Annotated in this window: 37 protein-coding genes, 1 tRNA gene and 1 pseudogene (1 of these 39 only partly in view); 13 read left to right on the forward strand and 26 right to left on the reverse strand. The window is 40.4% G+C overall.

Features of this window, described 5'->3' with window-relative positions:
• Positions 1–56 carry the 5' end (the start) of an HhoA/HhoB/HtrA family serine endopeptidase gene (locus tag VF06_RS10195; protein WP_099072512.1) on the reverse strand. Its footprint begins 1,207 nt before the window's first position, so the window shows 56 of its 1,263 coding nt (coding positions 1–56); its start codon is at positions 54–56; its stop codon lies off the left edge, out of view.
• A 220-nt stretch (positions 57–276) separates the two neighbouring features.
• Between VF06_RS10195 and VF06_RS10200 the strand changes: the two genes are divergently transcribed.
• Complete coding sequence (locus tag VF06_RS10200) at positions 277–1,185, forward strand: ATP adenylyltransferase family protein (RefSeq protein ID WP_099072511.1); 909 nt, start codon at positions 277–279, stop codon at positions 1,183–1,185.
• A gap of 116 nt (positions 1,186–1,301) precedes the next feature.
• Here VF06_RS10200 and VF06_RS10205 read toward each other — a convergent pair whose 3' ends face one another.
• From VF06_RS10205 to VF06_RS10215, 3 genes are all read right to left on the reverse strand, one after another.
• Positions 1,302–2,921 (reverse strand): CocE/NonD family hydrolase, encoded by a 1,620-nt coding sequence (locus tag VF06_RS10205; protein WP_180267519.1) that lies wholly within the window; start codon positions 2,919–2,921, stop codon positions 1,302–1,304.
• Between the two features lie 315 nt (positions 2,922–3,236).
• Positions 3,237–3,719 (reverse strand): hypothetical protein, encoded by a 483-nt coding sequence (locus tag VF06_RS10210; RefSeq protein WP_099072509.1) that lies wholly within the window; start codon positions 3,717–3,719, stop codon positions 3,237–3,239.
• Positions 3,720–4,079: 360 nt separating this feature from the next.
• A complete protein-coding gene (locus VF06_RS10215; RefSeq protein WP_099072508.1) occupies positions 4,080–5,156 on the reverse strand; it encodes a PIN/TRAM domain-containing protein in 1,077 nt (358 codons plus the stop codon).
• Positions 5,157–5,408: 252 nt separating this feature from the next.
• Here VF06_RS10215 and hemW point away from each other — a divergent pair, with 252 nt between their 5' ends.
• Positions 5,409–6,578, forward strand: coding sequence for a radical SAM family heme chaperone HemW (gene hemW, locus VF06_RS10220; protein ID WP_099072507.1), 1,170 nt, complete (start codon positions 5,409–5,411; stop codon positions 6,576–6,578).
• Between the two features lie 116 nt (positions 6,579–6,694).
• Positions 6,695–7,588, forward strand: coding sequence for a UTP--glucose-1-phosphate uridylyltransferase (locus tag VF06_RS10225; RefSeq protein WP_099072506.1), 894 nt, complete (start codon positions 6,695–6,697; stop codon positions 7,586–7,588).
• 91 nt (positions 7,589–7,679) lie between these two features.
• Here the strand turns inward: VF06_RS10225 and VF06_RS10230 are convergent, their stop codons facing one another.
• Entirely contained in the window at positions 7,680–8,624 is a 945-nt protein-coding gene (locus VF06_RS10230) for a lysylphosphatidylglycerol synthase domain-containing protein (RefSeq protein ID WP_099072505.1), read from the reverse strand.
• Positions 8,625–8,781: 157 nt separating this feature from the next.
• Between VF06_RS10230 and VF06_RS10235 the strand changes: the two genes are divergently transcribed.
• From VF06_RS10235 to VF06_RS10250, 4 genes are all read left to right on the forward strand, one after another.
• Positions 8,782–9,723, forward strand: coding sequence for an alpha/beta hydrolase (locus VF06_RS10235; protein WP_257208120.1), 942 nt, complete (start codon positions 8,782–8,784; stop codon positions 9,721–9,723).
• A gap of 126 nt (positions 9,724–9,849) precedes the next feature.
• The gene (locus VF06_RS10240) at positions 9,850–10,749 is read left to right on the forward strand and encodes an alpha/beta hydrolase (protein WP_099072503.1); all 900 of its coding nucleotides are present in this window, start codon (positions 9,850–9,852) and stop codon (positions 10,747–10,749) included.
• A gap of 221 nt (positions 10,750–10,970) precedes the next feature.
• Entirely contained in the window at positions 10,971–12,641 is a 1,671-nt protein-coding gene (locus VF06_RS10245) for a phosphatidylglycerol lysyltransferase domain-containing protein (RefSeq protein WP_099072883.1), read from the forward strand.
• A gap of 313 nt (positions 12,642–12,954) precedes the next feature.
• Complete coding sequence (locus VF06_RS10250) at positions 12,955–14,646, forward strand: S8 family peptidase (protein WP_099072880.1); 1,692 nt, start codon at positions 12,955–12,957, stop codon at positions 14,644–14,646.
• Between the two features lie 296 nt (positions 14,647–14,942).
• On the opposite strand, the gene VF06_RS10255 is transcribed toward VF06_RS10250, so the two are convergent.
• The 5 genes from VF06_RS10255 to VF06_RS10275 all read right to left on the reverse strand — a co-directional run bounded on the left by VF06_RS10255 (position 14,943) and on the right by VF06_RS10275 (position 19,414).
• Complete coding sequence (locus VF06_RS10255) at positions 14,943–16,439, reverse strand: beta-barrel domain-containing protein (RefSeq protein ID WP_099072881.1); 1,497 nt, start codon at positions 16,437–16,439, stop codon at positions 14,943–14,945.
• A 27-nt stretch (positions 16,440–16,466) separates the two neighbouring features.
• A complete protein-coding gene (locus tag VF06_RS10260; protein ID WP_099072882.1) occupies positions 16,467–16,682 on the reverse strand; it encodes a hypothetical protein in 216 nt (71 codons plus the stop codon).
• Between the two features lie 38 nt (positions 16,683–16,720).
• The gene (locus VF06_RS10265; RefSeq protein ID WP_099072186.1) at positions 16,721–17,596 is read right to left on the reverse strand and encodes an SDR family oxidoreductase; all 876 of its coding nucleotides are present in this window, start codon (positions 17,594–17,596) and stop codon (positions 16,721–16,723) included.
• A 68-nt stretch (positions 17,597–17,664) separates the two neighbouring features.
• A complete protein-coding gene (locus VF06_RS10270; protein WP_099072185.1) occupies positions 17,665–18,567 on the reverse strand; it encodes a S1 RNA-binding domain-containing protein in 903 nt (300 codons plus the stop codon).
• A 94-nt stretch (positions 18,568–18,661) separates the two neighbouring features.
• Positions 18,662–19,414: a dienelactone hydrolase family protein gene (locus VF06_RS10275; protein WP_099072184.1), complete on the reverse strand. Its 753-nt coding sequence runs from the start codon at positions 19,412–19,414 to the stop codon at positions 18,662–18,664.
• 243 nt (positions 19,415–19,657) lie between these two features.
• Here VF06_RS10275 and VF06_RS10280 point away from each other — a divergent pair, with 243 nt between their 5' ends.
• The gene (locus VF06_RS10280; RefSeq protein WP_099072183.1) at positions 19,658–20,641 is read left to right on the forward strand and encodes a GntR family transcriptional regulator; all 984 of its coding nucleotides are present in this window, start codon (positions 19,658–19,660) and stop codon (positions 20,639–20,641) included.
• Between the two features lie 242 nt (positions 20,642–20,883).
• On the opposite strand, the gene sir is transcribed toward VF06_RS10280, so the two are convergent.
• Both sir and VF06_RS10290 read right to left on the reverse strand, forming a co-directional pair.
• Complete coding sequence (sir, locus tag VF06_RS10285) at positions 20,884–22,800, reverse strand: sulfite reductase, ferredoxin dependent (protein WP_099072182.1); 1,917 nt, start codon at positions 22,798–22,800, stop codon at positions 20,884–20,886.
• A gap of 532 nt (positions 22,801–23,332) precedes the next feature.
• Positions 23,333–23,872 (reverse strand): putative outer membrane beta-barrel protein, encoded by a 540-nt coding sequence (locus tag VF06_RS10290; protein ID WP_099072181.1) that lies wholly within the window; start codon positions 23,870–23,872, stop codon positions 23,333–23,335.
• A gap of 390 nt (positions 23,873–24,262) precedes the next feature.
• On the opposite strand from VF06_RS10290, the gene VF06_RS10295 reads away from it, so the two are divergent.
• Positions 24,263–25,204, forward strand: a complete 942-nt coding sequence (locus VF06_RS10295; RefSeq protein ID WP_099072180.1) for an ADP-ribosylglycohydrolase family protein — start codon at positions 24,263–24,265, stop codon at positions 25,202–25,204.
• Positions 25,205–25,363: 159 nt separating this feature from the next.
• Here VF06_RS10295 and VF06_RS40570 read toward each other — a convergent pair whose 3' ends face one another.
• From VF06_RS40570 to VF06_RS10310, 3 genes are all read right to left on the reverse strand, one after another.
• Positions 25,364–26,362 (reverse strand): helix-turn-helix domain-containing protein, encoded by a 999-nt coding sequence (locus VF06_RS40570; protein WP_180267520.1) that lies wholly within the window; start codon positions 26,360–26,362, stop codon positions 25,364–25,366.
• Between the two features lie 21 nt (positions 26,363–26,383).
• Positions 26,384–27,235 carry a hypothetical protein gene (locus tag VF06_RS10305; protein ID WP_099072179.1) on the reverse strand — a complete coding sequence of 284 codons (852 nt, stop codon included), beginning with the start codon at positions 27,233–27,235 and terminating at the stop codon, positions 26,384–26,386.
• A 141-nt stretch (positions 27,236–27,376) separates the two neighbouring features.
• Positions 27,377–28,039, reverse strand: a complete 663-nt coding sequence (locus tag VF06_RS10310; RefSeq protein ID WP_099072178.1) for an Npun_F0813 family protein — start codon at positions 28,037–28,039, stop codon at positions 27,377–27,379.
• A gap of 359 nt (positions 28,040–28,398) precedes the next feature.
• Between VF06_RS10310 and VF06_RS10315 the strand changes: the two genes are divergently transcribed.
• Positions 28,399–28,471, forward strand: a tRNA-Arg gene (locus VF06_RS10315).
• Between the two features lie 585 nt (positions 28,472–29,056).
• On the opposite strand, the gene VF06_RS10320 is transcribed toward VF06_RS10315, so the two are convergent.
• The 6 genes from VF06_RS10320 to VF06_RS10345 all read right to left on the reverse strand — a co-directional run bounded on the left by VF06_RS10320 (position 29,057) and on the right by VF06_RS10345 (position 33,509).
• On the reverse strand, positions 29,057–29,911 hold the full coding sequence (locus tag VF06_RS10320; protein WP_180267521.1) for a hypothetical protein: 855 nt from the start codon (positions 29,909–29,911) through the stop codon (positions 29,057–29,059).
• A gap of 125 nt (positions 29,912–30,036) precedes the next feature.
• Positions 30,037–30,345, reverse strand: a complete 309-nt coding sequence (locus VF06_RS10325) for a HigA family addiction module antitoxin (protein ID WP_099072177.1) — start codon at positions 30,343–30,345, stop codon at positions 30,037–30,039.
• 15 nt (positions 30,346–30,360) lie between these two features.
• Entirely contained in the window at positions 30,361–30,645 is a 285-nt protein-coding gene (locus tag VF06_RS10330; RefSeq protein ID WP_099072176.1) for a type II toxin-antitoxin system RelE/ParE family toxin, read from the reverse strand.
• Positions 30,646–30,658: 13 nt separating this feature from the next.
• Positions 30,659–31,249 (reverse strand): Uma2 family endonuclease, encoded by a 591-nt coding sequence (locus VF06_RS10335; RefSeq protein WP_099072175.1) that lies wholly within the window; start codon positions 31,247–31,249, stop codon positions 30,659–30,661.
• Positions 31,250–31,385: 136 nt separating this feature from the next.
• On the reverse strand, positions 31,386–31,832 hold the full coding sequence (locus tag VF06_RS10340; RefSeq protein ID WP_244917967.1) for a bile acid:sodium symporter family protein: 447 nt from the start codon (positions 31,830–31,832) through the stop codon (positions 31,386–31,388).
• A gap of 102 nt (positions 31,833–31,934) precedes the next feature.
• On the reverse strand, positions 31,935–33,509 hold the full coding sequence (locus VF06_RS10345) for a group II intron reverse transcriptase/maturase (RefSeq protein WP_099072174.1): 1,575 nt from the start codon (positions 33,507–33,509) through the stop codon (positions 31,935–31,937).
• Between the two features lie 683 nt (positions 33,510–34,192).
• On the opposite strand from VF06_RS10345, the pseudogene VF06_RS10350 reads away from it, so the two are divergent.
• A pseudogene (locus VF06_RS10350) lies at positions 34,193–35,134 on the forward strand (IS701 family transposase); the annotation flags it as partial.
• 22 nt (positions 35,135–35,156) lie between these two features.
• Here the strand turns inward: VF06_RS10350 and VF06_RS43615 are convergent.
• The gene (locus VF06_RS43615) at positions 35,157–35,618 is read right to left on the reverse strand and encodes a hypothetical protein (RefSeq protein ID WP_423752228.1); all 462 of its coding nucleotides are present in this window, start codon (positions 35,616–35,618) and stop codon (positions 35,157–35,159) included.
• On the opposite strand from VF06_RS43615, the gene VF06_RS39080 reads away from it, so the two are divergent.
• Positions 35,572–35,919 (forward strand): hypothetical protein, encoded by a 348-nt coding sequence (locus VF06_RS39080; protein WP_143861892.1) that lies wholly within the window; start codon positions 35,572–35,574, stop codon positions 35,917–35,919. The genes VF06_RS43615 and VF06_RS39080 overlap by 47 nt on opposite strands.
• Before the next feature lie 171 nt (positions 35,920–36,090).
• On the forward strand, positions 36,091–36,999 hold the full coding sequence (locus VF06_RS10365; RefSeq protein WP_099072839.1) for an MBL fold metallo-hydrolase: 909 nt from the start codon (positions 36,091–36,093) through the stop codon (positions 36,997–36,999).
• Positions 37,000–37,170: 171 nt separating this feature from the next.
• On the opposite strand, the gene VF06_RS10370 is transcribed toward VF06_RS10365, so the two are convergent.
• From VF06_RS10370 to VF06_RS43495, 4 genes are all read right to left on the reverse strand, one after another.
• Positions 37,171–37,668 (reverse strand): cupin domain-containing protein, encoded by a 498-nt coding sequence (locus VF06_RS10370; protein WP_099072835.1) that lies wholly within the window; start codon positions 37,666–37,668, stop codon positions 37,171–37,173.
• Between the two features lie 629 nt (positions 37,669–38,297).
• Positions 38,298–38,768, reverse strand: coding sequence for an NAD(+)--rifampin ADP-ribosyltransferase (arr, locus tag VF06_RS43365; protein ID WP_371411495.1), 471 nt, complete (start codon positions 38,766–38,768; stop codon positions 38,298–38,300).
• A gap of 399 nt (positions 38,769–39,167) precedes the next feature.
• Complete coding sequence (locus VF06_RS10380; RefSeq protein ID WP_218963865.1) at positions 39,168–39,743, reverse strand: prolyl hydroxylase family protein; 576 nt, start codon at positions 39,741–39,743, stop codon at positions 39,168–39,170.
• Positions 39,744–40,100: 357 nt separating this feature from the next.
• On the reverse strand, positions 40,101–40,490 hold the full coding sequence (locus VF06_RS43495) for a GIY-YIG nuclease family protein (RefSeq protein ID WP_099072838.1): 390 nt from the start codon (positions 40,488–40,490) through the stop codon (positions 40,101–40,103).
• Positions 40,491–40,781 lie beyond the last annotated feature (291 nt).

Below are 40,781 nucleotides of genomic sequence, written 5' to 3' on the forward strand. Positions count from 1 at the left end.
GTGTGGGATAAAATGCTATTTGATGGGTCTTTTCCATCACGAGATTGGTTTTGCATTGCTGTTTGGAAGCATATCTAACTATGTATTAATAATGTAGATATTATTTATGACAGTTTTGTTGCAGAGGTATTGCGTTATTGTGAAAGACTGAGTTTTTTACTACTAAAGAACTCAAAAGCGAGAATAGCAAATCTACTACATTGAAAATTGTGACTTTAGTCACGGGTATATTCAGAATTCGGTACGCGATTTGCGACCATACTTGAAGGAAGAAACATGGGACAAGGAAAAATATTACTTCAGCCTGGTACTTTATGGACAAGTGTCAAAGAACGGACTGAATATGCTTTGCAATGTGGGGCGCTGCTGTCGATACCGACAGAATTTGAATTTGTAGAACAGGATGGCGTGGGTTTTTTAGTGCGGATTTTGTCTAATTTGAATCGTAAAAAAGCAGCCAAGGAAAAACAAGAACAACAATCTGCGACTTCAGGGCAAGAATTTAATCCTTTTTTACCCTACGAAGAAGATTTATTTGTGGCGGAGATTTCTGATACTCACGTTTGTATTCTAAACAAATTCAATGTTGTTGACTATCATTTACTAATTATTACCCGTGCCTTCGAGGAACAGGAAAGTTTACTCACCTTGGAAGATTTTACAGCGATGTGGGCATGTCTAGCTGATTTTAATGGTTTGGGATTCTACAACAGTGGCAAAATCGCAGGTGCTAGTCAGCGACATAAACATTTGCAATTAGTCCCCCTACCACTAGCATCTTCAGGATCGCAGATACCCATTGAACCCCTGCTAAAGGACGCACAATTTCAGAACTCCATCGCAACTTTACCAAAACTTCCTTTTTTACATGCCTTCGCCCCCTTAAATCCCAAGTGGGTGGAGTCTCCATTTTTAGGGGGTGAAGCAACATTAGCGCTTTATCATACCTTGTTAGAGACCGTTGGTTTAAATCCAACGCAATTGGGTGCTTACAATTTGCTGATGACGCGGGAATGGATGCTGATTGTACCGCGATCGCAAGAACATTTCCACACCATCTCCGTGAATTCATTAGGATTCGCCGGTGCTTTGCTAGTAAAAAACGCCGAACAAATGCAACTTGTCAAAGACCAAGGGCCGATAACTATCTTGAAGAGTGTTGGTGTTATTGGGCATGGGGCATAGGGAAGGGGAAAGGGGAAAGGGGAAAGGGGAAAAGGGGAAAGATTAAATTTATTCCTTTTCCCTTTAACCTTTAACCTTTTCCCCTATCTCCCCATCTCCCCACCTCCCCATCTCCCTCAAGCAACTACAGGTAGTAAAACATGAGAATTAAACTCGCCTCCACAATTCACGGTTAACGCGATCGTCTGGGCATCTGGTAAAGTATCGCTAGTAGTTATCGCACCGTTTCCTGAATTCATGGCGTAGGCTGGAAAACAGGCTGCGCTTAAACTCAGACGCAGGGCGTTTCCTTTGGCAATTCGGGCACAAGTCCCTTGTAGCTGAATTTTTGTAGAGGGGTTCACATTTCGACAATGTACATATCCTTGAGTTAAATTGTATACTCTTCCGTCAGGATGTACTTCTGATAAAACAGCAGACAGATCATAACTTGCTTGGTCGGCAATACAGTAGATTTCGGCTACCACATCCCCTGCTAAATGTAAATCTTTTTCTAGTGGTTCGCTAGTATAAGTTAAGACATCAGAACGAGAATCAAGATGCGATCGCTCAAATATACCCGCAGGAATTCCGGCATGACCTCCTAAGGCTGGAACTGGACGCCAAGGATCGTGGACTAATACGTCTGGGATATGGGGCATGGGGCATTGGGCATTAGAAAGGGTTCCGGAGTCTTGGCGGATGCTGGCTAGTCCTGTTGTTGACAAAAAGTAGGATTTGTGTGTTGGTGTGGGGAATTTGGGGAAAGTGCGCCAAATATTAGTTCCCATCTCGAATAAACAAACGGGGGACTCGTGCAATAAACCTGTATTTTTATCTTTGAGAAATTGGTCAAACCAACGAATTTGCATTTTATCCACAGGGCTGGCGGCTTTAACACCAAATTCAATTTCGCCAACTTTACGACCCCAAGGTAAATGTGCCCAAGCCCCCACTAATAAATGTTGGGGTTTAGTGCTACGGGCTGCCATATCTTGATATAAATGTAGAGTGCCGCGTAGATAAGTATCAAACCATCCGCCGATGTGAAACATGGGCAAATCAACAGTTTGCAAGTAATGTTTGGGTGAAAGTTTTTCCCAATATTCATCTGGTTGAGAATGTGCCAGCCATTGATGATAAAAGGAATCTGGGGCGAGTTGTTGGAGAATTTCTGGATTAGTTAAAGGTAAATTCCGAGAAGCGGCAAATAAGGCTTGATAGGCTGTTTTATTTCCTTGCAACCGCGCGGTTTCTGTAGCTAATTGAATTGCCCAAGCCAGGTTAGTTTGTAAACAAAATGCGCCTCCTTCATAAGCCCAATCGGTATATAAATCATAGCCAATCATGGCGGGGCAAATTGTTACCAAAGCTTTTGGTTGATTAACTGCGGCATATAGCTGAGTCATTCCTTGATAGGAAAAACCATACATACCAACTTTGCCATTACTACCAGGTAAATTTGCTGCCCAGTTTACTGTATCTTCGCCATCTAATATTTCGTGGGTAAATAATTTAAATTCCCCTTGGGAAGTACCGCGTCCCCGGACATCTTGAATGGCGACGATGTAACCGTGGGCTGCATACCAACTAGGATGGGCATAGACAACAGTAGACGCGATCGCTCTACCATAGGGTTGTCGCATTAATAATACTGGAAATTCACCATCAGCATCCGGGCGATAGATGTCTGCATCCAGGCGAACACCATCGCGGGTGTGCATGGAGACAGTTTGTTTCGGTAGAATTTTCAGCATGGATTTGATAATTTTTAACTTACAAAGAAAGGCAGTCAAGATAAAGCACGTTTCATAGTCAAATATGAAAGTGGTCTTTTCCCATTTCCTACTCCTCACTTTCAAGTCATATCATGTCTGGTTGAAGACTCATCATATAGGTTGACGCGGGGACGCGGGGACGCAAAGACACGGAGAAATTTTATCATAAGTGATTAGCCGGACATGATATCAGTCAACAGTCAATACCGATATTTTTCACAAATGATTTAGGATTGCTATGGTATGGTTTGTTGTTGCGTAAGTCTTAATTAAAAACTTTTACTTGGTGGTGTATTAAAGTAGACCGGGTGTTGCAGCTCTGAGAATTGCTGTATATTCATCTAGTGTCAGGTTACCATACCTGAGTCTATCAGCTACAGTTGACAAAATAACATTTTCATCGCCTGATGGGATTGGTAGTGTTGGGCCGGCAAGCAGCGCTATTGTTGGTGTTGATATGTGAGTAATTGGATCTATATATATAGATCCTGTAACTATATACGTACCTTTACCATCAATTCCTGCTAAATATGTTCCTTCGGGAGAAACTTTTTGAGCAGCTATAGAGGTGATATAAGCACTAGGAGTAATATATGTGATGACTCCCGAAAATCCACCTTGTTGTACTGTGAAAGTGGGTAAGTTGGGGATGTTTGGTATGGTTACTAAAGTTTGTGCTGATGCAGGAGTAAATTTAAAAGTCGCAAAGCTAATAAAACTTGTAATCAAGAAACTAGTTCTCAAAATCATGCCAGCATATCGGGAAAGTAGATTCATCTGAAAAATCCTTTGTTTTTAGGACTTGATGTTTTTGCTGGATGTGGTTTATGCAATTTATAAAAACTGGATTTTCTCAATAAAAATAAGGCTCAATCTCTAACAATTATCTGCGATAATATTATGAAATTTCAATATAATTCTTGAAATTTAAAAGACATAAAAACATAAATTTACGAATTTATATTGTAAAAATACAAACTTTGCTAAGAGTGAAATTATTCTGCGTTACCCAAAACCTAGAGACGTAGCAATACTACGTCTCTACATTTATTACACATAATAAATAATCGGTGCAGTCAAACTACACCGATCGCTGTGTCACATATAATGTAATTATGATTACATCGAACATTTGTTTTATGCCAATGCTGAAGCTTGGGGTTTGGCAAAAATCATCCGTCCGGCTGTTGTTTGTAAAGCACTGGTGACTACTACCCGCAGTTCGCCACCTACATAACTGCTACCTTCTTCAACTACTACCATTGTGCCGTCATCTAGGTAACCAATACCTTGGCTGGGTTCTTTGCCTTCTTTGAGAATTTTCAAATCCAGGTAATCCCCAGGTAAATAACTGGGACGGACGGCGTTCACTAAATCATTGACATTTAAAACAGGTACTTTTTGAACGCTAGCAACTTTAGATAAGTTGTAGTCGTTGGTTAGCAGTGTACCGCTGATTTCTTGGGCAAAACGGACTAATTTGGCATCAACTGTGGGAATATCTTCGTAATCAACTGGGTTGATGAGGATGCGATCGGGGTAAGCTTCTTTGATGCGGTTGAGAATTTCTAGTCCTCGCCTTCCCCGCACTCGCTTTTGGTCTTTGCTAGCATCGGCTACTTGTTGGAGTTCTTGCAAAACAAATTGCGGTACGATTATTTGTCCTTCCAAAAACCCTGTTTCTAGTAAAGCTTCAATGCGACCATCGATGATGCAACTAGTGTCTAAAACTTTAGTGTTGGCGGGTTTTAGTGTTCCTTCCACAACCAGGGATTCAACGGTGTTGGGATTAATGAACCGCAACAAACCGCGTCCGTGGGTGTCTGCCAAATTCATGCCAGTAACCGCCAGGATAATACTACCGACAACTGCCACCAGTGGCTTAATAAATCCGAAATCTGCGGGGATAGGTAACAAAAATAACGGTGCTAGCATGAGGTTGGCTAGCAATAGCCCAATCACTAAACCAATGGCACGAGTTAAGATCGCTTCTAGAGGCATTTCTTTGACCTGTGCCTCTAGGCGACGATATGTAGTCTGAAAACTCAAGCCGATGGCACCACCAATAATAGCGGCAAAAACGGCGATAATTAAACGCAAAGCTTCTATATTTGTCACCTTGTCTAAGGTGCCATCAGGTAGCAGTTCGATGCTGTAGAACCCTATACCCGATGCTGCCAGGATGAATGAAAAAATGATAATTGCGTCAAGCATGGTTATCTTGTATTCCTAGAACTGTGTTAACCGATAAAGTTAAGTATTTTTTATTTCATCGGTAATATAGACTAATCAATATTGACTTACACTAAGGGTTTAGGCAAACAATATCTGCAATTATTATAACCAAAGGCTTTTATCTTCATATTTTTCATTGTTTCGTTGTAAAACGACAAAAATTTGTAAAAAAACTAATCATTTTCATGATTGCTAATTTGCAATGGGACTAACTTAATATTTTTTACTAAAATGAGTCAAAAATTTGATGTTTCTGAAATTGTGAGTTCTGCTTATGTACACATTCCCTTTTGCAGACGGCGGTGTTTTTATTGTGATTTTGCGGTGTCTGTTGTCGGCGATCGCTTGCGGGGCGAAACATCTGGTACTATCTCCCAATATGTTGAGGTACTATGTCAAGAAATTGCCATCACACCAGCATTTGGTCAACCCCTAAAGACAATTTTTTTTGGTGGCGGTACTCCTTCGCTGCTATCAATCAACCAGTTAGAACATGTACTCACACACTTAGAACAGCGTTTTGGTATCGCGTCTGGGGTAGAAATTTCAATGGAAATAGACCCAGCAACCTTTGATTTAGAACATTTAGCAGGTTATCGTAGTGCAGGCGTCAACCGCGTTAGTTTGGGGGTACAAGCTTTTAGTCAAGAATTATTGCAAGTTGCAGGGCGATCGCACTCGGTCGATGATATTTTTGCAGCTATAGATTTAATCCACCAAGTAGAGATTCCCGAATTTAGCTTAGACTTAATTTCTGGATTGCCGCATCAGTCTTTGGAGCGATGGCAGGATTCTTTAAATAAAGCCGTGTCAGTTTCACCAACTCACATATCTATCTACGATCTTATCATCGAACCAGGTACAGCCTTTGGTCGTTACTACAAACCAGGCGAAAGTCCTTTACCCACGGATGAAACTACAGTCAAAATGTACGAAATGGCGCAGCAGATTTTGACTGACGCAGGTTACCAACATTATGAAATTTCCAATTATGCCCAGCCTGGTCATCAATGTCGGCATAATCGAGTGTATTGGGAAAACCGCCCCTATTATGGTTTTGGCATGGGTGCGGCGAGTTATATTCAGGGAAAACGCTTCACTCGTCCCCGTAAAACTAAAGAATATCATCAATGGGTGCAAGCTGGTGCTACCATCGATTGTGAAATCACCCCCCCAAAGGAAGTATTGTTAGAAACATTGATGTTGGGGTTGCGTTTAGCGGAGGGTGTAGATTTAGCAGCATTTGGACAACAGAAGGTAGAAGAAATTTGTCGATATTTGCCATCGTATTTTGATAAAGGTTGGGTGGAAATCGTAGAAGGAAGATTGCGTTTCACCGATCCCCAAGGATTTTTGTTTTCTAATGTAGTTTTAGCAGAGTTGTTTGAAAAATTGGGGTGAGGAAAGATGTGTAAGAGTGTTGACTGATGACTGTTGACTGTTGACTGGAAAGTCAGGATTTATTCTCCTTGTCTCCCTTGTCTCCCCATCCCCCCATCTCCCATTCTCTTAACTTTATGCAAAAAAATCGAGTTAAAAAAGCGATAATCCCGGTGGCTGGTTTTGGTACTCGTTTGTTTCCGGCTACGAAAGTTGTGAAAAAAGAACTCTTCCCCATTATCGATGGAGATGGTAGGGCAAAGCCTGTGATTTTAGCAATTATTGAAGAGGCTATTAGTGCTGGAATTACCGAAGTGGGAATAGTGGTACAGCCAGACGATAAAGAAATATTTGAAAATTTATTGAAAAAACCACCAAAGAAAGAACTTTTTGCCAAACTTTCACCGCAAAATCAAGAATATAGTCGGTATTTACAAGATTTAGGCAGCAAAATTACTCTCTTATTTCAAGAGGAACAATTAGGTTACGGTCATGCGGTATTTTGTGCTAAAAATTGGGTGCAAAATGAACCATTTTTGTTAATGTTGGGCGACCATATTTATACATCTAATTCGCAAAAATCTTGTGCTAGCCAAGTTTTAGATGTTTACGAACAAGTTAATCAAAGTGTTGTCAGTTTAAGTGCAATGCCAGGTGAAATGCTTTATAAAGCAGGGTGTGTCACAGGAGTTTGGCAAGAAGAGTTGAACTCAATTCTCAAGGTGACGCAATTGTATGAAAAACCTCCGATTGAATATGCACAAAGTCATTTGCATGTCGAAGGTATGCCAGAAAATGAATTTTTATGTATGTTTGGTTTATATTTACTGACGCCGAAGATTTTTGATTTTTTAGCAGAACACATTAACCAAGATTTCCGAGAAAGAGGCGAATTTCAATTAACATCGTGTTTGGAAAGATTGCGCCAGCAAGAAGGAATGACGGGATATGTTGTTAAAGGTAAGTGTTTTGATGTCGGTTTACCTGATGCTTATCGGCAAACAATGATTGATTTTATAAATGTTTTGTAAATCAGAATTTTTTTGCTGTCACAAGAAAGACAGAAGTTATTCGCGTAGCGTCTCCAAGACAGTACAAAAACATAAAAGTGTTCTAGCTTATTTACTGAGTTTTTTTAGAAATTCGGCTTCTAAATTTAATTTCATATATTCCCAGCAAACCTGCTGCAAGTAGCAAGGGAAAAAAGTAGTATATTCCACGATAAGCTAGTAAGGAACCTAGAATTGTTGCTGCTGAAATTTTCGATGATAAAAACAACAATATTATAGTTTCAAAGACACCCAAACCCCCAGGAATATTACTAATTACACCTGCAAACATCGCTAGTAAATAAATGGCTAAAAAGTTTATATAAGACAAGTGTATATTACTAGGAAATACTGCATAAAGAACTGCGGCAGCTAAAATCCAATCGAGGCTAGAAACTGCAATTTGAGCTAAAGATATTGGCAAGGAAGGAAAGCGAAATTCGTGTTGACGAATAATTAATGATTGTTTAATGAAAATACTGCCTAACAAATAGATAGCAATTAATAATAAAAAAATCATCCCGATGGGACGTACTGTTGTAAAAGGCAAATGTAGTTGTGTCGGAATTGGTAAAGAATCAGTGATAAATATCAATCCAGCAGTAGCAAACATTCCCAGCCAAAAAGTGAAGTTAGCAAAAGCAATAATTTGAGCGATCGCCACTGCTGAGATCCCCCAATTAGCATAAAATCGATAACGGATAGCACTGCCAGTCAATAAAGCTAAACCTATGGTATTGCTAAATGTAGAGCTAATAAAGTTAGTAAAGGCAATTTTACTCCAGCTAAGGGAACAATTAATATACTTAAAACCTAAAACATCATAGCCAATCATGACTAAATATCCCAAAGCCGTTAACCAAATTGCTAAACTTAAGCGACTTTTAGGAATTGCTGCTAAAGAGTTGAGGATATCACGATAATTATACTCGTGTAATTCACGAGCGATCGCCCACAAAGAAAGTACCAACAGCAACAAACCAAATAAAGAACTAAAATTAATTCGCAGCTTAGACATCCTAAAGAAACTTATCCTAACTTTTGATTTTTAACTGACAATTAGTCGTATAGTTTCCATCTTGTTGACACAACATTGACAAATTACTTGCGTAAACTCTTGATTGCTAGCACGAAATATCCAATGTCTTTGAAAGATGAACTACGAAAAATCGAAAATGTTCTTGCTACTTTCAGTTTTAACTTTAGTTAGCTGTAATTTATCTCAAAGTGTCGTCGCCAAACCACCGCAACAGCAAAATTTACAAATAACACCTCCCCCTTCTCCATCCCAGCCTCACAATGGAGATTTGGCTACTACCCTCAGCTATAAAATTGAAACTTACAACAGTGAAGTTATGGGTGGAAGTCGTACCTACGGCGTTTCTTTACCCCCTAACTACGAACAAAACCCAAAACGCAGCTATCCTGTAATCTTTCTTCTCCACGGTGGACACGGTCATCCTACAGATTGGTTTGTGGAAAATAAGGGACAAGCTCTTAAAACTCTCAAACAACTTTATATTACAGGTAAGTTGCCACCAAGCATAATTATTACACCAGATGGTAACGATAAACGCGGCTCTAGTCCCTACCGAGACCCTGAATATATTGATGGCCCAAACGGTAAAGTTTCCACAGCCTTGGGAGATGAATTAGTAAAAGTTGTACAAAGCCGTTATCGTACACTAAAAAATCCAGATTTTTGGGCTATAGGTGGTTTATCTTCTGGTGGTTGGGGTGCTGTTAATGTAGGATTACATAACGTCAATCATTTCTCGATTTTATTTAGTCATAGTGGTTATTTTCAGGATAAAACTGGCCCGACAAATAGCCCAATAATTTATATCAAAACTATTCCACTACCAGACCAAAAACGATTGAGAATCTACTTCGATACTGGTAAATCGGATACCGAAGAAATTCAAGAAGGTAAGAAATTCAGTCAAGTACTCGAAGGACTAAAAATTTACCATTTATTTCGTGAGTTTCCTGGCGGTCATACTTGGCAATATTGGCGAGAACATTTAGCGGATTCTTTAACATTTGTCGGCGAACAATTCAAATTATCAGAAATAGCACATCAAGCAGAAAATCAAAATTTTGATGCTAAAAAATAATGTCAAATCAGATAATTTTAGCAGAAGTTTTATGGATAAATTATGAGGAAAAAATCGTGTTGAAACAATTCACCGAATTCAGTATATTAAATTGTAATAGAGGTGAATTTTTTTCACTGAAAGTATATGAAGATTTCTAAATTTTTAGTTGCTTTGGTAGGAGCGATCGCACTCCTCACCACTGCTGCTTATTATTATGTATTTATCTTAGGTGCGCCACAACTAGACGCGCCCCAAGAAGAAGCAAATACTGGGTTAAAGTTTCAATTAGCAAACTTCAATTCCCAAGCAATGGGTACTATCCGCAACTATGGCGTAATTTTACCTCCTGGCTATCACAAAAATCAGCAAAAACGCTACCCCGTGATATTCTTACTACATGGAGGACATGATGATGCTCGCGCTTTTGCTGATAAATATGCGATTTTAGATGTGTTATACGAACTTTATAAAACTAAAAAATTACCGCCATCCATTGTAATTACACCTGATGGTAACGATAATCGCGGTTCTAGTCCATTGTACGATCCTGATTATTTTGACGGGCCGAATGGCAAACTAGGAACTTTAATTGGTTCGGAATTAGTACAAGTTGTTAAATCGCGTTATCGCACTTTAGAAGAACCACAATATTGGGCGTTGGGAGGTATATCTTCTGGGGGATGGGGAGCTTTTAATATCGGGTTACGCTATCTCAATAACTTCCATATTTTATTTAGCCATAGCGGTTACTTTACTGATAGCAGCGGTTCGCAAAATAGTCCTCAACAAATTGTGCAACAGCTATCACCTGAAGATAGAAAGCAATTGCGTGTTTACCTAGATGCAGGGGTGAATGATAGTAATTTACTAGCTTCTACTAAAGCTTTCCATGAAACCTTAACTCAACTGGGAATTATTCATGTATTTTATGCTTTTCCTGGAGGTCATGGTTTATCTGGTGCCAATATTGGTTGGAATTACTTTCACAAACATCTGAAAGATTCTCTTTCTTATGTAGGCGAACAGTTTCAAAGAGTTAAGTAAATTGCTATAGATAATTATTTTGAAAATCAGGGGATAGGAATAAGGGTTTGGGATAATTTTGAATGTTTGATTTTATTTTTAAACGCAAAGTATCGCAGAGGTATACGCAGAGGAACGCAGAGTTTTATTAAAAAAGTGGTATTTTGATTGAGAGTTTGAGATTGATTATTTTAATTAATAGAGTTAAAATTCATGCAGATATATTTATTATTTATAAATTAATGACTAATAAGTTAAAAACTCAGATTCTCCTTTGGAGTGCAGCTTTTCTTACAGGTTTAGTTGGAATAGTAAATTTGTTATCAGCGGTAACACCTAACTTGTATGGGAGAAATCATTGGTTAAAGGAATTTTTACCCTTTGAAATTCGTGCAAGTGGTCATATTTTTGCAGCGTTAACTGGGTTTGTTTTACTGACACTTGCTACTAATTTAGTACGCCGCAAAAAAATAGCTTGGTTACTTACTATTGGTCTATTAATAATTTCCGTTATCAGTCACTTGCTGAAGGGATTGGACTATGAAGAAAGTCTGCTTTCTGGAATTTTGTTAGTGCAATTAATTCTGATGCGCCATATTTTTACAGCGCAATCAGACCGTCCTTCCATTGCACAGGGAGTTAGAGTACTTATCGGTGCTTTGTTATTTACCTTGGCATACGGAACTATTGGATTTTATTTATTAGACGGCAAGTTTTCGGAAAATTTTAATTGGCGCGAAGCTGTACTTCAGACTTTGGCGATGTTCTTTACTGAAGATAATTTGGGACTCGAACCAAAAAGTCGATTTGGAGAATTTTTTGCTAATTCCATCTATGTTATTGCAGCAGTTACTATTACATACGCCGTGTTTATGCTGTTGCAACCTGTGTTTTGGCGGAATTTAGCAACTGCAAATGAAAAACAAAAAGCTAAAGAAATTGTCCAAGAATATGGATGTTCTTCTTTAGCAGCTTTGACATTATTAAATGATAAAAGTTATTATTTTAGTCCCTCTGGTAAAAGTGTAATCGCTTACGTGCCCAAAGGACGAGGTGCTATCGCTTTGGGAGATCCCATAGGCCCGGTTGAAGACCGCAAAGAAACAATTGTTGCTTTTCAGTTGTTTTGTCAGCGCAATGATTGGTATCCTGCTTTTTATCAAACTTTGCCTGATGATGTTGAACTTTACAAATCATTGGGATTTCAAGTACTCAAGATTGGAGAAGAAGCGATCGTTGATTTAAAAAGTTTTACATTACAAGGTAAAGCTGGTAAAAATTTTAGACCTTCAATTAATCGTTTAACAAAATTAGGATACCGAATTAACTTTTATCAACCACCAATTGATAATGATTTATTACAGTTACTCAAACCTGTGAGTGATGAGTGGCTAAAGATTGTACAAGGTTCAGAAAAACACTTTTCTTTAGGTTGGTTTGATGAAGCATATTTGCGGGGATGTGAAATTGCTGTGGTGTATAGTCCCGAAGGTCAAATCGGCGCTTTTGCTAATATTATCCCAGAGTATCAACTCAACGAAGCAACTATCGATTTGATGCGACATCGTTCGTCCATTGAACATGGAATCATGGACTTTTTATTTATTTCTCTGCTCCAGCATTTTAAGGAAAATGGTTACGATACCTTTAATTTTGGCCTTTCTGCTTTAGCTGGAGTTGGAGATCATCCAGAATCACGCCGTTTAGAGAAAGTATTACATTATCTTTACGAGCATTTAAATCGCTTCTACAATTTTCAAGGATTACACGCCTATAAAGAAAAATTCCGCCCCCATTGGGAACCGCGTTATTTAGTTTATCCGAGTTTAGCTGCCCTCCCAGATGTAGTTGTAGCATTGATTCGTGCTGATTCAGGCGATCGCCTTTTTGATTATTTTAAACCTGGAGCTTAGATACAAGGTTGAGTTGATAAAAGTACTGAAAAATAGGGTTGCATATTTTTATCTAGCACAAGTACTTAAATAAAGATATTTATCAATTTGAATAACTGTTGCTTGCAAGTATCAAAATACTATGACTATATGATATAAATTTAATTTTTTGAATATATTTGTTCAATACTTTTTTGTAGTTGAATTAGCATTTTTTTTAGAAATTACATAGTAATTATTGACAATAGAGCTTCTTCACAGATAGAATCTTTTTCCAAAGATTTTAATGCTTCAGACTGTCAAAAACTATTGCTATTATTGAGAATAAATACTCATGTTAAATACTGATGTTAGTAACAATTTATTTTCTCATAAAGCGTTAAACACCAATTCAATCTCCTCATTGGATACCTTTAATACTAGAGATAATTACAGTCTGAATTTCAGTGGTCATAGTAGCTATAATTCAACTGATGCTGATGTACAGCAGCTAAATAAAAATACCTCAAAAATTCGTACTAAAAATACTGCAACTAGTAGTGGAACTTATAATTCCACTATCGGTTATGGCTTAATTAATGCAGCAGCAGCAGTAGCTAGAGTTACTGGTCAAAATACCTTTGCCGATGTTCCCGATGTTGGTGGTAATAATTGGGGAGCAGACCTTGTGAAAGCTCCAGAAGTTTGGGCACAAGGATACACAGGTCAAGGTGTTGTTGTTGCTGTTATAGATACTGGAGTTGACCGCAACCACGAGGATTTGAGAAACAATATCTGGACTAATGCCAACGAAATTGCGGATAACGGCATAGATGATGATGGTAATGGTTATGTTGATGATAATTATGGCTGGAACTTCTCCGGTAATAACAACAACACTTTAGACGGAAACGGTCATGGGACTCATGTTTCTGGCACGATCGCAGGGGAAAATAATAACTACGGTGTCACTGGCATTGCCTATAATGCCAAAATCATGCCTGTGAAAGTTTTGAATGACTCTGGCTCTGGTTCTTATAATTCCATAGCTCAAGGCGTTCGCTATGCTGTGGATAATGGAGCCGATGTCATTAACCTCAGCTTAGGAGGTAAATATTCTAATCGCACTTTAGAGTCAGCCATTGATTATGCCAGCAGCAAAGGAGTAATTGTGGTTATGGCCGCTGGTAACGATGGCGAATCATCACCAGATTATCCTGCTCGTTATGCATATAAGTCCGGAATTGCCGTTGGAGCAGTAGATAGAAACAATAACATTGCTGACTTTTCCGACCGTTCTGGAACCAGCGAAATTAGCTACGTCACAGCCCCAGGAGTTAGGGTCTATTCCACAGTTCCCAATAACCAGTATGCCGTTTATAGCGGCACTTCTATGGCTGCTCCTCACGTTGCTGGTGTAGTTGCTTTGATGCTGAGCGCTAACCCCAACTTGACTGATGCTCAAGTACGTCAAATTGTTGCAGAAACCTCAGGAGATAGTACGCCAAGTACAACCTATAGGTTAAATATTTTTGATGTGAATTCTCTATTCAGTCAGACAATCAAACAAACAACAGAATATCTATCATCCAAGACTATCTCTAGTTTTAATAATTCTGATTTTGGTTCTACCATCAATCAGAAATTTACAGAAACAACAAAATATGCGATTCCAGAAACCATCTCTAATTTTGATAATTTTAGTATTAATTCTGTGAGCGATGGCATCATTACAGAAACAACCCAATATCTCACACCAGAAAATATCTCTAGTTGGAATAATTTCGATATTAATTCTGTGAGTGATGGCGTAATTACAGAAACAACCAAATATTTCACACCATCTGAAGATAATAATGAATTAATTAATCCACAATTTTGGGATGGATATGTAAACAACTACAATCCCATTGTCAGCAACGTTAATATTAATAGCCAAGAAAATAATCAAGATGGCAATAATATTGATTTTCCTAAACTCATAGAACAAATGCAAAAACAATTTGAACAATTAGAACAGATTAGAAAATTCTTAGGTTTTGCTTGAAAATTACATAGCAATCCGATTTCAGTTGTGAACAAAATCGGTGTTAATTAAACTTCTTGCAGAAGTCGGGAAAAGGGGAAGGGGAAAGGGGGAAAGGTTTGGTATTTTGCCTTTCCCCTTTCCCCGGTTGGTGAGCTTGTCGAACCATTAACCTTTTCCCTTGCTTAAATGATGATCCCACAAACGTTTTACCGCTCCCCGAAGTTCGGGGAGGGGAGGTTTTGCGCCAGGAAAGCCGGGGTGGGGTAAAGCGAAGCATGATGGTAAGTTAGTAATGTTCTGCAACACCTACAAACTTATCTGACTGAAAATGCCTCGCTGAATCGTCGGGTTACAGGTTCAGTAATGAAGGTCAAAATCGATTTTTTACGAGTTACAATTTCGCCTGTGGCAGCCATCCCTGGTGTAAATTCCACTTCTTGACCCCGGACATTAACTGAGTGTTTACTGAGCTTAATTCTTGTGGGAAAAACTAAGCCCAATTCTTTATCAACTATTGCATTGGGACTGACTTGGACGACTTCGCCCTCCACTGTGCCAAATTCCTGGAAGGGGAAAGTTGCCATTTTGACTTTGGCTCTCATTCCTTGACGAATAAACCCAATATCGCGGTTGAGAACTTTCACCTCTAGGAGCATTTCTTCACCTTCTGGCAAGATTGACAGCAATTCTTCACCGGGTTGTACTGGCCCCTTGGTGGCTTTGACTCTGTAAATCGTGCCACTAACGGGGGCGTCGATGGTTTCCAAAGCTTGTTGCTTTCTCGCCTGCTCTAATTGACCTTGAACGGTGGTGAGTTCTTCTTTACGCTTGTTTAGCTGGGTCAAAATTTCACTTTGGCGTTCTGATGCTACGCGCTGGGCTTGATTTTTTGCAGCTTTGTAAGCTTCTTCGGCTTGGCGAATTTCTTGGGCTTGGGCAGCAATATCTTTTTCTAAAGATGTGACTTTATCTTCAGCCTCTATGATTCTATTCTGGGCGTTGGTTACTTCATCTTGTGCCCTGGTGATTTCGGTCTTTGCACGAGTTAATCTTTCTTGGGCTTCTAGGTAATCAACTCTTGGTACAGCACCGGGAGTTATTAAGGTGCGTAGACTTTTCTCTCTTTCTTCGGCGATCGCCAAATTATCCTCAATTTTGGTACGGATGCTTTGCGCGTTGACAAGGTTGGTTTTGGCATTGGTAACGCTAGTTTTCGCAGCCACTAAATTGTCTTGCAATCTAGTCAACCGGACTTTAGCTTGATCGATGAGTGCTACTTGGCGATTTGCTTCCGCTTCGGCTCCGGCTTGGCGCGCTTGAAAATCTTGCAAACGAGAACTTAAAAGTTCATCTTGCAATTTCGTACCAGCGATTTTACCTCCAGTACGTTCTGCATCCAAACGTTGCAAATCATCCTGAATCAATCTCGTAGATTTGGCTAACCGGGAAACATCGGTTTTCTGTAAGTCTGGATCTTTTTGCACTAGAACCTGACCTTTAGTAACGCGATCGCCATCTCGCACCTTCACAGCCACAATTGACCCTCCACCCAAGGATGTCACCGGTCTTACCTGTGTAGAAGCAATTAATTCCCCTGGTGCTGTTGCAACTTCATCAATTTGAGAGAAGTACGCCCAGCCAATAGCCCCAAATACTATAAAACTAATCGTTCCTGCTAATAACCTTGTGTACAGAGGTGGTAATTCCTGTACAGCCTTTCCTAATTCATAGGAGAGTTGTTCCTCAGGTTGAGCAAATCGCTCTTTTGTCTGACGTGCTTGAGCAGCATTTACAGTTAAAGGAGATCTCATAGGATTTTGGATTTTAGATTTTGGATTTTAGATTTTAGATTTTAGATTGGGGCATTGGGCATTGGGCATTGGGCATGGGGCATTGGGCATGGGAAGAGGACAAGGTAGACAAGGTAGACAAGGTAGCAATCTTTCTCTCCGAAGTTCTGATGCTCGGAAACCTCCGCTCAGACTTCTCTCCTTGTCTCCCTTGTCTCCCCATCTCCCTATCCCCTCATCTCCCCATCTCCCCCATCTCCCCATCTCCCCATCTCCCCATCTCCCATGCCCCATACCCAAATTCAAACTGCCAAATAGCGCCGCAAAAAACTTTCTAATGTTTCCAATTGGAAATTAAAAATCGCTTCTAAATTGGCAATTTCATCTTTTGTGCAGAAAAATTCATTTGCTAGTAATGTGCGAAAGGTTCCTAAAGCTTTTTGAGTTTGGGGATTTAATAAACCCAATGCACCTTGTAATCCATCAATAATAAACAGTGGTGAATTTATTATTACTGGTTCTTTGGCGAAGATCCGACCAAAAATCCGGGGAATATCTTCTCTTAATAAAATCTCCGGCCCTCCCACTGGTAAAATCCGGTTGCGAGCGGCTTCAAGGGTTACGGAATCCACTACCATTTTTGCTAAATCATCAGTACTAACTATAGAGGTACGATTTTTGCGATCGCCAATTAGCAAATACAATCCTGTTTCCCGGAATCGTTCCACCAATGGCAGCAAGTTTGATGCTAATCCAGCTGGGCGTAAAATTGTGTAATTTAAGCCACTTGCTTGTAAATATCGCTCTACTGCTCGTTTGGCTTTGAACACCAGAGCGTCTTCATAACCGCGATCGGCTCCCAGTACGGAAATGAAGACAAAGTGCTGCACTCCATTAGCTTTTGCTTGGTCAATCAATTCAATGTTGGCACGGTAGTCTAAGGATAAAGCATTGCTATCAGAACCGTGGGCGCTGATAATATACTTCACACCTTGAGTTGCTTTTTGAATATCTTTTTCTTGTTCTAAATCGCCAATAAAAATTTCTGCACCGCGATGTTCTAACTCGCTATAGCGCGATGTCAGACGCACAAATGCTCTTACGGACTGGTCTTGCTGACGTAGGAGTCGCACTACTCTGCGACCAATTCCTCCGGTTGCTCCAGTTACTAAAAACATATAAATACCTAAATGTTGACTGTTGACTGTTGACGGTTGACTGTGAACCGTCAACGGTGAACATAAAACTATTCTGATACTTTGTTGCTGGCTCTATTGGCACGTGCCTCGGCGGAAGCCATCACCTCATCGAAATTCTCTAGCACTTCACCAGGAAAGTTTTCCAAAACTTTGGTAGAAAGAGCAATCCGACCTTTACCTTCGTCCAAGTCAATAATTACAGCTTTAATTGATTGACCGATTTGAAATACCTTTTCTAGAGATTCAATGAATTTCTGGCTGATCTGCTTGATATGAAGTAAAGCGCTGATGCCATCTAAATCAACGAATACACCAAAAGGTTTAATTCCAGTAACTTTGCCTTCCACTAATTGACCGAGTTCTAATAAACTAAAGTTGCTAGAACGAGTTGCTAAGCGTTGGGAAAGTATGAGTTTATTGGTGCTTTTATTAATTTCTAAAAAGCCCACAGTCAAAGTTTGACCTTTGAGTGCTTCTAAATTATCGCGCTCGGCCAAGTGCGATCGCGGAATAAATCCCCGCAAAGACAGAACCTCGACGGTGACACCACCTTTATTCACGCCCATAACTCTGACTTGCACTGTCTGGCCATTTTCCTGCATTTGCGCCAATCGTTCCCAGATGTGCTGAATTTCCAATTGTTTTCTAGAAAGAGTGACTTGACCTTCCGCATCTTGTTCTCGGATAATCAGAAATTCGAGTTCCTCTTGTAATGGCAGCACTTCCGATAAATCCGTCACTGCTCTCAAAGAAGCCTCATCCCGCGGCAGAAAAGCTGAGGATTTACCACCAATATCAACATAAGCTCCATCATGGTCAAGTTGGAAAACTTTGCCATGTACAACCTGTCCTTTTTGAAACTGGTAGTCGTGCTTTTCTAGTGCTTTGGCAAAATCGTCCATTGTAAACGACGAATTGGCTGTTTGAGAAAGTTTCGATTCGGAATTCATGAGTTTTGAAGATTAATTTTTATGTCAGCTGATGCCACTAGAGTTTAGATTGTGGTTTCTCCTTTGTCTTTTGTCTTGTATCATTTGTCCTTTATTAATGACTAATGATTAGTTGACTAAAGAGTTGTTGCACCTGCTCCCAAGCATCCGCAGCAGCTTTAGGATTATAACTGCCACGATGGTCACAGAAAAATCCGTGGTCAGCTCCATCGTAGCGAAACACACGATGAGGAATTTTATATTTTTCTAACTCTGCTTCAATTTGGTCTACTTGTTCGGCTGGAATACTTGCATCTTCGTTACCAAACAAGGCATAGATAGTACCTGTAATGTCTCTGGTGCGGCTGAGTGTAGCAGCGCCACCTCCTGGTGTGCGGGTGGTAATTCCAGCACCGTAGAAGGAAGCCGTAGCTTTGACATCTGGTAAGGTGGCTGCAAGATAGGCGACATGACCGCCAAAACAAAAGCCAATACAGCCAAAGCCTTCTTTTTGAACTTTGGGCAGGGTTTTTAGGTAGTCAATTGCTAGTTGAATATCGCTCAATAATTCTGATGCTTGAGTTTGTTGCCAAGCGTATTTTCTGCCAACTTCAATATCTTCTGCGGTGTAACCGGTTTCAAAGCCAGGGGCAATACGTTCAAAAAGAGCAGGGGCAATGGCTACATAGCCAAGTTTGGCAATTCGTTCTGTAACTTCCCGAATGTGAACGTTAACACCGAAAATCTCTTGCAATACCACGATTCCTGGATAAGAACCAGATTGTTTTGGTTCTGCCAGATAAGCAGATACTTGAATATTATCTTGCAAAAGTTTAACCGTTGTGGTAATTATTGCTTGCTCTGTCATAATAATTTTTACCAGTATTATGTGATTAACGGTGTATTTCTTTGATATAACTATGCCAGTATGTCCAGGTTTTTTTCAATAAAATTCTCAATTACCAGAGTGAGCGCATTCAAAATTTGTACCAGAAAAATTTCAGATGTAAATCAAATATTTGATATTTAAATGCAGCCAATGGCCAAAGGAGTGCTGACTTGAAAGTGCCAGCACCCAATCCTCGGCATTCAGTATTCAGGAGGTTTGGTGATGATTCAATTCCGCATTCAGCCAGACAGCGAAATTCCCGCATCAACGCAGTTGTTTAATCAAATCCGGTTTGCCATTGCTTCCCGGCAATATCCACCAGGTTACAAATTGCCAAGTACGCGGGCGCTGGCAATGCAAACTGGGTTACACCGTAACACCATCAGCAAAGTTTACCGTCAACTCGAAGAAGACGGATTTGTGGAAAGTCTGGCTGGTTCGGGAATTTATGTGCGTGCCCAAGGTCATGAAGGCGGTAGCAGGCTACAATCACCAATTCTCAAACAACATCCCAATGCATATCAAATTGTCCAGCAAGCACTTGATGAACTACTTTCACAAGGATGTTCCCTAAGTCAAGCTAGAGAGTTATTTTTAGCAGAAATTGACTGGCGTTTGCGTTGTAGCGCGCGGGTATTAGTTGCAGTTCCATCTCATGATATCGGTGCTGGTGAGTTGATGGTGTATGAATTGGAGCGATCGCTCAAAATACCAGTACAGTTGGTAGCAATGGAAGAATTAGCCGCCGTGCTAGATAAAACTACTTCTGCAACGGTGGTCACAAGTCGCTATTTTATCAACGATGTGGAAGCGATCGCAGCTCCTAAAGCTGTACGAGTGATTCCTCTAGATATCTACGACTACACCAAAGAACTCAATTTCTTGAAAACCCTACCAAAAGAAAACTGTGTAGGCATCGTTAGCCTCAGTTCTGGAATTGCCCGCGCTGCTGAAGTCATCCTCCACGGTTTACGGGGAGATGAACTATTAGTGATGACTTCCCAACCAAAAGATGCTTATAAACTTCAAGCAATGGTGAAGCGGGCTGAGGTGATTATCAGCGACTTAGCCAGTTTTCCCTTCGTGCAAGCAGCAGTGCAAGCAGCCGATGAAGATATTATTCGCCCGCCAAAGCTAATTAAGGTTGAAAATTATATCGGCGCTAACTCGATTAACTTGCTCAAACGAGAACTAGGTTTGAGTTAATCTCAGGGGACTAGTACTCTGGCAACCGAAAATTGCTGGGTTTGGACTGGGAAAAGGGTAAAGGGGAAGAGGGAAAAAATCAAAACCTTTTCCCTTTACCCCTTACCCTTTACCCCCCAAAGATGACTTGCCAGAGTACTAGGGCAGAGGATGGGAAGAAGGGGAAAGAAGAATTACTTTCTCCCTCATCACCCCACCTCCCTATCTCCCCACTCCCCACCCCAGCCTAAATTACTATTTACTTATGAAAGATTTTGGAAGTAAGCTTCTAAAGCTTCGGTGACTAACTGAGTCATTGGCTTACCTTGGCTTTCAGATACATCCTTCAACTTGCCGTAAATATCAGCTTTCAGATTTACTCGGTGGCGTGATTTGTTTGCGCCATTAATTGCGCCTGGTTCGTAGGTGGCGCTAAATTCACGGATGGCATCGAAACCAACGCGATGGCAAAAATCACCAAAGCTTTCTTTTGATTTCTTTGATTTTTTAAAGTAAACAAAAATTGGCTCTAAAAAGCTTTCCAAGTCGTTATGGTGCAGCTTATCGATGTAAGGTTGTGCCAGTCGTGTTTGATTTGGCGAACCCCCTAACCACAATTGATAACTTTCTGGGGCGCTACCCACAAAGCCCAATTCCGCCATATAGGGACGAGCGCAGCCGTTGGGACAGCCCGTCATTCTTACCATAAAATGTTCTTTTGGTAAACCTAATTTATTCAACAGAGTGCGAATTCGCTCCAAAATTCCTGGTATTGCCCGTTCTGATTCGGTAATTGCCAAGCCGCAGGTAGGCAAAGCAGGGCAAGCCATTGAATAGCGTTCTAAAGGTTCGATTTGACTGGGATCGGAAACCACACCGTGACGGCTGAGAATTTCGTCGATGGTTTCTTTGTTATCTGGTTCGATATCGTAAAAAATCAGGTTATGGTGAGGTGTCAAGCGGATAGATAAGTTAAATTGCTCGACAATTTCCCGCAAAGCAGTTTTCAGTTGCAGAGAGCCTTCATCTTTAATGCGACCATTGTCAATGGAAATACCTAAGAATAGCTTGCCATCGCCTTGTTCGTTCCAGCCGAGGAAGTCGTGATATTTGAACTCTGGCAATGATTTGAAGGGTGTGAGTGCTTTGCCAAAGTATTCTTCAACTTGGGCGCGGAATTTATCTACACCCCAATCGTTGATTAAATATTTTAATCTGGCGTGACGGCGGTCAGTGCGATCGCCATAATCTCTTTGGGTGGCGACAATTGCTTTTACTATGTCATAAACATCTGCTTTGGCTACATAGCAAATTGGATCTGCAACCCTAGCAAAAGTTTCTTCTTTGTTGTGCGTTCTGCCCAAGCCACCGCCGGCAAAGACATTAAATCCTTCTAATTCTCCCTTTTTATTGGTAATTACCACCAAAGTCAAATCTTGAGAATACAAATCAACCGAATTATCTCCTGGTACTGTGACGCAAGCTTTAAACTTACGGGGCATGTAGTGGGTGCCGTAAATCGGTTCTTGATTATCATGAATAATTGTGCCATTGCCATTGCGCGATCGCGCTGCGGTCACCTCTGGATTTTCTTCGCCGCTAATTACCTTTTCGCCATCTAACCAAATTTCGTAATAAGCGCCTGTTTGTGGTGAAAGTAAATCAGCAATATTCTGGGCATATTCCCAAGCATACTGGTACTCTGGGCGCTTTTTAAATGGAGCTGGTGGTGCCATCACATTGCGGTTGATGTCTCCACAGGCACCCAAAGTAGAACCTAAATTGTTGACAATGGTAGCAATTGCTGTTTTGAGATTCTTTTTTAAGATTCCGTGCAGTTGGAAACCTTGGCGGGTGGTGGCTCGTAATGTGTGGTTACCATATTCATCAGCCAGCTTATCTAAAGCCAGATAAAGCTGCGGTGGTACCAAACCACCAGGATTTTTCGTCCGCAGCATAAACTGGTAATCTTTCTCCTGTCCCTTAGCGCGGTTGTCCCGGTTATCCTGTTGATAAGAGCCGTGAAACTTCAACAGCTGCACAGCATTTTCACTAAAATGAGTAGTATCTTCCAGAATCTCAGTTGCTACAGGTTCGCGTAAAAAATTACTATTTTCCTTAATTACTTCTACTTTAGAAGGCTTACGGCTAGCGACGGGGGAAGGAGCAGATTTAACCATGAGAGTTGTATAGTATTCTCAATAAAGCATTCGTTGACGCCGAATTACAAGATATTCAGTATCTTTTCGGCTAAATTGATCCCCGGTAATCCGGCCGGAATAATGAGGAATATTTTGATTTTAACACGGCAAAAGTCGGCTTTATCAGCGATCTAACACTTAACAAAACCTACTCTTGAGAGTGCAAAGTGCTGAGTAAAGTATAGAGTGATTGAATACTCTTTAGTTCAGCTTGATGATTAAAATTAATCAATTCAACGAAAAAAGAGTTTTTCTAGATAACTATAACAGTTTTGACTTAGCTGAAGTCAGCAAAATTAAGTAGGGTAGCACAGTTAGCTGTGCTACCCTACTTTCAACATATATCTTCAATTAGGTAATAAGTTGTTGCACATTTAAAAAAGCATATGTTCTTGTGTTGGCTGTTGACCGTTGACGGTTAACTGTTAAAAGTTAGCTTTATTTAGATGTGTTTTAGCTTACCGATGAAGTTTTTTGAGTCAATTAAAAATTGGAACTTTAGTGGCATCTTTTATTTGAAGCTGTAGCCAATACCAGCATTGATACTAACAGCAGGAGTATCGCTATTTTGATAAGCACTAATTCCTACTTTGGCGTTAGTATATACGAGGAAATTGTTAGCAACTTCTGACTCTACACCAGCACCAACTACTACTGCATCTTTGTTACCTATAGGAGTTGCTGAACCATCTTTTTCTACAAAAGAATAACCGCCAGTTAAATAGGCATTAGTTCTATTAGCAATGGGTACATCCACAGAAACTTCTGGAATAATGGCAGTAGTTTGATCGCTCCAAAGAACATTTCCACGTGCAGAAAATGGGGTATTTCCTAATTTTAAGCGACCTGTGACATTACCACCAAATGTGGCATCATCGTTGGTTCCTTGTCCGCCACTGGTAACCCCAGCTGCAATACCAGCACCAACATAACTAGCGTCTGTACCCTTTTTAGTTTCCGCAGAAGCTTGACCAGGTGATAGAAGAACAGGAGCAACTATTAAAGAAGATAATGCAGAAATTGTCAGAATAGACTTGAGCAAGCTTTTCATAATTGTGACCAAATTTTGTATTTTTTACTGTTATATTCCCAGTCGAAAGCTTAGTAAAAATGTTCCAGATAATTCTGGAATTTTCTTAAGTAGATGTGGCGATAGATGCAATAGAGTTAAACGTAATTCAATTAATGGTTGCAAACAAAATGTTATAATTACACTTGATTTTTTAGAAATTCCGAATTTTCTCTATAAAAAACAGACGCTTTTAAAAGTGTCATAGTTATGGGAACTAAAAATTAGCCGCTATCTAGTAGAAAAATAGCCAGTTAACTGACTTTTTTGATAGTTTTACATAGGGTGAAAAAGTAGCCTGTAGCATCTGTGGCAACAAGCTATAAAGTAAATCTATAAAGTGAATTTTTAGCAATTGTTGGAGAGTGAATAATGCTAACCGCTGCAAAAACGTTGTCTGGTTTGATGGGTTTATGTGTCGGTGATGCATTGGGTGTGCCAGTGGAGTTTACTAGCCGTGCGGAACGAATCAAATCTCCAGTGACAACTATGTTGGGTTATGGCACATGGAATCAACCGCCAGGAACTTGGTCAGATGACAGTTCTTTGAGCTTTTGCTTGGCAGAAAGTCTTTGTCGGGGGTATTCGCTGGAGGCCATAGCTAATTCCTTCTGGCGTTGGTACAAGGAAGCTTACTGGACTCCTCGTGGTGATGTCTTTGATATTGGTCAAACGACTCATACAGCACTGATGCGTTTGAAGCAGGGAGTTGTACCGCATCAGGCGGGTGGCAAAGTGGAAAATAGCAATGGCAATGGTTCCTTGATGAGAATTTTGCCGATGGCTTATTGTCACAGAAATTTAACTTTAAGCGAATTGATAGCGCGGGTGCATGATGTTTCAGCGATTACCCATGCTCATGCGCGATCGCAAATGGCCTGTGGCATCTACATTAGTATTGCAGTATCCCTGCTCGAAGGTGCCGACCTCCAAACAGCTTATCTCCAAGGATTACAAGATATCCAACCAATTTATTCTGCCCGACAATTTTTATTAGAAAAGCCCCATTTTGGCAGAATTTTCACTGGTGAGATTGCCAAATTACCAGTAGAAGAAATTAATTCTGGTGGCTACGTCATTGACACCTTAGAGTCATCCCTGTGGTGTTTGTTAAATAGCTCATCTTATTCGGAAGCGGTACTCAAAGCTGTTAACTTAGGTGGAGATACAGATACCACCGCCGCCGTCACTGGTGGACTAGCGGGAATTTACTACGGCGTGGAAAATATTCCCCGACAATGGATGAACCAAATTGCCCGAAAGCAAGACATTATCTACTTGGCAGAACGTTTTGCCAGGGCTGTTTATAGTTGAAGGGCATGGGGCATGGGGCATAGAGCATTGGAAGGGGGACAAGGTAGCAATCTTTCTCTCCGAAGTTCTGAGCGGAGGTTTCCTCCGCTCAGACTTCTCTCCTTGTCTCCCCCCTCTCTCTCATCCCTCATCTACTCCATACCCCATGCCCAATGCCCATTAAACCATAGACAAAGAGTAGACTTGACCATCAATTAACAATCGGGTGATTCCCTTGGCTTGGAGATGAGTACGAGTCTTATGCAGCATTTTACTATCGGGGACTTTAATCACGCGATCGCGTTTGGTGGAGAAACGCTTGGCTACGCGATGATTATCAAACACCGGTAAAGTTCTTTGCTGGGTTTCCAGGTTGGGAATTTGCCCCAAGTCGCCAAAGTCTTTGAGGGGTCGCGTAATTAATTCCGAGGAACGGTCAATCACTAAATAGCAAGTTTTGGGCAAATGTGCTGCTGATAGTGGCAAAACTTGAACTGATGCTTCACCTGGTCTGCGTCTTGTAACTAGAGGTCTTAACTCATCAAAGTCATCTTCCTCGAAGTCTTCTTCCTCCTCAAAGTCATCATCTTCTAAATCCTCATCTTCTAAATCATCCAAGTCTTCTGACTCGTCTAGCAATTCTTCTCCCAGCATTTGTGCTATGGCGTTTACCTCTGGACGTTCATCCTTGAGTATGGGGCTGGGGATATTCCCGATGTCCAGAGGTTTGGGTTGTGGAGTTTCTGATTTCTCCGTGACTCGTAGCTTGGGTTTTTCTGTCGCTGAGGTGCGTCGTCTTACCCTTCTACTAGCAGCAGTTGAATCGTCAGTTTCTTCTAAGTCTGGTTCTTGCTCCACTACACTACGTAGTTGTGGTGGTTCGACTTCTACCACTTTGGGCTGGCTATCGCTAGCTGGAACTTCGATTTCTGGCTGTAGTTGACTCATCAGCAGTGGTAACTGCTCATAGTTTACCTGTGCCCTACCCTCAGGAGTCCTGGCAGCCCGCTTTAAAGAAACTAAGTATTCATACTCATCCTCTGGCAAAGTGCTTTTGAGCAAACGACTAATGGTCGAGTTACTTACGTCGTAGCGTTCTGCCAAAGTTGAGGTTGTTTCGGCACTTTCTCGATATAACTTGAGAATTTCTTGTTTGTCAGAGTCTGTTAGTTTTCTCACGGTAGATACCAAAAATCTTTGCTAAGCTCGTTTTCGTGTGCTGGTACGCCGCGTTCGTCTTAGTGATGCATCATATTCCAGGGCAGCGCCCATACCAAATAACACTCCACTAAATACCCAAAACACTTCTAGTATTTCTCCACTTTGATAGTTGGGCCCTTGTGCGTATTTAAACCACATATCTGCAATGTAGAGCGAAAAGGCGGCGGCGGCAATCATTCGCCAAGACTGGGAAACCCTTCCTCCCCAAAATGCTAACAGCAGAGTGGTAGCAATAATCAACAGAACTACGTCGCTAACTACGTAAAACCAATTCAAAATAGCAACCAACAGTTCTGAGGATGTTTCCTGTTGTCTAGAAATCCACCATGCTAACAAACTACCGAATACAGCAATTGCTAACACAATTAGCCACTGCCATTTTTCCAGATTGATTCGCCTGGAAGCCACAGCTAAAATCATGCCTGTGCCAAGTAATAGATAACTCAATACAAAAAATATATCGCCTAAAGACGCATCCGGTTCTTCTTTTAAAACTATTTCGGTATACCCGAAAATTATCCCTCCAATGAAATAGGAAAGCATACCTAAGCCTATAGAAAGCCAAACATTCCGACCACTGACGATTTGCGGACTAAGCCAGTTTCTCAAGCATAAGATACCAGCGCCCAAATAAGCTAAGGCTTCAAAAATATTTGTGCCAATCACATACCACTCGGCTCGGCTTTCTATGCCATCTGCTCCGGGAATTTTGGCACTAAACAACAAAAAGTATAACAGTGCCAGCACGCCCCAACCAATATTAGCCAAAACAATGTTCTGAGTGGTGAAAATGGATTTGGAAACCAAGGAATTGTTGTAAGAGTTATTCATAGGGCTTGACTATTGTAGATGCACTCTGGCAGTATTTTGAGTTAAAGGATTGTATAGCTAGGAGTGTGTCTGCCAAACAAAGCATAATCGGACACCAAAAGCAAGTTCCGACAGTAGGAACTTTTGCAAAAAATTTCCAGACTACTGCCATAGTTTACCTAGTGGTGATTGATTTAGCCAAGAGAGGAATAGCGATCGCTCGGCTTCTGGCATATCTTCTAACTTATAAATCACTTGTTTGGTAAAGTTGGCATTACCAAAATAGGATTTCCCTAATCGATGTAGTTCTTGTAAAAAGATAACTACATGAGTTTCTTGCCAAGGAGGCAGTTTAGGCGCAGCCAAGGGATCGATAGATACCAAAGATTTAACTGTTTCTGGAGGAGATGTTTGGGGAAATTGCTTTTGCTGAAATAACTCCGCAATATCCTTCTCCAATAGTGCAGCTTGCCTAGCACCCAAAAACTCTTCAATATCGATATAAACACCTTGCAACAATAAAATACTGGCTTGGATCAAAATCCCCGTTTTTCCATGACTACCACCTGTGTCATTACCCAACTGTTCCAAACGGATTTTTCCCCAAACGCTAAAGCGTTCCGGTTCTTCCAGTAAGACACAGGCTTTACCCCGGTTATCCGTTAATTCTCTCCATAAGGCTCTAGCTTCTTCTTCTTGACTAGCTTTGAAGACACTAATCAAGCGAAAAGTTTGCCCTTGATAATCTAGGATCGGCACCTGCTGATCCTTTTTTGGGTGCTGAATGCTTGATATTTCAACATCCTGCCGTTTGAGAATAAACATGGCACGCTACAATAACTCCTCACAGGGGCATTCTTAATATGGAATATATAATGGCATCTGACAGCTTCGCCAAGGCTGAAATTACCTAGCGTGCTGCAAAAATGAAGGAAACTGCTCGTTTCATTAGATATTTCATTAGACTAAACTGCCTAGAAGGACTGGGTCTGGGGTAAGCAACCCCTTGACAAGACAATATATCTAACCAATACGCCATCTGCTTCGTTTTTAATGTAGATTGATAACTAGCGACTTGGATCTTAGCCTTGCTAGTGATAAATCTGCAATTTTTGATTGCTTCTAAGTCGGTGAAAGCGATATAATGTTCTAGATGACTCTTTTGGGAGCCAGCAAATTATTTTGGGCGCGTAGCTCAGTGGATAGAGCAATTGCCTTCTAAGCAATCGGTCGCAGGTTCGAGTCCTGCCGCGCTCGTTTGAATTTAAGCTCATAGAATTCGCAGCTACACAAGCAAAGTCCGCCTGCTTTGTCCTAAGGTCAAATTAAGGTTTTGAAACCCACGTAGGTGGGTAAAGTCTAGTGTAGACGCGGTTTCTAACCGCCCGTTTCGCTCTAGCGATCGCATTTGATTTCGTTCAAATTTGCGGTGTCCAGATTCCGGGTTTGTTAAAAGATGCAGCGATCAATAGTAGAGACGTTGCATTGCAACGTCTCTACATTTGTTTTTATTGCGAAAAATGCTGGAGTGTGCGGTGTGACCGCTGATTCGTCAACAGTATCCTTATAGAAGTCGGGGATCTGATACCAATTCACTAAAATAATGAGACAGATGCAAACCCACCAAAGCCTTACTAATTAGGACTTTATTAATTTTGAATTTTGAATTTTGAATTGGTATGAGGTAGGGATGTGAGTATAGCTGTGTGGATAGTGGTAAGTACGTCTCGATAGCCAGCAATTTCTCGTTCGGAGCGATCGCGTCGCGGGGCGTAGTTTTTCAGCTACCAGTTCCTTGATGCGTTCCAAGGGCGCTGTAATGCCTTCTATACGGATGGTGAATCACTTTTTGACGTTTTTCTGCTTGAGAATCGCTTCACGTTCCAAATTGATAACTTCAGGCGATAAATTAAATAATCTTTCCAAGCTGATTTTACCTTCAGTATGTAAAACTTCTAACCAATTTGATGCTGAGTCTAAAATTTGCTTGCCAATTCTTATTTGAAAGCTAAACTTATCTTGAGCTACATCAAAAATCAAAAAAAGCGATATCTTTTGCCAAATTGTTTGAGTTGAAGCTACTACCTTCAATGAAGTAACAATTTTTCCTTGTTCTGGTACATGAAGTGCTAAATCTGAAGCCTGAATATTTTTTTGGATTTCCTCAAGGGATAAAGATGAAATATCAATTGTATTATCTAGAATTATAAAGTCTTCTAAGTCAGGCAAATTTATTGATGTTTGATTTAAGGATTCAAATTGAAAGGTTAGCTTGTTATTCAAAGGGTCGTTAATAGCATTAAGCTGTACGGGATATGGAGGCTGTGGTACAGATCCTTTTTCATAAAATGAACGTCCTTCTGGAGTAACTGTTAGTGGTGATGTTGCTGACAGAGTTTGTAATGACCGAAGATTTGCTGTAGTACTGCGGATAAATACAGAATCAAGCCCAAGTACAGAGGCTAATTCTTCTTCGGTTGGTGGAGGTTGAAATTCAATTGCGGCGCGAATAATAAATTCTTCAAGTACGTTAAATTGGCGGGGTTCTTTGATGCTTACTTCTACAGGAATTTGGTGCAAGCTATAGCGAAATTGACGTGCTGCTAAAACTGATAAATTAGTGTTTTGTGCTTCAATTTCCTTGACCAAATTTTTCAAATTATCATCAATTGGTTTATCAGAAGAAGCAAGAGACATCAAGAAAACCTCTATGTACTTAATGAATGAATCAGCTTTTTATACTCACCAAAAAATTTTTACCATCGGGATTGCTAATGTAGGAATTACACACCACAGAACATTTAAAATTTTGGTGGACAAACTCAGGCTACATCATCAAAGGGAAGCTTAGGTATTTGATTGTAAACTTCTGAATTTTCTTCAAGAGCTTGGCGTATATCGTATTGCGTTTGTAAATTCAACCAAAACTGAGCGCTATTACCAAAATAGCGAGATAAACGTAAGGCTGTATCTGCTGTAATACTAAGATTTCCAGATAAAATATCATCAATTCGTGTCTGAGCTACACCTATATCTTTACTTAATCGATAAGAGGTGATATTTAATGGCTCTAAAAATTCTAGTTGTAGGATTTCTCCAGGATGGATATTTGGCATACGTTCATTGTTCATAATTATTTTTATATATCAGTGATAATCTACTATTTCAACTTCCGAAGCATTGTTTTCATCCGTCCAAACAAAGCAAATTCGCCATTGGTCGTTAATACGAATACTGTACTGCCCTTTGCTCTCGCCAACCAACTTTTCTAAACGATTACCAGGTGGAACGCGCAAATCGTTAATTGATGTCGCAGCATCAATGATAAGCAGTTTTCGTAAAGCAGTTTTTTGGATATTAGGCGGATACTGAGAAGATGTAAAGCCGTCAAAAATAATCTTTGTCTCTTCAGATTTAAAACTAACAATCACAATACTATTTTAGCTATAGTGCCTGCTGAAAAGTTTTGATGGCATCAACATGATTCACCATATTAATGCAGCGTAATAATAAATCAATATCGATTCCTTTGACTTCTTCACTAATAGAAACCTTTTCATAATGAAGCGCGTTACCCTCTTGACGCAGGTGATAAACTTCTAAAACTCCATCTTCCCAAAACCACACTTCGGGAATTTTGAGACGCTTGTATGCCTCCAGTTTGTTGATACCGCCACTGTTAAAGACCACTTCTATCGCTAAATCGGGACGCACTCGACCAGGGGCAAGTTTATATGATTCATCGGCTTCTCGTTTAACAGCTGCTGCTTCACTTTCCAAGGTCATTGAGCCAGTTGGAGTAAAGTCAAACCCTGCCATAAGCAGGTAAAGTTCTAACAATGCGCTGAGTCTTTCCTTAACAATTTGATGTGGTTCTCCAGGCATTCTTCGGATCTCCAAAACACCATCCAGGAAAGACAGGCGATATCCTGGGCGGTCTAATAATTGCTCTACGGCTTTGAATTCTCTCCAAGTCAGTCCCTCAAATAGAAGGGGTGATTCTTTTGTGAATGTGGGGATGGCTGTTGTAGTCATAAAAGTCTCCAGTCTGTTTCTAAATGAGAAATAATCAGCTTTGGAGGTCAGTTTGTTAATTCTAAATTTTTTGTTGCATCTTCGGAGAAATAAATCTTTTTTTGTTTCTCCATACCTTATGTAGTTGCTGTCAAAATTATGCTTTCAACAAGCCTTGGCGACGATTAGCCCACCAAGCAAATGCAGCACCAGTGACAAACATTAGCAGACCATAAATTGCGCCAGGAATGGCCATTGTGGGAGTATTTAGCAATGTAGGCGTAGAAGCGATCGCGATCGCTAGAGTCCCATTTTGAATTCCTACTTCTATTGTAATTGCTGTAACACGTTTTTCTCCTAATCGGGCTAAGGTTGCGATCGCAAAACCTAAAGCCATTGCAACCACATTCAAAACCAGAGTTGCCCAGCCAACATCTATTACATAAGAAACAAAATTATTCCGTTCTCGCAGCAGCACTCCAGTAATTACCACCGCTAGGAAAAATAAAGACAGCCACTTCACCGGTTTATCTGCCTTATCTGCTAGTCCGGGTGCATACCGCTTGGCTATCATCCCAATTACTACAGGTAGAAGTGTAATCACCGCAATCTGCAAAACAGGTTGAGTCGATGGGGGATATTATTCCCCGCACCTCTCAGTTAAATCTGGGCGTGCGACTTTCACCGCACCCAGCTTCCGATGTCCTTAGCTTGCGCTTTTGCTCATGTGTTTGTAATCGTGGCAACTCTCATGAATTGCTTCCAGATTACTTTTCTTCCARTTGGCGTGATTTTTATCGATGTGATGCAGATTTACCCGTTCTTCATCGATAAATTTTAAACCGCAGGAAGCACATTTATGGTTTTGCTTTTTAAGGGCTTTAGAGGTTTCACCGTCATAGAGTTTACTGTTACGTTCGCTCCAGTAGACAGTATCTCCGTCATAGGGGGATTTTATTCCTTTAACCATGACGTGTTTTCCTTCGGAGTAGGAAACTGTTGGGAATGCCTTTTTAATTAGCTCCTTGCTAGTGTGGCGTGTAAGCTTTGTTTCCTTGTTAAATACCGTGTAGGCTCTGCGGTTTATGTACCAAAGCGAGTGCTTTGACCCGTCCATCTTGCAGAACTTGTGGTAATTTCTCCAGCCTCTAACTATCGGGGCTAATTTCTCAGCCTTTGTGGTAGCACCATAATTCGAGTTGTTGACAATGTGTTTTACTTTCTTACGAAATGCTTTGAAGTTATCCACTGAGGGAGTACTTTTGAGTTTTCCGTTTTTCTGGACTTTGAAGTGCCAGCCGAGGAAATCAAACCCATCTGTCGCGGCGGTAACTTTGGTTTTCTTTTGGCTTACATTCATTCCGCGTTTGCGGAGAAACTCGCTGATTCTTTCAAGTATCTCTGTCGCATCGTCTTCAGGTCGCAGTATAATAACCATGTCATCCGCGTATCGGACTGATGGTTCGATGATAGAACTGGATGAGGTTTTAGTGGTGATTCTATACCCTCTAATTTCGTGGTATCTGTGTATACTCTCAATCCCGTTAAGTGCGATGTTGGCTAGTAATGGGCTGACCACTCCCCCTTGAGGTGTTCCCTGTTCGGGGAATTCTGGGTTAACTCCTGACTTAAGGCATCGGAAGATACCGAGTTTTAAACTTTTAGGGGCGATGAGTTCGTCCATTATTGCTGAGTGGTTAATCCTGTCGAAGCACTTTTCGATGTCGAGTTCGATAACTCGTTTTTCTATTCCATTGGCTTTGGAGCGAAGGTTGTTAAAGATGTACATTTGTGCATCGTGGGCAGAGCGCCCAGTTCTAAACCCGTAGCTCCGTGCGTGGAAGGTGGCTTCATGTGCTGGTTCAAGTGCATATTTTGCGAGGCATTGCCAAGCTCTGTCCGCGATGGTTGGTATTTTAAGCATTCTGGTTGTCCCGTCCTTTTTGGGGATGGGGATTTCCCGTAGTCCTTGATGCTTCCAATTTCCACTATTCATTCTCAGTAATTCTTCAAGGTTGAAGCGTTCTTCAAATGAGAGGGATTTCTTACCATCAATACCAGCCGTCTTTTTACCAGCATTTAGCTGAGATACTTGTCTTATTGCAAGAAATCGAGCCGAGGTAGATTTTAGAATAAGCTTTTGGAGTAACCGAGCTTTCCGCTTGTCTCCAACTTGAACAGCTTTGTACACGCGCTTTTGAAGGCGGAAAAGATTTCGGCGGAATTTCTTCCACGGTAAGGCTTTCCAAGATTCACTAGTATGTCTACTGTGTCTAATCATTTTCTCTTCTTTAGTTTGTGTATTCTGAACACCTCAGACCAATTACGGTCTGTCCTACCCGAATTGTGGGGATTCCTCCTCTCGTCTGGGCTACTTGGGGTTCGACTGTCCCTAGACCCACAACTCGTTTTTATTCGTTCCCTCGGAGAGATTGATTGTTCCGTTAGATGTAGCCATTTCAACTACTGGATTCCCTGGACTCTTGCCGTTGTTAAGTACATACTCGGCGGGAATTATCTCCAGTGAGGTCAGGGGTTTTTTGTTACGCCTTGCCTTTTCATAAGTTGCTTTTCTAGGCTCTGTTTCATCATAGGAACTCCCTATTAGCGCCAGTGTCGATCCGTAACGATCGTCTGGTTGCGCCCTGTTCCCAGCTTCACCCTGTAGAAACCGAGTCTACTCAGTGTGGGCAGATGAGGAGTCAATTCTGAGTCTGAATGGTAGGGCTTTCACCTACATCTGACCGAGAGTTCAGCCTTTTGGTGACAGTAATCTGCTGTCAGGCTGGATTAGTTATTTACGGATTGGTTGCCGTGATTCACTAATCAACGAATCGCACGTACTATAAAAAGGTGTTTTTGAAATAGCCCTTTTTGGAATTGTTGATAGGAACTAATCAAGTTGATTCCGAGAAAAATTTTATGAGAGAATAAGTAGCGGGTGCGTCGAAAAATCGGTTAGCGATGAAATTTACTAAACTTAATTATTGTCAATATCTACTTAGTAGTCAAATCAACTATACCATGACTAATTTAGCAGAGCATTTAGAAAATATTAGTCATGATAAAATTAATTATTATCTCAAAAATGAAAAATTAACTCCTCGTTTACTTTGGGATAATGTGAAAGATCTAATTATCGCTGATGAAGATGCTTATATTATATTTGATGATACAGTTTTAGATAAAAGATTTTCGGAATCAATTGAAATAGTGCGAAGGCAGTATAGTGGAAATGAACATGGCATCATCAAAGGGATTGGAATTGTAAGTTGCATATACGTTAATCCTAAAACTCTCAATTTCTGGGTCATAGATTATCGGATTTTCGCTCCAGACAATGATGGGTTAACTAAGGTAGACCATGTAAAAAATATGCTGGGAGGGCTTGTATATCAAAAGCTTCTGCCTTTTGATACAGTTTTAATGGATACTTGGTATGCAGTTAATAATTTAATGCTTTATATTGATAGTCTAGATAAAATTTATTATTGTCCTTTAAAGACTAATCGTTTAGTAGATGATAGTTTTGGTAAAGAAAAATACAAGAGTATTCAAACTTTGTTATGGAGTGAGGAAGATTTAGAATGTGGTAAAATCATAAAAATTAAAGGCTTTCCTGCTGAGAAAAAAGTGAAACTTTTCCGGGTTACTGTCTCTACCGATAGAACGGATTATGTCGCAACCAACGATTTATCTCAAAGTTCTACGGAGATTGCACAAAAGGTGTGTAAAATCCGTTGGAAAATAGAGGAGTTTCATAGAGAAATAAAGCAGTTAACTGGCATTGAATCATGTCAATGTCGGAAAGCCCGTATTCAAAGAAATCATATTGCTTGCGCTATGCTGGTTTGGCTGAGACTCAAAAATTTAGCTTATAAAAGTCACCAAACTATTTTAGGACTTACGCATTGACAGAAAGTTGATACTATACAGTCAAGCTCAACTTCTGTGTTAGGTGTTCTAAAATAAAGTCACGAGCTACTTGAAGAGATAAATTCCTTTGGATTTCATACCAATTTTCAATTAACTCTTCGGAGCGCATTAGTTCTAGTTGTGTAAAAGCTCGAATTGCACTAAAAAAATGAGTAACTGAGTAATAGTAACCAATCAATTCTGTTATTTTTGGGTCACTATGAGGCTTATCAATTACCGTATCGTCCCCGCTTAAAATACCTCCTATTAAATTAATATTTGGCTTTATTTCTTCAAACAAATCTTTGGGTTCATACTGCTCACGCAGCAAAAATCTGTTGACACTATCATCAGACAAATCTTCCATTATTTCTGCCAACCTTGTGCAGCCTGGATATTTTGATTCTGCCAACAAGAACAGAGTGTAAGTGTCGAGGTTACATTTTGCGGTGGATGGCTTGCTAATAGCTCTGATTGTCTCAACCCTAAATACGCTCTGCACGTCAATTATCCGTCTTTCCAGCCCCAGAGTGATTAGCGATCGCCTGTTTATGCCTGATTTTACTTACTACATTGTTTGTCTAATTTGTCAATGTGTAACTCTAAGGCTTTGGCAGTTGATTAAAAAATCGCTGAAAAATGAACTCTTTTCTTCTCTACAAAATTTACGCGAGCGCATTCAAGAAATATTTGGCCAACTTACATTTGAACAAGTAATTTCTGTTTCTTCTTACAACTTCATATTGGAAGCGTTATTCTATGCAGTTTCATATTAAATTGGTATAAGAGCTTATTAGCGATCGCTCTCTAGGTGGGATCATCTCACAAAATCGCGTTGCTCCCCTCCCAAACAGCTAAACTGATAATTATTCAAAGCGATCGGCTACTGCGGATAAAAGCAGAGCAGAAGCAAATTTTTGGTGGTATAAATGCTTAAAAAGATACTTATGAAAAATTACTACAAGACAAAGCTCGCACTTTTTAGTCTGGGAGTTTTTTTGCTACTTTTTGCTGTTAGTAAACCAGCAATAGCGCAAAATTATCAAATCGATCATATTCGTGGTAACGTTTACCGTTTTACAGCGGGAAACTATCGTTCCGTGTTTATGGAGACTGATGAAGGAATAGTTGTTAGCGATCCTATAAGTAAACAAGCGGCTACATGGCTGAAGCAGGAATTAGCCAAGCGTTTCGATAAACCTATTCGCTTTGTCATTTATAGTCACAATCATCCTGACCATGTTTACGGTGGAGAAGTTTTCGATGAACAAGGCGTTCAGTTCGTCTCTCATCGGCTCGCTCGTGAAGATTTAGTAAACACTAAAGCAAAGACTCAGATTCCCAATCTTGTTTTTGAAGATGAAATGGTGCTTTATATCGGTAAAAGTCTTGTGCGCTTGCGCTATCACGGCAGAAACAATGGACGTGGCTCAATTTCTATGCTGTTTGAACCTGCTGGTGTTTTGCATGTGGTCGATTGGATTGTTCTAGGACGAATGCCTTATAAGGATCTTCAGGGTTACGATATTCAAGGAATGATTGATTCGACTAAACAAGTGCTAGATATGGATTTCGACGTATTTGTAGGCGGTCATGCCTCGACAGGTCAAAAAAAAGATATCAAGCGATACCTTAATTATCTGGAGACACTTTATAACTCTGTCCGAGATGGCATACTTGTAGGCAAAGACCTCGCCACACTTCAGCAAGAAATTCGGCTCGACGACTATCGCGATTTGCCTATGTATTCCGAGTGGCTACCTCTTAACATTAAAGGAGTTTATCGTACATTAGTAGACGAATCTTATCTGCTCATGCGTCCCGACGTGCCGCGACGCAGCAATAAAAAAAATTGATAGAAAAAATATTAATTTTCATGCTGCCTGAGCAAAAGATCTAGTGAAACCAATAGGGAGTTGGGCTAAAGATTGAGCGATGTCAAGGACAAGCCGCTGCGCGTCTACGCATCAACATCGATTTCGCACTCACGTCATTGATTTGTTGTGCCGTAACCACTCTAGCAGGCATCAATCTTCAGCAGATTGCTTGCTGCTCCAGAAAAGTTGAAGTGCTGACTCATCAAATATATAAGCTGACTCACTATCCCGAATCACTCGTTTACCAAGCCGAGGAAAAACGCCAATATCTAAGCGTCCTGCTTCTCCACCTATCAGGTATACAAGGTCTTCATTGAATGGGTTCCGAAGATGATGGGGTTGTTGAGGTAACCCAAATCCCATAAAGTCTCCTGGCTCAACTTCGTATTCCAGATCTCCAATTTCCGCAATACCTCGACCTGACAAGATGTAAACCCATTCTTCTTCATTCTGGTGAGCGTGATAAATGAAAGATTCCTTGCCCGGAGGTACACGAGCAATTGTCACACCAATACGTTTAAGACCGACAGTACGCCCAAGAAACCGTAAATAAATTTCTGAATTAGGATTGAGCGGATGATGGAACTCAAACGCATCCATTGAATTGATGTGTGATGCTTTGAGCAAAGAGTTTTGTTCATCTGTCACGTTAATGTCCTCCGAAGCTGGGCAAAAACAATCAGTTCTAAAAATACCTTTCAGGTTTCCCGCAAGGCATTTTTTAGCGTATTGCTAGAGTATAAAGGTTCTGATAGTCCAAACTACCTTGTCAGCTAAAAGCTTATACATGGATCATTTTGTTAGTTTTTACCAAAATTTTTGTAGGCTGTTATTTTGGCAAAGGAATTGTTCATTTGTTCCCATTATTTGGTTATTTTACGTCAATCCCAACTCTTTCATCGCTTTCCACAAATTAGGTCGTCGCTTGTGTTGGACTTTCCATTGGGACAACAAGCTCTGATAATTCTCCGGTGCTAACTCGTTCAAGGCAGACATCCATTGTGCATTTTTCGTATAATCTGAGCTTTTGGATGCTTCTGGTAATGGTCTAGTCCAAACAAGGGCGATCGCTTTTTGTTCGTGATAGTATGCCAGCAGATAATCCTTGCCATGTCTAGTAATAGTTCTTCAGTTGTCTTACGACAAGCCGCTAAGAGCGTCTACGCTCTGCTCCTGCTGGGTTATTCAGGTACTTCAGCAGCAGTTACTGTGACAGTCTCAAACTCATCGCTTATTAACATGATGCGGCTGCCCTGATGTTATGAGCATCTGAGAAATTAATTAATAATTTCTCCTTTGTTGTTGGCCAACTTTTCACGCCATTTTTGAAGTTCTTCAGGTGTTTGTCTCACCCAATCTTTTACTTCGCCAACGATTTTTAATGGTGCGAGTGAGCGATATGAGCGTGTCGGATTGCCCGGAAATTTTTTGTCTGTAACATTCGGGTCATTTTCAAACCCCCCTGTCGGTTCAACGATATAAACACGTTCACGTCCATCGCCTTTTGCTAATGCAGCAGCTAGTCCCGCTCCACTAACAAGGGCTGTAAAATAAATGTGATTCATTTTGAGTTCAGATTTATAATTAGAATTATTCCCTGCTGTCAGCAAATCGCTAAGTTGCAAATCTGCTTTCGTCCCATGATAAAAAGGGCCTTTGTCAGAAGGTTTATCCTTAAACGAAGTTGCTAATTCATAATTCTTTTTTGCCTTGTCAGGGTCGCTTAAGTCCTCGTAGCATTTGGCAATGTTTGAATATAGAGAAGGTATTGCACTCTTAACAGTGTCGTTATTTATTTTTAATGCAAACTGCAAAGCCGTTTCGAGCCATTTTAATTTGCCGGAAACACTTTTTTGATGTCGGGCTACATAATGAGCTGAAATAAATTTTTCAAAGTCGTATGTCGCTTCGTTCCAAGCTTGAAGGAATAGTTTACTTGCTTGTTGAGGTTTGCCTTTTTCTTCCATGCCCATACCTTGAATACAAAGTTTAACAACATTGTTGTTTGGGTTGAATTCCATAATTATTTTGTCTCCTAATTATCGTGATATCTATTTAGTTGCCTGTCTCTAGGCCGTTAAAGTCTATAGCAACTCTTGATCTGTGAACTAGACCAAGGTGCTTCGGTTAAAAAGCGGAAAGACACTTTAGTAGACTCTAGACTGTTGACGATACATAACATCTGAACGTAAAACATACTTTCGCCCTTGAACAACGGCAACACCTTCATGCACAAGTTCATGAACAAAACATAAAGCCATACCCGTGACTGGAACCACACTAACATTAGATAATTCTTCATAGTACCGAGGCGAAAGATGAAAACGAGTTTCACCACCTTCAAAACCTTCATTTAGGTAAATCATGAAAGTTAACAGACTTTCCTCACCATTCGGTCGCCGATAAGAACCGTCATGATGTATTGCAAATCTCTGTCCTGGATCGTAGCGATAAAAACGAAAACGCTCATTTAATCCTACTGCTTGCCATCTGCCAATGGTCTTAGGAATATAATCTGACACACGCTGCCATAAGTCAAAAGCCCGTTGGCGATCGTCGATGATAACGCGCTGATTATTGCGGATATCGGGACGCATTTGGAAACCTCGAATAGTACTGATGGGCGCATCTGTATAACCAATACTTTCAGTCAAATTAATATACTCAGCACACTCTTGTGGTAAAAGAATATTGTCTAAAGTAAAAATTTCGTTGTTAAGCAAATTTTTCTTGATCATGGTTACAGCAGTTTGTAAACCAGTTTTTTTAACTGTTTGGGGTCAACCAAATCGAGTGCAATGCAATGAGAATTTGAAACAAGCAGAATAATCTTACTATTGAATGAACGTTAATTTAAATAAAACTTCAGTAGTAAGTTGTGCCGTCTCAGGTATTAACCCCCAACACCCGCAAAATCTCCCTAACCCCCGCTTTCTCTCGCTCCATCTGCTGAACACGCTTGAGTAAACGCTTGGGGATATACTTTGATGACTTGAGCAGGCGATCGCCCTCGCTCTAAAACATTAGTGTGATAATACGCCTGCTGATAATTCTTGCCGTTCTTGGTTATTGTGCGCCGTTTAGAGTTCTGATAATGGAATACTAGACCTGGGGCTAGACTCTACTAAAAGCGTATCTTTAAAGTAGGATTCATCACAACGGTTTATATAGTCTTTTAAGCTAGGAGCAGCCCTAAACCATTCTCCACTCAACCTTAAATGTCTAAATTTAGTATGAAGATATGTCTCAACTTCCTGAGCTTTTTTGAGGTTTTCCATTGGGACAACCTTTAAAATTTCCAAAGGAACAGGACTACTAGTTTGCAGAGATTGTAATCGCTTTTCAACATTAGAAGCTCTACCAATTTTAATAGCATAGCTATCTGAATTTAAAATGAAATAAATAAAAGCATTACAGGGTTTAATACTGCCGTTGAGTAAAATAGTCTTCTTTCCAGATTTTAGTATAATATTTAACTATTTTATTTATTCGTCTTCGTATTCTTTCTCTAACACACTCAGCAACTTGGGAGCAACGCGATTTCGTGAGGTCGGAGAAAAACAAGCGATCGCTAAAAATTTGCTTCAGTACGCTATAAATATTTATAACATTACAAACAGTACTAATACTGGTAAAATTTTATTTTTATTCTCAATATAAATATGAATCGTTTTTTGGGACAAAAAAAGGTAGGATTCCCAATTAGTAAAGGTTTTGATATCTGACATCAAAACGGGGAGTGCCTACGCTGAATGAAAAAT

It is taken from the genome of Nostoc linckia z4, from assembly GCF_002608075.1.
Taxonomy (GTDB): domain Bacteria; phylum Cyanobacteriota; class Cyanobacteriia; order Cyanobacteriales; family Nostocaceae; genus Nostoc; species Nostoc linckia.

What these genes read in the sequence shown, in the direction of transcription:
- VF06_RS10200 (WP_099072511.1), top strand. Translation starts at nt 277, where the DNA reads ATGGGACAAGGAAAAATATTACTTCAGCCTGGTACTTTATGGACAAGT.
- VF06_RS10205 (WP_180267519.1), bottom strand. Translation starts at nt 2,921, where the DNA reads ATGCTGAAAATTCTACCGAAACAAACTGTCTCCATGCACACCCGCGAT.
- VF06_RS10210 (WP_099072509.1), bottom strand. Translation starts at nt 3,719, where the DNA reads ATGAATCTACTTTCCCGATATGCTGGCATGATTTTGAGAACTAGTTTC.
- VF06_RS10215 (WP_099072508.1), bottom strand. Translation starts at nt 5,156, where the DNA reads ATGCTTGACGCAATTATCATTTTTTCATTCATCCTGGCAGCATCGGGT.
- hemW (WP_099072507.1), top strand. Translation starts at nt 5,409, where the DNA reads ATGAGTCAAAAATTTGATGTTTCTGAAATTGTGAGTTCTGCTTATGTA.
- VF06_RS10225 (WP_099072506.1), top strand. Translation starts at nt 6,695, where the DNA reads ATGCAAAAAAATCGAGTTAAAAAAGCGATAATCCCGGTGGCTGGTTTT.
- VF06_RS10230 (WP_099072505.1), bottom strand. Translation starts at nt 8,624, where the DNA reads ATGTCTAAGCTGCGAATTAATTTTAGTTCTTTATTTGGTTTGTTGCTG.
- VF06_RS10235 (WP_257208120.1), top strand. Translation starts at nt 8,782, where the DNA reads ATGTTCTTGCTACTTTCAGTTTTAACTTTAGTTAGCTGTAATTTATCT.
- VF06_RS10240 (WP_099072503.1), top strand. Translation starts at nt 9,850, where the DNA reads ATGAAGATTTCTAAATTTTTAGTTGCTTTGGTAGGAGCGATCGCACTC.
- VF06_RS10245 (WP_099072883.1), top strand. Translation starts at nt 10,971, where the DNA reads ATGACTAATAAGTTAAAAACTCAGATTCTCCTTTGGAGTGCAGCTTTT.
- VF06_RS10250 (WP_099072880.1), top strand. Translation starts at nt 12,955, where the DNA reads ATGTTAAATACTGATGTTAGTAACAATTTATTTTCTCATAAAGCGTTA.
- VF06_RS10255 (WP_099072881.1), bottom strand. Translation starts at nt 16,439, where the DNA reads ATGAGATCTCCTTTAACTGTAAATGCTGCTCAAGCACGTCAGACAAAA.
- VF06_RS10260 (WP_099072882.1), bottom strand. Translation starts at nt 16,682, where the DNA reads ATGGGGAGATGGGGGAGATGGGGAGATGAGGGGATAGGGAGATGGGGA.
- VF06_RS10265 (WP_099072186.1), bottom strand. Translation starts at nt 17,596, where the DNA reads ATGTTTTTAGTAACTGGAGCAACCGGAGGAATTGGTCGCAGAGTAGTG.
- VF06_RS10270 (WP_099072185.1), bottom strand. Translation starts at nt 18,567, where the DNA reads ATGAATTCCGAATCGAAACTTTCTCAAACAGCCAATTCGTCGTTTACA.
- VF06_RS10275 (WP_099072184.1), bottom strand. Translation starts at nt 19,414, where the DNA reads ATGACAGAGCAAGCAATAATTACCACAACGGTTAAACTTTTGCAAGAT.
- VF06_RS10280 (WP_099072183.1), top strand. Translation starts at nt 19,658, where the DNA reads ATGATTCAATTCCGCATTCAGCCAGACAGCGAAATTCCCGCATCAACG.
- sir (WP_099072182.1), bottom strand. Translation starts at nt 22,800, where the DNA reads ATGGTTAAATCTGCTCCTTCCCCCGTCGCTAGCCGTAAGCCTTCTAAA.
- VF06_RS10290 (WP_099072181.1), bottom strand. Translation starts at nt 23,872, where the DNA reads ATGAAAAGCTTGCTCAAGTCTATTCTGACAATTTCTGCATTATCTTCT.
- VF06_RS10295 (WP_099072180.1), top strand. Translation starts at nt 24,263, where the DNA reads ATGCTAACCGCTGCAAAAACGTTGTCTGGTTTGATGGGTTTATGTGTC.
- VF06_RS10305 (WP_099072179.1), bottom strand. Translation starts at nt 27,235, where the DNA reads ATGAATAACTCTTACAACAATTCCTTGGTTTCCAAATCCATTTTCACC.
- VF06_RS10310 (WP_099072178.1), bottom strand. Translation starts at nt 28,039, where the DNA reads ATGTTTATTCTCAAACGGCAGGATGTTGAAATATCAAGCATTCAGCAC.
- VF06_RS10320 (WP_180267521.1), bottom strand. Translation starts at nt 29,911, where the DNA reads ATGTCTCTTGCTTCTTCTGATAAACCAATTGATGATAATTTGAAAAAT.
- VF06_RS10325 (WP_099072177.1), bottom strand. Translation starts at nt 30,345, where the DNA reads ATGAACAATGAACGTATGCCAAATATCCATCCTGGAGAAATCCTACAA.
- VF06_RS10335 (WP_099072175.1), bottom strand. Translation starts at nt 31,249, where the DNA reads ATGACTACAACAGCCATCCCCACATTCACAAAAGAATCACCCCTTCTA.
- VF06_RS10365 (WP_099072839.1), top strand. Translation starts at nt 36,091, where the DNA reads ATGAAAAATTACTACAAGACAAAGCTCGCACTTTTTAGTCTGGGAGTT.